Origin of the sequence: Vibrio sp. 10N.222.49.C12, from assembly GCF_041475025.1 — a bacterium.
In the GTDB taxonomy this organism is placed as follows: domain Bacteria; phylum Pseudomonadota; class Gammaproteobacteria; order Enterobacterales; family Vibrionaceae; genus Vibrio; species Vibrio crassostreae_C.
This window is the reverse complement of sequence record NZ_JBFRVF010000030.1, coordinates 56,683-112,236: the sequence shown is the minus strand read 5'-3', so window position 1 is coordinate 112,236 and position 55,554 is coordinate 56,683. Positions and strand designations below refer to the sequence as shown.

At 43.7% G+C, this 55,554-nt stretch carries 51 protein-coding genes, 2 tRNA genes and 1 pseudogene (1 of these 54 only partly in view); 36 read left to right on the top strand and 18 right to left on the bottom strand.

The window, feature by feature from the left end:
* Positions 1-21: 21 nt before the first annotated feature.
* Positions 22-942: pseudogene (locus tag AB4583_RS11145) on the top strand (AraC family transcriptional regulator ligand-binding domain-containing protein); the annotation flags it as partial.
* A gap of 4 nt (positions 943-946) precedes the next feature.
* Here AB4583_RS11145 and AB4583_RS11140 read toward each other — a convergent pair.
* Both AB4583_RS11140 and AB4583_RS11135 read right to left on the bottom strand, forming a co-directional pair.
* Positions 947-1,897, bottom strand: coding sequence for a chromosome partitioning protein ParA (locus tag AB4583_RS11140; RefSeq protein ID WP_372117334.1), 951 nt, complete (start codon positions 1,895-1,897; stop codon positions 947-949).
* Positions 1,898-1,936: 39 nt separating this feature from the next.
* Positions 1,937-3,271 carry a sphingomyelin phosphodiesterase gene (locus AB4583_RS11135; RefSeq protein WP_372117329.1) on the bottom strand — a complete coding sequence of 445 codons (1,335 nt, stop codon included), beginning with the start codon at positions 3,269-3,271 and terminating at the stop codon, positions 1,937-1,939.
* A gap of 414 nt (positions 3,272-3,685) precedes the next feature.
* Between AB4583_RS11135 and AB4583_RS11130 the strand changes: the two genes are divergently transcribed.
* Positions 3,686-4,207, top strand: coding sequence for a DUF2058 domain-containing protein (locus tag AB4583_RS11130; RefSeq protein ID WP_010441213.1), 522 nt, complete (start codon positions 3,686-3,688; stop codon positions 4,205-4,207).
* Between the two features lie 128 nt (positions 4,208-4,335).
* On the opposite strand, the gene AB4583_RS11125 is transcribed toward AB4583_RS11130, so the two are convergent.
* Positions 4,336-4,557 (bottom strand): hypothetical protein, encoded by a 222-nt coding sequence (locus AB4583_RS11125; RefSeq protein WP_017059142.1) that lies wholly within the window; start codon positions 4,555-4,557, stop codon positions 4,336-4,338.
* Positions 4,558-4,864: 307 nt separating this feature from the next.
* On the bottom strand, positions 4,865-5,749 hold the full coding sequence (locus AB4583_RS11120) for a LysR family transcriptional regulator (protein WP_372117327.1): 885 nt from the start codon (positions 5,747-5,749) through the stop codon (positions 4,865-4,867).
* Positions 5,750-5,881: 132 nt separating this feature from the next.
* Between AB4583_RS11120 and AB4583_RS11115 the strand changes: the two genes are divergently transcribed.
* Together AB4583_RS11115 and AB4583_RS11110 are read left to right on the top strand one after the other, a co-directional pair.
* On the top strand, positions 5,882-6,892 hold the full coding sequence (locus AB4583_RS11115; RefSeq protein ID WP_017059146.1) for an aldo/keto reductase family oxidoreductase: 1,011 nt from the start codon (positions 5,882-5,884) through the stop codon (positions 6,890-6,892).
* 9 nt (positions 6,893-6,901) lie between these two features.
* A complete protein-coding gene (locus tag AB4583_RS11110; RefSeq protein ID WP_017066157.1) occupies positions 6,902-7,294 on the top strand; it encodes a heme-binding protein in 393 nt (130 codons plus the stop codon).
* Positions 7,295-7,406: 112 nt separating this feature from the next.
* On the opposite strand, the gene AB4583_RS11105 is transcribed toward AB4583_RS11110, so the two are convergent.
* Both AB4583_RS11105 and AB4583_RS11100 read right to left on the bottom strand, forming a co-directional pair.
* Positions 7,407-8,780 (bottom strand): L-cystine transporter, encoded by a 1,374-nt coding sequence (locus AB4583_RS11105; RefSeq protein ID WP_017059148.1) that lies wholly within the window; start codon positions 8,778-8,780, stop codon positions 7,407-7,409.
* 185 nt (positions 8,781-8,965) lie between these two features.
* Positions 8,966-9,661 carry an NAD-dependent epimerase/dehydratase family protein gene (locus tag AB4583_RS11100; RefSeq protein ID WP_017059149.1) on the bottom strand — a complete coding sequence of 232 codons (696 nt, stop codon included), beginning with the start codon at positions 9,659-9,661 and terminating at the stop codon, positions 8,966-8,968.
* Positions 9,662-10,379: 718 nt separating this feature from the next.
* Between AB4583_RS11100 and AB4583_RS11095 the strand changes: the two genes are divergently transcribed.
* The 11 genes from AB4583_RS11095 (at position 10,380) to AB4583_RS11045 (ending at position 21,506) form a co-directional block, all read left to right on the top strand.
* Entirely contained in the window at positions 10,380-10,991 is a 612-nt protein-coding gene (locus AB4583_RS11095) for a flavin reductase family protein (protein ID WP_017068272.1), read from the top strand.
* 58 nt (positions 10,992-11,049) lie between these two features.
* Entirely contained in the window at positions 11,050-12,096 is a 1,047-nt protein-coding gene (cobT, locus tag AB4583_RS11090) for a nicotinate-nucleotide--dimethylbenzimidazole phosphoribosyltransferase (protein WP_017065520.1), read from the top strand.
* Complete coding sequence (locus AB4583_RS11085; protein WP_372117324.1) at positions 12,096-12,902, top strand: adenosylcobinamide-GDP ribazoletransferase; 807 nt, start codon at positions 12,096-12,098, stop codon at positions 12,900-12,902. Before cobT ends, AB4583_RS11085 begins: the two co-directional genes overlap by 1 nt.
* A gap of 9 nt (positions 12,903-12,911) precedes the next feature.
* Positions 12,912-13,532, top strand: coding sequence for a bifunctional adenosylcobinamide kinase/adenosylcobinamide-phosphate guanylyltransferase (gene cobU, locus AB4583_RS11080; protein WP_372117322.1), 621 nt, complete (start codon positions 12,912-12,914; stop codon positions 13,530-13,532).
* Positions 13,533-13,541: 9 nt separating this feature from the next.
* Complete coding sequence (gene cobC / locus AB4583_RS11075; protein ID WP_017059155.1) at positions 13,542-14,159, top strand: alpha-ribazole phosphatase family protein; 618 nt, start codon at positions 13,542-13,544, stop codon at positions 14,157-14,159.
* Between the two features lie 139 nt (positions 14,160-14,298).
* Positions 14,299-16,095 (top strand): M3 family oligoendopeptidase, encoded by a 1,797-nt coding sequence (locus AB4583_RS11070; protein WP_372117321.1) that lies wholly within the window; start codon positions 14,299-14,301, stop codon positions 16,093-16,095.
* A gap of 278 nt (positions 16,096-16,373) precedes the next feature.
* Positions 16,374-17,402, top strand: coding sequence for a succinylglutamate desuccinylase (locus AB4583_RS11065; protein ID WP_017059157.1), 1,029 nt, complete (start codon positions 16,374-16,376; stop codon positions 17,400-17,402).
* Positions 17,403-17,535: 133 nt separating this feature from the next.
* Positions 17,536-18,531: a vitamin B12 ABC transporter permease BtuC gene (gene btuC, locus AB4583_RS11060; protein WP_372117319.1), complete on the top strand. Its 996-nt coding sequence runs from the start codon at positions 17,536-17,538 to the stop codon at positions 18,529-18,531.
* The gene (gene btuD / locus AB4583_RS11055; RefSeq protein ID WP_017068276.1) at positions 18,518-19,276 is read left to right on the top strand and encodes a vitamin B12 ABC transporter ATP-binding protein BtuD; all 759 of its coding nucleotides are present in this window, start codon (positions 18,518-18,520) and stop codon (positions 19,274-19,276) included. The genes btuC and btuD overlap by 14 nt, the downstream gene beginning before the upstream one ends.
* 58 nt (positions 19,277-19,334) lie before the next feature.
* Positions 19,335-19,694: a DUF6559 family protein gene (locus AB4583_RS11050; protein ID WP_017066163.1), complete on the top strand. Its 360-nt coding sequence runs from the start codon at positions 19,335-19,337 to the stop codon at positions 19,692-19,694.
* A 375-nt stretch (positions 19,695-20,069) separates the two neighbouring features.
* A complete protein-coding gene (locus tag AB4583_RS11045) occupies positions 20,070-21,506 on the top strand; it encodes a lytic polysaccharide monooxygenase (RefSeq protein WP_029235557.1) in 1,437 nt (478 codons plus the stop codon).
* Positions 21,507-21,730: 224 nt separating this feature from the next.
* On the opposite strand, the gene AB4583_RS11040 is transcribed toward AB4583_RS11045, so the two are convergent.
* From AB4583_RS11040 to AB4583_RS11030, 3 genes are all read right to left on the bottom strand, one after another.
* On the bottom strand, positions 21,731-21,964 hold the full coding sequence (locus AB4583_RS11040) for a hypothetical protein (RefSeq protein ID WP_017068278.1): 234 nt from the start codon (positions 21,962-21,964) through the stop codon (positions 21,731-21,733).
* Positions 21,965-22,023: 59 nt separating this feature from the next.
* The gene (locus tag AB4583_RS11035; protein ID WP_017068279.1) at positions 22,024-22,743 is read right to left on the bottom strand and encodes a hypothetical protein; all 720 of its coding nucleotides are present in this window, start codon (positions 22,741-22,743) and stop codon (positions 22,024-22,026) included.
* 98 nt (positions 22,744-22,841) lie between these two features.
* The gene (locus AB4583_RS11030; RefSeq protein ID WP_017068280.1) at positions 22,842-23,681 is read right to left on the bottom strand and encodes a LysR family transcriptional regulator; all 840 of its coding nucleotides are present in this window, start codon (positions 23,679-23,681) and stop codon (positions 22,842-22,844) included.
* A 193-nt stretch (positions 23,682-23,874) separates the two neighbouring features.
* Between AB4583_RS11030 and gntH the strand changes: the two genes are divergently transcribed.
* From gntH to AB4583_RS11010, 4 genes are all read left to right on the top strand, one after another.
* On the top strand, positions 23,875-25,500 hold the full coding sequence (gntH, locus tag AB4583_RS11025; protein WP_017068281.1) for a guanitoxin biosynthesis MBL fold metallo-hydrolase GntH: 1,626 nt from the start codon (positions 23,875-23,877) through the stop codon (positions 25,498-25,500).
* Between the two features lie 126 nt (positions 25,501-25,626).
* Positions 25,627-26,142 (top strand): hypothetical protein, encoded by a 516-nt coding sequence (locus AB4583_RS11020; protein ID WP_017068282.1) that lies wholly within the window; start codon positions 25,627-25,629, stop codon positions 26,140-26,142.
* 185 nt (positions 26,143-26,327) lie between these two features.
* A complete protein-coding gene (locus AB4583_RS11015) occupies positions 26,328-26,837 on the top strand; it encodes a hypothetical protein (protein ID WP_017070904.1) in 510 nt (169 codons plus the stop codon).
* Between the two features lie 114 nt (positions 26,838-26,951).
* Complete coding sequence (locus tag AB4583_RS11010; RefSeq protein ID WP_017068284.1) at positions 26,952-27,440, top strand: GNAT family N-acetyltransferase; 489 nt, start codon at positions 26,952-26,954, stop codon at positions 27,438-27,440.
* 156 nt (positions 27,441-27,596) lie between these two features.
* Here AB4583_RS11010 and AB4583_RS11005 read toward each other — a convergent pair whose 3' ends face one another.
* Positions 27,597-28,172: a nucleoside triphosphate pyrophosphohydrolase family protein gene (locus AB4583_RS11005; RefSeq protein WP_304564037.1), complete on the bottom strand. Its 576-nt coding sequence runs from the start codon at positions 28,170-28,172 to the stop codon at positions 27,597-27,599.
* 213 nt (positions 28,173-28,385) lie between these two features.
* Between AB4583_RS11005 and AB4583_RS11000 the strand changes: the two genes are divergently transcribed.
* Positions 28,386-29,456: a diguanylate cyclase domain-containing protein gene (locus AB4583_RS11000; RefSeq protein ID WP_017068285.1), complete on the top strand. Its 1,071-nt coding sequence runs from the start codon at positions 28,386-28,388 to the stop codon at positions 29,454-29,456.
* Between the two features lie 28 nt (positions 29,457-29,484).
* Here AB4583_RS11000 and AB4583_RS10995 read toward each other — a convergent pair whose 3' ends face one another.
* Positions 29,485-30,051 (bottom strand): DUF1415 domain-containing protein, encoded by a 567-nt coding sequence (locus AB4583_RS10995; RefSeq protein ID WP_017059169.1) that lies wholly within the window; start codon positions 30,049-30,051, stop codon positions 29,485-29,487.
* A gap of 85 nt (positions 30,052-30,136) precedes the next feature.
* On the bottom strand, positions 30,137-31,336 hold the full coding sequence (locus AB4583_RS10990) for an MFS transporter (RefSeq protein WP_017070902.1): 1,200 nt from the start codon (positions 31,334-31,336) through the stop codon (positions 30,137-30,139).
* A gap of 110 nt (positions 31,337-31,446) precedes the next feature.
* Between AB4583_RS10990 and AB4583_RS10985 the strand changes: the two genes are divergently transcribed.
* On the top strand, positions 31,447-32,319 hold the full coding sequence (locus AB4583_RS10985) for a LysR family transcriptional regulator (protein ID WP_017065533.1): 873 nt from the start codon (positions 31,447-31,449) through the stop codon (positions 32,317-32,319).
* A gap of 89 nt (positions 32,320-32,408) precedes the next feature.
* Here AB4583_RS10985 and AB4583_RS10980 read toward each other — a convergent pair whose 3' ends face one another.
* On the bottom strand, positions 32,409-32,645 hold the full coding sequence (locus AB4583_RS10980) for a glutaredoxin family protein (RefSeq protein ID WP_016786183.1): 237 nt from the start codon (positions 32,643-32,645) through the stop codon (positions 32,409-32,411).
* Between the two features lie 153 nt (positions 32,646-32,798).
* On the opposite strand from AB4583_RS10980, the gene AB4583_RS10975 reads away from it, so the two are divergent.
* The gene (locus tag AB4583_RS10975; protein ID WP_004734935.1) at positions 32,799-33,296 is read left to right on the top strand and encodes a YgjP-like metallopeptidase domain-containing protein; all 498 of its coding nucleotides are present in this window, start codon (positions 32,799-32,801) and stop codon (positions 33,294-33,296) included.
* 4 nt (positions 33,297-33,300) lie between these two features.
* On the top strand, positions 33,301-34,623 hold the full coding sequence (gene rlmF, locus AB4583_RS10970) for a 23S rRNA (adenine(1618)-N(6))-methyltransferase RlmF (RefSeq protein WP_017068287.1): 1,323 nt from the start codon (positions 33,301-33,303) through the stop codon (positions 34,621-34,623).
* Between the two features lie 91 nt (positions 34,624-34,714).
* On the opposite strand, the gene pilW is transcribed toward rlmF, so the two are convergent.
* Entirely contained in the window at positions 34,715-35,482 is a 768-nt protein-coding gene (gene pilW, locus AB4583_RS10965) for a type IV pilus biogenesis/stability protein PilW (RefSeq protein WP_372117314.1), read from the bottom strand.
* 168 nt (positions 35,483-35,650) lie between these two features.
* Positions 35,651-36,592 (bottom strand): homoserine O-succinyltransferase, encoded by a 942-nt coding sequence (metA, locus tag AB4583_RS10960; RefSeq protein ID WP_017059174.1) that lies wholly within the window; start codon positions 36,590-36,592, stop codon positions 35,651-35,653.
* A 275-nt stretch (positions 36,593-36,867) separates the two neighbouring features.
* Between metA and AB4583_RS10955 the strand changes: the two genes are divergently transcribed.
* Both AB4583_RS10955 and AB4583_RS10950 read left to right on the top strand, forming a co-directional pair.
* A complete protein-coding gene (locus AB4583_RS10955) occupies positions 36,868-37,236 on the top strand; it encodes an ATP-binding protein (RefSeq protein ID WP_017068289.1) in 369 nt (122 codons plus the stop codon).
* A gap of 78 nt (positions 37,237-37,314) precedes the next feature.
* Positions 37,315-37,737 carry a DUF3859 domain-containing protein gene (locus AB4583_RS10950; RefSeq protein ID WP_371721610.1) on the top strand — a complete coding sequence of 141 codons (423 nt, stop codon included), beginning with the start codon at positions 37,315-37,317 and terminating at the stop codon, positions 37,735-37,737.
* A 108-nt stretch (positions 37,738-37,845) separates the two neighbouring features.
* Here the strand turns inward: AB4583_RS10950 and AB4583_RS10945 are convergent, their stop codons facing one another.
* Positions 37,846-38,952, bottom strand: coding sequence for a M20/M25/M40 family metallo-hydrolase (locus AB4583_RS10945; RefSeq protein WP_017059177.1), 1,107 nt, complete (start codon positions 38,950-38,952; stop codon positions 37,846-37,848).
* A gap of 261 nt (positions 38,953-39,213) precedes the next feature.
* On the opposite strand from AB4583_RS10945, the gene AB4583_RS10940 reads away from it, so the two are divergent.
* A complete protein-coding gene (locus AB4583_RS10940) occupies positions 39,214-41,172 on the top strand; it encodes a diguanylate cyclase domain-containing protein (protein WP_372117312.1) in 1,959 nt (652 codons plus the stop codon).
* A 135-nt stretch (positions 41,173-41,307) separates the two neighbouring features.
* Here the strand turns inward: AB4583_RS10940 and AB4583_RS10935 are convergent, their stop codons facing one another.
* Entirely contained in the window at positions 41,308-41,493 is a 186-nt protein-coding gene (locus AB4583_RS10935) for a hypothetical protein (protein ID WP_017059179.1), read from the bottom strand.
* Between the two features lie 273 nt (positions 41,494-41,766).
* Between AB4583_RS10935 and AB4583_RS10930 the strand changes: the two genes are divergently transcribed.
* Positions 41,767-42,426 (top strand): DUF2726 domain-containing protein, encoded by a 660-nt coding sequence (locus AB4583_RS10930; RefSeq protein WP_017065541.1) that lies wholly within the window; start codon positions 41,767-41,769, stop codon positions 42,424-42,426.
* 127 nt (positions 42,427-42,553) lie between these two features.
* On the opposite strand, the gene AB4583_RS10925 is transcribed toward AB4583_RS10930, so the two are convergent.
* Positions 42,554-43,567, bottom strand: a complete 1,014-nt coding sequence (locus AB4583_RS10925; protein WP_372117310.1) for a porin — start codon at positions 43,565-43,567, stop codon at positions 42,554-42,556.
* Between the two features lie 758 nt (positions 43,568-44,325).
* Between AB4583_RS10925 and AB4583_RS10920 the strand changes: the two genes are divergently transcribed.
* From AB4583_RS10920 to AB4583_RS10880, 9 genes are all read left to right on the top strand, one after another.
* A tRNA-Val gene (locus tag AB4583_RS10920) sits at positions 44,326-44,402 on the top strand.
* Between the two features lie 69 nt (positions 44,403-44,471).
* Positions 44,472-44,548, top strand: a tRNA-Val gene (locus tag AB4583_RS10915).
* Between the two features lie 211 nt (positions 44,549-44,759).
* Positions 44,760-44,990, top strand: a complete 231-nt coding sequence (locus tag AB4583_RS10910) for a helix-turn-helix domain-containing protein (protein WP_372051523.1) — start codon at positions 44,760-44,762, stop codon at positions 44,988-44,990.
* Positions 44,991-45,327: 337 nt separating this feature from the next.
* Positions 45,328-47,058, top strand: coding sequence for an AAA domain-containing protein (locus AB4583_RS10905; protein ID WP_017068298.1), 1,731 nt, complete (start codon positions 45,328-45,330; stop codon positions 47,056-47,058).
* On the top strand, positions 47,058-49,046 hold the full coding sequence (locus AB4583_RS10900) for a UvrD-helicase domain-containing protein (protein ID WP_372117307.1): 1,989 nt from the start codon (positions 47,058-47,060) through the stop codon (positions 49,044-49,046). Before AB4583_RS10905 ends, AB4583_RS10900 begins: the two co-directional genes overlap by 1 nt.
* Before the next feature lie 128 nt (positions 49,047-49,174).
* Complete coding sequence (locus AB4583_RS10895; RefSeq protein WP_372117305.1) at positions 49,175-50,821, top strand: N-6 DNA methylase; 1,647 nt, start codon at positions 49,175-49,177, stop codon at positions 50,819-50,821.
* Positions 50,811-52,001, top strand: coding sequence for a restriction endonuclease subunit S (locus AB4583_RS10890; protein WP_372117303.1), 1,191 nt, complete (start codon positions 50,811-50,813; stop codon positions 51,999-52,001). The genes AB4583_RS10895 and AB4583_RS10890 overlap by 11 nt, the downstream gene beginning before the upstream one ends.
* A 169-nt stretch (positions 52,002-52,170) precedes the next feature.
* Positions 52,171-53,853 carry an SWIM zinc finger domain-containing protein gene (locus tag AB4583_RS10885; protein ID WP_372117301.1) on the top strand — a complete coding sequence of 561 codons (1,683 nt, stop codon included), beginning with the start codon at positions 52,171-52,173 and terminating at the stop codon, positions 53,851-53,853.
* Positions 53,854-53,985: 132 nt separating this feature from the next.
* Positions 53,986-55,554, top strand: partial view of a type I restriction endonuclease subunit R gene (locus AB4583_RS10880; protein ID WP_372117300.1) — the start only. 1,728 nt of this gene lie beyond the right edge of the window; only the first 1,569 of its 3,297 coding nucleotides appear in the window; the start codon lies at positions 53,986-53,988; its stop codon lies beyond the right edge, outside the window.

The window sequence follows — 55,554 nt, the reverse complement described above, 5'->3', positions numbered from 1 at the left end:
GACTTGTGATCAAGAGACAGACTCAATGATGTGGGTTTGCCGAACATGGATTGGCGAGACCCGAATGGAAAGCTGACTTACGCTGACAAGCTTTCGTTGTTTAGCGCGGCTAATCAGAGTTTTCCTCACGATGGTTTGGGGCTTTGGTTGGGAGAGCACGCTAGCTTGAGCCACTTTGGTGTGTTGGGTTATGCGCTATCAACCAGTCAAAATGTCGGGGAGGCCATCAAGTCGGGCTTCAAGTATTTGCGCCTGAACGGTCCTATCTTCTCGGTTAAATTGTTTCTAGATTCCGAGCAAGCAGTGATTCAGATTGAGAACACATTGGAAGTGGGCGATCTGCTTCCTTTCTGCAGTGAATATTTCTTGAGTTCAATCGTCTCTTTATTCAAAGAGCTGACTGGTCATGAGTTGGATATTCATATTTTGGCTTTGCCTTATACACGCACTAATTACGCCAAGCTCTATGACGATCGTTTCCAGTGCCCTGTAGTTTTTGAGCAGAGCCATTGTGAACTGCGTTTTGATGTATCGGTTTTGTCGCAAACCTTATTGACTCATGATGCAGCGACACTGAAGCGCTATCTTGCGTCTTGCCAGTCGATAATGGAAACGTTGGACTCTGAGCATCTGCTGACTAACCAGATCAAAACGATCTTTTATCAAACCGCAGGCAGTTTCCCGAATATTGAACAACTCGCGGATGAGTTTGGTTGTAGCTCTCGTACACTCAGGCGAGAGCTAGTGACCCATGCATCCAGTTACCAAATATTGCTTACCGAAGTTCGAGTGGAGCTGGCCAAAGAGCTATTACTCGGCACAACCATGAGCATTGATGACATCGGTGAAAGGCTCGGTTATAGCGACCCAGCAAATTTCAGAAGGGCGTTTAAAGGTTGGCTCAATAAAACGCCCGCTCAGTTTCGTGATGGTTTAAGTTAAGGCGTTACTTGCTAAAGAACTGCTCCCTGAAATCGGTGACTTGCTGTTGATAATAACTGTCCCAATCTTGTTGAGTCCAAGTGGCATAACTTGATGAGTGCTGAGAGTCTAAGGTTGCTTTGAGCTGATCCAGTTGCTCGTGATAACTCATCACGGTTTGTTGCTGTTGTGCGACTTGTTGTTCTCGCGCGGCAATGTTGCTGGCCTGCGCTTCATCTAAGTAGGCATCTTGAAGGTCGGCTTTGACTGATGCTACTTCAGCAGGGCTATACCTGCTGGGTATCAAAGATACTGCCAGTTCATATTTTTGAAGCTGTGTTTCGGCGTTTAACGTGCCCGTATTGTTTTGCCATTCACTAAGCAAATCTTGATAGTTGGCCAAAAACTGGCTCGCTTCGTTCTTTTCAAGGGTGTTAGCGTCAAGCGTAAAATCCAGATGAGCAAACTGGTCAGCGAATAGCTGGTGGGCCAACTCTCCCCATACTTGTTGTGCAGATTGCTTGAATAAGGCAACACGATCTTCAAGAGTCTCTATGGATTCAAGTGGGATAGTGCTTTGTGTTAATTGCCAGTCAGCCGATAGCTGCGGATAGTCGCTCAGTAACTCAAACCATATGCCCGGCAATTCTGATTTCAATCGTGCGAGTTGCTCTGCGCAGTCATCGCGTTGTTGGCAAAGCTTCCAGAACCCATCGAGTTCATCGAACAAAGCCTTGCCTTCAAGCTCACTCAAGTTTTCAGCAAGAATTTTACCGTCCAGTGCTCCGGCTTGGGCTTGATTGCTGTGCGATGCGGAGTTTTCCGAACTAGCGGTTGCAGTAGGCGTGGAATTATCGTCATTAGTTGTCGTAGAAACACGCGGCTTAGGTTCTGTGTGTTGAGCAGAAGATAGCGCTGTTTCGTTCGTTTTTGATGACCACGAATAGCAAATAATGCTCGCCGTTAAGACGAGCATTAGGATTAATATAACTCGATGCATTATTGGTTCACCGAGTTACTTGATCACGGCGCTAACAGGGAAGTGGTCTGAAAGGTTGTAGTGCTTCCATAACTCACTGCTTGTTGATCTTGGGACATCCACGCGATTGTCGTTATGCGTTTTGGCTGCATATTCCGAGCTTACTAACACATAATCGAGATACTCAACATTCTCACCACCCGACATAGGCTCTCCCGCAAAGTTGTTGATGCGTGGGTCAAAGGTAGAAGCGGTGTAACCTGAATATTGTGGCTCTTCAGCCTGCAGGTTAGCAAACATCTGTTGATAGTCGCCTGGGAACTTGAGCTTGTTCACGTTGAAGTCACCGCTGTAAACCACAGTTTCTGATGCCGGGATATTCAGAGACTGCGCCAGTGCACGCATCTGCTTGAATTGACGTTGTCGGTAATCACGAGCGGTGTCCGTATCGAATGATGCCGTGTGGGTACCGAAAACATGGTAAGCCTGACCATTCTTGATCACTTCCGCGTAGTTAACACCTTTATCAGCAAAGCAATCTGTGCCCGTGCAATCAGGGAAAACATACTGCGCTTCATTAACGATAGGATAGCGGCTGACAATGATCACACCACCGTCGTATATGTTAATCCCATCTTTATCGAGCATTTTAGTTTGATAAGGATACTCTTTCGCAAGCTCACGCAAGAACTCATCTCTGCCGTTAGCAAACACCTCTTGAAGCGCCAACACGTCATAGCCCTTTACATATTGAGGGAGTAGGTCATAGCGGTCACCAATATGTGAAGCGATGGCAGGCAGCGCCCAGATGTTGTAAGTCATGACCTTGAGTGTATTGGCATCCGGCTCTGGTTGCTCATCCACTTTTGGTGGGGTGATGGTGTAATAAATATCATCATAGCGCGCTGTAGAATCGGCTTTGAGGGCTAGCTCTGCATTGACCCCGAACGCATCGGTTGTGCTGCGATGAATATTACGATCGTCATGCAATGTTAGGTTGACGTCTGCGGCACTCAAACCATGTTGCAGTGTCGAGTTATACCAATGTCCCTTCATGGTTTGGTTGAGCGTGACACTTTCGCCCACAGCGTTTGATACCACAGTGTCAAACTCATAGGTCTTCCCAGATTTCACACCAGTCCAGCGGTTGAAACTTATCAGCTTCTTCGTCTCCCAAGGACCAATCTGTTCAACATGCTGTTGCCACTCATCACCGAGTTGAAGCAGGTCGGTACCAGTGTGGTTGGCTTGAATGGTCATCACTTGATTGGTGTTATTGGTGAGATACACGTCGGTGTCTGCGATCGCAGAGGTCGAAATGAATGAAGCTGATGCAAGTATTGCACTCAGGCAAGTCCATTGAGTTTTCATTTTCACGTTATCCTTACTGATTGGTTTAAAGAATAACGTAGTAAAGAGTTATGACATTGGAGTTATAACTCTATGGCATTTATTCAAATATGAGATATATGCCAAGGTTTTATAAAATTGATTAACCATTGAAAATTAACATATTGTCTTATCGGAATGATAAGTGGTACGCGCGCGAATAATAGGGTCAGTTAATGCTTTCGAGTCGGTGGAACAGCCAATATTGGCGTGCTTAAGTGAAAACTGTGTGTCGCGGTAAAGTGGAGGTTGTGAGCAACAAGAAGGGAATATGGACACAGCTTAGAGCTATCAGCATAAATTTTGCGATTGTTCTGTAATTTACTCTTGTTCAGTAAACAGAAACCTCAAAAACAGGTATGATAGTGCCGTTTTTAATCCTGAACTGGGAAAGTCATGGCAAAGTTAACACTCCAAGAGCAGATGCTTAAAGCTGGCTTGGTAAATGAGAAAAAATTAAAGAAGGCGAAGAAAGGCTCTAAAAAGTCTCGCGTTCAGTCTCGTGAAGCAAAAGCGGCAGCTGAAGAAACTAAACTGGCGCAGCAAGCGAAAGACAAAGAGCTAAACCAACAGTTGAAAGAACAACAGTTGAGCAAAGAAATTAAAGCTCAAGTGAAGCAACTGATTGAGATGAACAAGATCGAACAGAAGAACGGTGAGATCAAATACAACTTCACCGACGGTACGCTAGTTAAATATCTTTACGTAGAAGAGCTGACTCAAAAGCAACTAAGTAAAGGCATTCTAAGTATTGCTCGTCAAGGCGAGAGCTATGTTGTTATTCCAACAGCAGTAGCGAACAAGATTGCTATGCGCGACGAAGAATCTATCGTTGATACGCAGGCAGGTAGCACAGACGAAGTAGACGAAGATGACCCGTACAAAGACTTCGTGATCCCAGATGATCTAATGTGGTAATCCGTTTTACCTAGCTCCATTTTATTGGTTAGCTAAGTTTACAGGATCTAAGAATGCAGCGAACAATCACTCGATTGGCGCTGCATTTTTTTTGGCGCGAAATGACTTCAACAAATCTTGAATAAAGCTTAGTGTTCTGACATGCCGTAAACAAGGCTATCATTGGCACTTGCATGATCGATAAAATCGGTATTAGCGCGCTGTTCGTGTTGGTCATAGCCATCGAAGTAACAGTCGCCAATTTCATTGCGCGGGCAAACGTGAATGTGGTCTTTGATGACCAGTTCGGTAGAGCAGCATGGGCAGTGTTTTACATGTCCAGTGAGTACCGTAGATCGATTTGGTTTCATACATCCTCCTGATAGGCACTGTAATCTGATTGCCTATTTGCACCCTAAGTTACGCAAATTAGTGTGTCGTTATGATTTCATTTTTAAGTCAATGAAAAACGATTCGTAGAGTGAATGTTTAGGTATTAATGTAAATGTAAGAGCAAGAAAAAATAAAAGAACTAGGACGAGTAGGCTTGAAAGTAGATCGGCCATATAGTCGACTTTCACTGGTATCACATTCAGCCGAAGAGGTTGAAGTAGAGCTCGCTACGACGAATATGTTGGCCAGATGAAACCAACAAGCCCTAGTGAGCTGTGCATCATTTTATCGACTTAAGCTTTCAAAGTAATGCTGAACAAATTTAACGAACACTTGGTGTTTCTTTGCCGGATAAATAACTTGCGGATAGAACAGATAAATACTGTTGCCTTGTTGCAGACATTCATCAGTCAGCACTCGCTCTAACTCTCCAAGCTCGACCTCTTTCGCGACGTAATAACTTGCGATACGGATGATGCCACCGCCTGCCATAGCTTGTTGCTTAAGTAAGTGGTTGTCATTGCTTGAAAGCCAGCCGGACACATCAATATTTGCCGATTTTAAAGGCCACTCGGTTTGGTGCAGCGTTGCTAAGCATTGATGGTCATTTAAGTCGTTGGCATTGTTGGGGCGGCCAAACTGATCAAGATAGCCAGGAGTCGCGACTAAATCATGCTGATAGCTAATCAAGTGTTTCGCCACCATGTTGTCAGGTGGAGTATTGGTGGCACGAAACGCGATATCGATATCATCTTGATTGAGATTAAAGTTGGTGTAGCTACTGTTTATCTCGAAACGAATCTCAGGGTATTGCTGCCTAAACTGTTGGCAGATATCGAATAGATATACCTCAGTAAACATCTTTGGCGCAGTGAGGCGTAATAGGCCTTTGACGATGTCGTGTTGCTCAGAAACACTGCGTTCAAGCTGTAAGACTTGCGAGCGAATCGTTAAGCCTTGTTGTAACGCGCGTTCGCCTTCTTGGGTTAAACGAACACTGCGAGTGGTTCTGACCAAAAGCGGGCACTGTAAATCGTTCTCTAAACGTTTGATCTGTTCAGAAAGGTAGCTCTTAGAGATACCGAGCTTTTCGGCTGCCTTGGTAAAGTTGAGTTGCTGAGCAAGTTCTACAAACAGGATCAGTCGTTCAATTCTTTTGTGTTCGTTCATTCGCGCATTCCTACTAATCTATTGTTCGTCATATCAAACAATCATTTCGTAACTAGCATATTCTGTTTTTTAAAAAGAACAATATGATAGAGGCATATTTCTGGTCAGCAAATCTTCTAAGCGAGAATCGATATGACGAACAGCACTGAATCTACAAACAAAACGAATGACAAAAAACGTATCCCATTATCAAATTATCTACCGAATGTTGGGCAAATTGCCTATGGCTGCATGGGGTTAGGTGGTGGCTGGAACGACAACCCGGTGACGAGTGCGGATGTTGCTCAAACACGAAGCGTAATCGGCACCGCACTAGAATCGGGCATTAACTTATTCGACCATGCGGATATCTATACCTTCAGCAAAGCTGAGCAAGCCTTTGGTCAAGCATTACAACAAGCGCCTGATCTGCGTGAACAGATGTTCATTCAATCTAAGTGTGGGATTCGTTTTGAAGGCGAGGGCAATGTTGGTCGTTATGATTTCTCGGCTGATTGGGTAGGCCAATCGGTAGACGGTATTCTCAATCGATTGAATACTGAAAAGCTTGATGTGCTGTTATTGCACCGCCCTGATCCTTTGATGGAACTCGATGAGCTAGCAAGAACGTTAGAGAACTTAAAAGCGCAAGGTAAGGTCGATTATTTTGGTGTGTCGAACATGAACAGCCATCAAATTCAGTACCTGCAATCTGCGCTTGGGCAACCCATCGTCGCGAATCAAGTTGAGATGAGCTTAGCCAAATTGGATTGGTTGAATGATGGGGTGATGATTAACTCGCAAGGGCACCATCAATCAGACTTCGCCGCAGGCACTCTTGAACATTGCCAATTGAATAACATCCAACTGCAAGCTTGGGGCTGTTTGGCACAAGGCCGATTTGCTGAGCAAGGTTTGTATTCAGAACATGAAAACGTGAAAAAGACAGCGCACTACGTGGCTCAGTTAGCGAACCAATATGGCGTAGAAAGTGAAGCGATTGTGTTGGCATTTTTGCTTCGTCACCCTGCTCGTATCCAACCTGTAATTGGCACCACAAATCTAGAGCGAATCAAAGCTTCGGCAGTCGCGACTCAGATAAACCTGTCTCGTGAAGAGTGGTACAACCTATACGTGTACTCACGTGGTCAAGCACTGCCATAAGGAATGAATATGTTGAATCAAAAGATCGCGCAACAACTGGTGTCTAACGCTCTAGACATTGCTGAGCGTAATCAACAAGCAATCGCGGTGAGCGTGTGTGATACGCACGGTGAGTTACTGGCGTTTATTCGCATGGATAATGTGAGTGTTCAAGCCGGATTGTTAGCACAGAACAAAGCTTATACATCTGCAAGAGATAGACAGCCAAGCGGTAACTTAGGTGCTTGGGCGAGAGAAACTGGTAAAGACTTAAGTTACTGGACTGACCCAAAGATCACTGGCTTTAAAGGCGGTGTTCCCATTGAATTAAATGGGCAGGTGATTGGCGCTATTGGTGTCAGCGGATTAAGTGAAGACGACGATGAAGCACTTGCCGAAAAAGTCATTCAACTTGTGTTCTAAGCTGTTGCTCGTGAAGTAATGGAAGTTAGAAGTAACAGATAATAAAAAACCGATGCATGTGCATCGGTTTTTTTGTTTAACGAGACTCAAGTGCTTGAATCAATCGAACCCATTAAGCGTTCGCTTGTTCCAGATCTTGTTGCTTGTCTTTCTTGCCTAATAGGCGGCTTGTGATCGTACCGGCTGTCATAGCACCAGATACGTTAAGCGCCGTACGTGCCATATCGATAAGTGGCTCGATAGAGATAAGCAGTGCTGCAATCGTTACAGGAAGGCCCATAGCAGGAAGTACGATAAGCGCCGCGAACGTTGCACCGCCACCTACGCCAGCAATACCGAATGAGCTCACTGTGATAATAGCAATCAGAGACAGAATGAAGTTGATGTCCATTGGGTCGATGCCAACTGTAGGCGCAACCATGACTGCTAGCATTGCAGGGTAGATACCCGCACAACCGTTTTGACCAATCGTCGCACCGAAAGAGGCAGACAGGTTAGCAATCGCTGGTGGCACGTTTAGCTTAGTGATTTGAGCTTCAACGTTCAGTGGAATTGTTGCTGCAGAACTACGAGACGTGAAAGCGAACGTCAGTACAGGCCAGATCTTTTGGAAGTACTCTTTCGGGTTTACACCAACAAAAGAAACCAACACACCGTGTACGACGAACATCAGTAGAATCGCAACGTAAGATGCAACGATGAAACCCAGTAGGCTGAGGATGTCAGAAGCACTTGATGTTGCAACTACCTTCGCCATTAACGCTGCGATGCCGTATGGCGTTAGTGCCATGATCATCTTAACTAAGCGCATAACGATAGATTGTGACGCTTCAACGAAAGTACGGATTGGAGATTCTAGTTCTTCTTTCTCTGCCATCACTTTACGAGCAGCGATGCCCGTTAGCACACCAAAGATAACAACCGCGATGATAGACGTAGAGCGAGCCCCCGTTAGGTCTGCAAATGGGTTAGTCGGAATAAAGCTGATCAGCATTTGTGGAATTGTTAGGTCTGAAACGCTACCGATGCGGCTTTCAAGTGTTGCGATACGTGCTGTTTCGCGAGCGCCTTCTGTTAAACCTTCAGCAGACAGGCCGAATGCTTGCGTTACAACAATACCAACAATCGCAGAAATCGCGGTTGTTGCTAACAGTACAGAAATGGTGATACCAGAAATCTTGCCCAGTGAGCCGCCTTTTTCAAGCTTCACTACTGCTGCAATCATTGAAACCAATACTAATGGCATGATCACCATTTTCAGTAGGCCAACATAACCACGGCCAACAATATTTACCCAGTCTAGTGTTTCGTTGATGACCGGATTGCCTTCACCAAATAACAGCTGTAGACCAAGACCAAATGCGCTACCAAATACTAAACCGAGTAAAACGAGGCGAGAAAGTGTGTTTTCTTTTTTCTGCTGTCCGTAGAGAAAAAAGAGGATACCAGTGAATACCGCTAAGGCAGCGATAGCTGAAAATGACATTTGTTTTCCTTATAAATCTCTTTAAATCGATAGGGCGCTTAGATATATGGGCGCAAATACTGTTAGCTACAGTAGCGACCTGTAACAAAACTTAAAATAAGGAAAAGTAATTTATTAGAACGATTAGTAATATCCACTCAATAGGATGGGTGGATATTCAACATTGTGATGAATAGGTGAGCTTTTTAGCGATATTTTGCCAATAAATTGAGCATGTCACTTGACGAGTAAATTTCGATATTTTGGAAATTATTTTCGAATAACCGGAACAACATTGCTTTGGCTACGTCTTCCGACTGAATAGGGCGTAGGTTTTTGAACTTACCAAGCATAAATGGAGACAGCAGAGGAAAGACACTTTGCAGGAGTTTTTCATCAGCTCTAGGTTCATCACGCTCACCCACCAGAGGCCCAGGGCGTGCGATGAAAAGCTGCTTGAAGCCAATACGTTTTAAATTTTGTTCCATTTGTCCTTTACAGCGAAGGTAGTGCGAATAGGAATCTGGTGAAGCGCCATAGCTAGAAACGACCGCTACGCGTTGAACCCCAAGAAACTTCATCGACTGTGCGACTTGGCTAACCAGTTCCACATCGATTTTGCGAAGCGCTTCTTTTGATCCTGCCTTTTTCTTAGTCGTACCTAAGCAGATAACGCCAAGATTAGGCGTCGCATTCGTGTCATCCCAACTGGTAACTTGCAGGTCGCTGTGAATGAGTGTGTGGAGCTTGTTGGAATCAAACTGTGAATCTAACGCTCGGCGAGATAGGGCATAGATATGATCAACGGCGGGTTCATCGATGAGCAACTTCATCACATGATGACCAATTAACCCGGTTGCACCAGCCACCACGACCGATGTTTTGTCTCCAGAAATGCTCATTTTAATCCCTTCTTCACTCCACAAGTGCTTGTTTAATATAAACAGTGTTTGAATTTTAAGCGAATAAAAGTTTGTTAAACGAGTGGTCAGTATTATGTGGGGAGTCGCCCGTTTATGGAAAAAGAGATGATTTAGTTTGGCTCGACGCATAAGTACGGTCTGAAGCATAAGTACGATATGAAACATAATGGCGGTGGGAAAGATAAATGCGGTTTGAAACTTAAGTTAGGCGTTAAACATAACAAAGCCCGCTGGGCGACGGGCTTTGTTACTTTTCTTGCTTCTTACTAGGTAAAGGACAGTGGGATTTTCCTTACCTTTTTGCTAGCTTTCTTACTTGATTTATTTGGTTTTCTTTTACTTGAATTTGGAATCATTACACCTCCTAAATCGTTGTTCTGTTTTGTCTTTCAATCGATTGTCTTTCTTCGTGTAGCGTCAGTGTTGTGGGCATTCACTGTATGGGTACTTATCAATGGAGAGATTAATAAGTAATTTAGATAAAGCATAAACGATGCCAAAATGTAAGTTATTGATAAATCTATTATCAGTATTATTTGTGTTTTAGGGTTCGTCAATTTGACTGTCAATCTGAGAAAAAACCAGTGTGATCTGTTTAAATTAAGAACACTCTCTGCGGTTTCTGCCACATAGCCATAGATACAGACTTGCTTAACACGTAAACTGAGTCGTAATTCACATAGACCAAGGACGTGCTATGAACCTCAAGCTTGATACTCTTGCTCCCACTCAGATTTATCACCTGATGACACAAACCGTTGTTCCTCGCCCGATTGCGTGGGCATTGACGGAATCTTCTGACCAAGAGTACAACCTCGCGCCTTTCTCTTATTTCACGCCTGTTTCTAGTAATCCGCCGTTACTGATGTTATCGGTTGGGAAGAAGCCGTCCTGCGAAATCAAAGATACCACTCGTAATGCCCTAGAAACGGGTAAGCTAGTGATTCACATTGCTTCTTCAAGTTCTGCCGAAACCATGACGGCGACAGCAGCTACCCTTGAACATGGTGATTCGGAAGTCACCGCGAATAACATTGAGCTGGTTGAATTTGAAGGCTTCTCTTTACCGAGAGTGAAAGAGTGCGCGGTCGCTTTTGGCTGCACCTTATACGAAGTAAAAGAGGTTGGAGAGGTGCCACAAAGCCTCATCTTTGCTCAAGTCGAAACCGTGTACATTTCCGAAGACGTGATCGATAAAGAGAGTGAACGTCTTAAGATTGATGCGTTGGCATTGGACCCTTTGTCTCGCCTTGGTGGCGGTGAATACGCGACGCTTTCCAATGTGTTTTCTGTCGCACGCCCTAAGTAACAATCCTTAAGTAGCAGTCCCTAAATCAACGTACCCAGAATAAGCGTTTTTAAAAACTATGTTAGATACCCAATACTCGCAGTACATCCAACACCGAATTGACCAAAAAACCAAGCCACTCGGTGCCCTTGGTTTACTCGAAAAAGTCGCACATCAACTGGCATTGATTCAGAGCCAAGGCAAAGAAGCGGCGGTTGAACACATCGAATTGAATAAGCCAAGTATCATCATTTTTGCTGGCGACCATGGCATTGCTGACGAAGGCGTGAGTATTGCTCCAAGCGCGGTAACACAACAGATGGTGTTGAACTTCTTAAGCGATGGCGCGGCGATCAATTGCTTCTGTGCGGTGAATAATATCGATATCACGGTAGTCGACACGGGGATATTGTTGCCTGTGGAATCAGACAGTGACATGTTGATCTCTCAGCGTTTGGGTACGCGAACCAATAACTTTGCCAATGAAGCGGCAATGAGTTTAGAAACGGTTGAACGTGGGATTGAACTGGGTACAGATCTTGTATCTAAAACCATTTCGAATGGCACCAATATCATCATGTTTGGTGAAATGGGTATCGGAAATACCAGCAGCGCATCAGCGATCTTAAGTGCATTAGCGAATCGTGCTGCAGCGGAGTGTGTTGGCCTAGGCACTGGCATCAACAATGAACAGCTTGCACGTAAAGTGGCTGTGGTTGAGCAAGGTGTCGCGCGTTGCAAAGGTTTAGATGCGAATGAAGTTAAAGATATTAAAGAGGTACTCGCACAAGTCGGTGGCTATGAAATCGTTCAAATGGTCGGTGCTTTCCTTGGCGCTTACCAAAACAAAACCCCAGTATTAGTCGATGGCTTTATCGTGTCGGTTGCGGCGTATGTCGCGACTTTAATTGAACCGAGTTGCCGAGACTATATGATCTTCGCCCATCGCTCTGAAGAGTCAGGACACAAAATTCTGTTAGAGCTGCTCGACGCTGAGCCACTGCTCGATCTTGGATTGAGACTAGGCGAGGGCACAGGTGCTGCGCTAGCTATGCCAATCATTCGTGCGGCAGCCGAGTTCTATAACAACATGGCGAGCTTCGAAAGTGCTGGAGTCACGGTTTAATGAGTTATGCACCAGAAAGATCGTTGAAAGATCGAGTTACTTATCAGTGGGAGCTTTTTGCGCTGGCGATGGGTTTCTTTTCTCGCTTGCCAATGCCGAAAAACACGCCCTATTCTACAGAGCGAATGAACCGTTCTGGTCGCTACTTTTCAACGGTTGGTTTGTTGCTTGGTGTTCTGTGTGGCGGTGTGTTCTTGCTACTTGATGTGGTACTGCCGAGTGCAGTAGCGATCTTTTTGATGATGAGTTTTAGCCTGATGCTCACTGGCGCATTCCATGAAGATGGTTTGACTGATATGGCCGATGGCATTGGTGGCGGCATGACCCTAGAACGCCGTTTGACCATCATGAAAGACAGTCGAATCGGTACTTATGGTGCGTCTGCTCTGATTATGGCTCTGCTTGGCAAGTGGGTGCTGTTGAATGAACTCATAAGCATGACGGGACTGTTTATGGTAATCGTGACCAGTTATACCTTTAGCCGCGCGATTGCTGCATCGCTAATTTACGACATGCCTTATGTCAGTGATTTAGATACCAGTAAAAGTAAACCATTGGCCAACAAGCAAACCAAAGGCGAACTTGTCTTCTTGTTGCTGGTAGGCGTGCTGCCTAGCCTGTGGTTTGGTCTTGAATTCGCTTTGGTTTTATCTGTCGTCGCCTATCTGTTCAGAATAGGTTTTAAAACGTGGTTAATGGCTCGAATTGGCGGTTTTACTGGCGATTGCTTGGGGGCAGCTCAACAGTTGATGGAGTTGCTTACTTACCTTGTATTCATTACTGCATTTTACAATGGCTTTCTATAACGGCTTCCTATGACAAACACGAATCAAACTTTTCAAGCTAATCAAATTAATCAAGCAAGTCAGCGAAACAGCCATTTGGTATTGGGTGGAGCTCGTTCTGGCAAGTCGAGTTTTGCAGAGCAACAAGCATTATGTGCGCTTGAAGCATGTTCAAATGGACGCCTCAATTATATTGCGACAGCGACATATCTTGATGATGAAATGCGAGAACGAATCGCGCACCATCAACAACGTCGTGGCGAGCAGTGGATTGAGCATGAAGTACCCGTCGAATTAGCCGAAAAACTGCAGTCTTTTGAGAAAGAAGATGTGGTATTGATTGATTGCCTAACCTTGTGGTTGAACAACATCATCTTTGAACTGGGTGATGACGCAACTAATGAACAGGTTGAAGCCGTGGTTGAAGTATTGGTCAAAAGCGTCGAGCAAAGTCCGGCGCAAATTATCATGGTCTCTAACGAAGTCGGTTTAGGTGTGGTGCCGCTGGGTAAAGTGTCTCGCTTGTTTGTGGACAATGCAGGACGAATGAACCAAGCGCTAGCTCGCGTCGTTGAGCGCGTCACGCTGGTTGCTGCCGGATTGCCGCTGCACTTAAAACCATCTAATCACTTGCTTGATATTCAAGGCTAGGTCGCACACATGGTCAATGGAACAACCAAAAACATCTATTTGTTAAGACATGGCAAAGTCGAAGGAAAAGCTGCGCTCAATGGTTTATCTGATGTGCTGGTCAACTCTGATCTTCAAGAACAGATATGTGAGGCACTAACTACACAAGACATTACCTTTGATAGCGTGGTTAGCTCTCCACTAAGACGATGTGGTGATCTCGCGAGCTTGTTTGCAGAGCGTATGTCTGTGCCTTTATCAGTTGCATCGGGTTTTCAGGAAATGAACTTCGGTGAAGTAGATGGTGTCCCATTTGATGAACTTGAAGACAAGTGGGGAATGTTAGAAACCTTTTGGAAAGACCCTGCTAATCATCAATTAACTGGCGCAGAAAGTTTACAGAGCTTCCACGACAGAGTAACTCAAGCTTGGTCGCAACTTTTGAATGATTCAAGTGACAACATATTGTTGGTTACTCATGGTGGTGTGATTCGCATACTGCTAGCGCACTGCCTTAATATTGATTGGAAAAACCCGAGTTTGTACTCGAAGTTATCGATAGAAAACGCATCGATAACGCATATTCAAATCACTCAGTTTGCGCAGAGCTTTATCAGCGTTAAATCGATAGGGATACCTGTTCTCTGAGTGTTCAAAAAACACAGTTTAAGAATTAACAATCTTTTAGATCTGTAAATAGAAACAGAAATATAAATAGAAGTATAAAGCGGCGTTCACAGCCGCTATACCTGATTGGTATTACTACCTACGTGAAAGGAATTTAGTCATGACAACACCAAGTTGGGATCTAAGCATTGCTTATAGCGATCTTAATGATGCAAAAATCGAACAGGACATTGAACTCATTCAGCAGTGCATTGAGCTGTTGAACCTACACGTTGAAAAGCGTCATATCATTCTAGCGATGCAAAACGCGATTCAGACTTCAGAAGCGGCAGGTACGCTACTGAGCACAATTAGCACCTTTGCTAACTGTCACGCTTCGGTAGACGCGACCCACACAGAAGCCAAAGCGTTGCTTGGCCGTGTTGCAAAGCTTAACTCTGAAATGTCTCAAGCGTTTAGCCCTTATGAAGACACGCTGATTCACGCTGAACCAGAGTTTATTGATGCGGTTTTAGAACACGAGAGTGCAGATGTTGCAGGCCAACGCTTCGCGATTGAGAGTTCACGTAAGCTTTCAAGCAGCCGACTCAGTGTGGCTGAAGAACAGCTGTTAGCAGCAATGAAAGTGGATGGCCGTGATGCATGGGGTCGTTTATACGACAACCTAACGGGCTCTTTGAAACTGTCGCTAAAACTTGATGGTAAAGAAGAAGCGCTTGGTTTCTCACAAGCGGCGAGCTTGTTGTACGGCAGCGAATTCGACAAACAAGAACCAGCATGGCGCGCGGTTCAAGGTGCGATGAAAACGCACCAAGAGTCTTTTGCTTCGATTCTAAATGCATTGGCGGGTTGGCGACTGACTGAAAACAAAAAGCGTTCGAAGATTAGCGATGTGCATTTCCTAGATCCAAGCCTACACGGCAGCCGCATTGTGCCAGAAACGCTAGACACCATGATGTCGGTAGCGAAAGCTAATCGAGCTGTTGGTCAGAAAGCAGGTTTGTTAATGGCAAGAGTTCACGGGCTAGATGAAATGAAGCCATGGAACCACTTAGCTGCGATGCCGCCGCTGGGTGACGCTGAATCTAAGGTTTACCCATTTGATGAGGCGATCGACGTGATCAAAACTGCGTTCGCTGAAGTAAATCCAGAGATGGCTGATTTTGTCGCTTTGATGGTTGATAATGGTTGGATTGATGCCGCACCAGCAGCCAACAAACGTTTAGGCGCTTACTGCACTAAGTTTGCCGCGACACGCACTCCGCTTGTGTTCATGACATGGAGCGGTAGCCGCTCAGATTTAATGACATTGGCACACGAGTTAGGCCACGCGTTCCACAACTGGGTGATGAAAGACATGCCGTTGTGTCAAACACGCTACCCAATGACGCTAGCAGAAACCGCTTCGATCTTTGCTGAAAATATCGTTAGAGACCATTTGTTAAAACAAGCTCAAACACGTAACGAGAAACTTGAGATGTTATGGGAAGAGTTGTCTTCTTCACTCGCTTTAATGGTGAACATTCCAGTGCGTTTCGAATTCGAAAAAGCCTTCTACGAGCAGCGTGAAAAAGGTGAGCTAACGGCTCAGCAGCTGTGTGACTTGATGGAAACGACTTGGAAAGAGTGGTATGGCGATGCAATGACAGAAGCTGACCCTTACTTCTGGGCGAGCAAACTGCATTTCAGCATCTCTCAAGTAAGCTTCTACAACTACCCATACTTGTTCGGTTACCTGTTCAGTAAAGGTGTTTACGCTCAGCGCGATGCGAAAGGTGAGCAATTCTACGGCGATTACGTTTCGTTGCTTCGTGATACGGGCAGCATGATGGCGGAAGAAGTCGTTCAAAAGCACTTAGGAATGGACCTGACTCAAGCTGATTTTTGGCAACAAAGCATCGACATGGTCAAAGTTCAAATCGATGAATTTGAAAGATTGCTCGATCAGGAAGATTAATTGATCTCAATCTGTTCATAGCAGGTAAGAGCTGTGTTAGCTTACGTGGCTCTTATCTTGCTGGCATAACCTGAGAAAAGCCGAAACAACCAAAAGTCTCTTTAAATAGAGAAAGTTATTTGGAACAGATGTCGGTTAGTAAAGTCAGCAGGTAATATAAAAATATATGGGTAGTATTTGTGAGTGATAACGGAGTTTCTGTTGATAAGTGCGATCCTAGCAACACAATTTCTATGTACAATTTATTAACATACGGCCGTGCAATTAAGGAGTAGCGCATGACGAAGACCCTCTTTCGCCAATCATTTCTTTTTGACAGCCTAGATCTTGAGCAAGAAGTGTTTGCAGGACAGACCGTACTGAGTAACGGTGTTCAAATTAAGCTTCATCAACGCGGTGTCTTGGAAGTGATTCCCGCGGATTTTAATTCTGAAACCAAGAACATCATTTTTTCAACCGGTGTTCATGGCGACGAAACTTCACCAATGGAGCTGATCGATAAGCTCATTGAGGATATTGAAACAGGTTTCCAAGTAGTAAACGCGAGATGCTTGTTTATCATAGCTCACCCAGAAGCCACTAACGCGCATACTCGTTTTCTTGATGTGAACATGAATCGTCTGTTTGATGAAAAGCAGTACGAGAGCAATCGAGAAGTGGATATCGCGAAGAACTTGAAGTTCTTGGTGACTGAGTTTTACAAAGAAACGGAACCTGCCACTCGTTGGCATCTAGATTTGCACTGTGCAATCCGTTTATCTAAGCATTACTCGTTTGCAGTGAGCCCTAAAGTTCGCCACGAAGTACGCAGTAAAGAGCTGTTTGATTTCATTAACAGTGCGCACGTGGAAGCAGTGTTGTTGTCAAATGCGCCAACCAGTACATTCAGTTGGTACAGTGCTGAAAACTTCGAAGCGCAAGCACTGACAATGGAACTAGGGCAGGTCGCGAGAATTGGTGAGAACCAACTTGATAAGCTAACGGCTTTTGACTTGGCGATGCGTAACTTGATTGCTGAAGTTGAGCCAGAGCATTTACCTAAGCGAACCATCACTTATCGCGTGAGCAGAACCATTGTTCGTTTACATGATGACTTCGATTTCATGTTCTCAGATTCTGTAGAGAACTTTACCGCGTTCAAGCACGGTGAAGTATTCGGTCATGATGGTGATAAACCGTTAATGGCTAAGAATGAAAACGAAGCGGTGGTGTTCCCTAATCGTAATGTTGCTATCGGTCAACGAGCAGCCTTAATGGTGTGTGAAGTTGAAACGCGATTCGACCATGGTCAGCTTGTGTACGATTAATATCGACTCGGGTTTAAACGACGAAAACAACCGCTCAACTGGTTGAAATATCAAGGTTCACATTACGGTGTGAGCCTTGAGTTTATTTGGGGATACAGGTAAGGTTACGCGAACATTTTCAAAGTAGCTTGATATGGATTTCCAACAACTTCTTCACCAAAAACAGCGCAAATGGACTAGAGCCATTTATCTGATGGCAGCACTGCTTGTCGCGCTGAGTGCGATTTACCTAATGGTTGGCGATCTTTTCATTTCCCCTCTGGGCACATTGTCCACGTTAGAACAAAAACTACTGATTGATTTACGCTTACCTCGACTATTGGCGGCTATTGCTATCGGGGCAGGGTTAGCCGTATCTGGCGCAAGTTTACAAGTCTTATTGGGTAACGTATTAGCAGAGCCCGGTGTGCTCGGCATTTCTGGTGGTGCAAGTTTGGCGATGGTTATCGTGCTGTTCTTCTTGCCGTTTGCTCCGACTCCAGAACTGTTCATGATTGCCGCCGTTTTAGGCTCGCTCTGTTTCACCGTGATACTGGTGAGCATGGTAAAAACGATGCGACTCACCACGGCTAAATTACTGCTAGTGGGTGTCGCGTTAGGCATTCTTTCTGGCGCGATGGTGACATGGGCGTTCTATTTTAGTGATGACTTAAGTCTACGCTTATTGATGTATTGGCTGATGGGCAGCTTAGGTGGCGTCACTTGGTATCAACACTCGCTCACGTTGGTGATGATCCCCGTGATTATTTGGCTGTGCCTGCAAGGTAGTAAGCTAGATAAGTTAATGATTGGCGAAACGCATGCCGCACAGTTAGGCGTAAACGTATCGAGATTGCGCTGGCGTCTAATTTTCGCCGTGTCTATTTTAGTCGGCTGCGCGGTAGCTTTAGGTGGCGTGATCAGCTTTGTTGGCTTGGTTGTGCCACACTTGTTGCGTTTAGCGATTGGTACTGATAACAAATACCTTCTTCCTTTGTCTGCCGTTGCTGGCGCTGCGTTGTTGGTGTTTGCTGATATCTGTGCAAGAACCTTATTAGATTCCGCAGAGCTGCCTTTGGGTGTGATGACCACCAGTATCGGTGCGCCTATCTTCATTTGGATGTTAATTAAAAATCATGATTCAAATTAAGAGCCTGAGCGTCGGCGCTCGTTTATTACCACTATCATTTGAGCTCAAGCAAGGGCAGGTGACTCACGTTATCGGCCCTAATGGCAGCGGTAAAAGTACCTTGCTCGAAGCGATATCTGGAATTGGTGATGGTTACAAAGGCGATATAAAGATCGACGGGCAGGATTTGTCGGAGCTGTCTTTACAAGATTTATCATTGCATCGCGCTTACTTGTGCCAAAGCGCAAGGCCAGCCTTCAACTTAGAAGTGTTCCAATATCTTGCATTGTCACTGCCAAGCTCCTCACACGGCCTTGATGCTGAAATCAACGCAGCTTTGGAAGAAATCAGCCAGATGCTAGACATTGCAGACAAACTTCATCGCTCAATTCAGACACTGTCTGGTGGTGAATGGCAACGCGTACGTTTGGCGGGAATGTGCCTGCAAATTTGGCCGACACTTAACCCATACGCGAAGCTGCTGATCCTCGACGAACCCGCAGCTCCGTTGGATATTGCTCAAGAAGCCTTGTTGTACAAGCTCATTGAACGAGTGGCAGAGAAGGGCATCGCTGTGATCATGGCTAACCATGATTTGAACAGAACACTAAGACACGCAGACCAAGTGTTGTTGCTCGATAAAGGTGTACTTCAAGCATCAGGCTCAGCTGATCAAGTGCTTACCCCTGATCAGCTAGAGTCCGTGTTCAACACCGAAGTCAAAAGTATCTCAGTCGACAATCAGACCTATCTTTTGTTTGGTTAAAAGACTAATTAGTTAAGCTGCTCATTGGGTTTAAGGCGAGTTAGTAAAGGAAGCAAATATGTTTAGATACATCCAAAGAAGAAGAATCAAAAAGGTGATTAAGTCATTGTCTGCAAAGATGGTGAAGAGCTACGGAAGCCGTGATTTCTTCTCTATTGGGCAGGTTGAAACAAGTTCTCGTGAGTTGAGTAAACGCCAACAACAGATTGCTTTAGCCTTGTTTGCGGATCCACAAGATCTTGCTGTTGAATTAGCTCCAACTATTCAGTTGCTGCGTAATGATGTGTCTAATGACTTCTTTGGCGGAGAAGACTACACAGCGCGAGATGTACTTAATCTATTGGGTGGCGGCGGTTGGAAGGGCGGTCGTATGGACGATGACATGTCACATCGCATGGGCATGCATAGCCGTTATTAAATATCTTCTTACTACCTAACGCCTTTATATCCCCAAAGCGGCTTAATCATAAAGCCGCTTTTTTATTCATTCCGAATAATGTTCACTCAATCAACATAGAATACTGAAATGTCATAATTCGAAGCAACATCATCTATCTACAACGCATTTGTTTGAGTTGTGTGATGCTGATTCCTATTAATATAAAACCCGCTGTTATTGATAAAATTGACGTATATATTTTTCGTTGTTCTTTAAGTCGGAAACTATAAACCTTCGAATTACAGTGCTGGTTGGTTAGTAACCAATTGGTTTTGTGTTTAGGGTAAAATAATAGAGAGTGGGAAAGTGACAACAATAAATAATAATATTCTAAAAATAGCAGTGGGTATGGCTATGCTATCGAGTGTGCCGTCAGTGGCAAATGCTCATGGTTGGTCTGAGTTTCCAAGCGCGCGTCAGAACACGTGTTACGAGCAAGGCGGGATTTGGTCGGGTACACCACCTAATGCTGCGTGTGCTCAAGCAAAAGACATTTCGGGTTCATACCCGTTTGTTCAACGTAACGAGTACGCGAAAAATGTCCAAGATTTCAATAATATCAATGCTGTAAAAGCGGCGATTCCTGACGGCACGTTATGTTATGCCAACGATTCGCAAAAACGCGGCATGGGTGCGCCTCATACTGGTTGGACTCGTACCGAGCTAAATACTGGTACGTTTGAATATGTATTCAATGCGACAGCGCCACACAACCCTTCTTTCTGGGAGTTCTACCTAACGAAACCAAACGCGGACCTAAGCAAAGGCCTAGCGTGGGGAGACTTAGATCTTATCCAAGAAGAGGGTAACGTTCCGGTTAATGGCGGCAAGTACCGCATTAATGTCACTATTCCTTCAGACCGTTCTGGCGATGCGATTCTATTCGTTCGTTGGCAACGTGATGATGCTGCGGGCGAAGGCTTCTACAACTGTTCAGACATCACTATCGCGGGTGGCACAACCCCTCCACCAGAGCCTACACCTCAACCTGATCTAGTCCGTGGCGACCTGTTTGTTTCTGACCAGTTTGGTACGCCAGAAATTGGTGATACGGTTAAGTACGACATCATCAACAAGTACGGTGAAGTCGCGCGTAGCTTCGACATCGTTATCGACGCTTCAAACGTTAACGATTGGGCTCGCTTGTTGGCTTCAGAGATTAACGGCTGGCACGAAGAGTTTAAAGATGGCGCGATCTTCATTGGTGATTGGCACGCTGAAATGCAGCACTACATGTACTTCCAAAACGATCCTTCACGTAACTTCTTTAACTCAAAAGATAGCCGTGCTTCTGGTCAGTTAACACTGATTGATGGTGGCGACGGTGGTGTTGAACCATTAAAAGGCGACATCTACGAGCTAGTGAAGAGTGACAACGTAGTGAATGCTGGCGACAAAGTTGTAATTTCAACAAGCGAAGCGGCGACATTGACTCAAACTCAAGGTACTTCTGTAAGCATTCAAAATAACGGCACGGCTTCTATCGTAGTTGATACCACTGGCATCACTGCAAACGAAACTTTATCGTTTATGGCTAGCTCGATTGAAAGCGACAGTTTTGAAACCTTCACTTTTGAAGTAATTGCTGATGACGGTGGCGTAACACCAGACCCAGACCCAGACCCTACGCCAGATCCAGGTACGTGGGACTCATCAGCGACTTACCTTGGTGGCGAAGTCGTGACTTACTCGAACCAGTCATGGAAAGCACAATGGTGGGTTCAAGGTGGTACTAACCCTAAAGCGACTTACGAAAATGACAAATGGGGCGTTTGGCGTCCAGCCAACTAATCTTAACTATTGTTAGTTAATTAGCCTTGCAATAATAACCAAGACACCACACTTTTTGACGAGTGTGGTGTCTTTTTTAGCGTCTGCATTTGCGGTTTTGAATGTCATCAGCCTAGAAAAAGTGATTCAGGAACGGAGTCTTAATCACTCAGCACGGCTCTATAACAAGATGAGAGTTATATAGAAAACAAGAGCTATATAACGTTTTGTAATGTGTTGAAGAATTATTCCAGAGTAAGGTTTTGCTTAATCTCATCGTTAAGATACCCCTGATCAAAATCTGGTGTCATGAATTCGACGAAGGAGGAGTCTAGATAGCTGGTTTCTAGATAACTCGGCTCTAGATAATGGGAGTCTAAGTGATCAGCACTTACGTAGGTGGGAATCGCAGAAAACAAAACGATACTGATCGCTGCAGCGATATTAATGGCTTTGTTACGTTGAGAAGTAATTTTCATAGTAGTGCCCTCGAAAGGTGGGCAAATCCATCTGCCTATGAGAATTGAATCTGAGATATTTAGAAGTCGTAAGACAAACCAAGTGTGATGATGCTGTCGTTGTCGATCGGGCCCATCGATTGGCCGTTCAAGTAAAGGTCACCTTCGTTGGTGTTGAAATAGGTGTATTTCACGTAGGGTGTCCAGTCGTCGATGCTTTTAGAGAGAACGACTTCGTGCTCATTGGTACGGTAGTCGCCTTGATGAAAGATTACGTTGTCATCGTTGTGGGTAAACCCGCCATTGGATCCATCACTGTTTTCGTGAGTGTATTGATAAGCTAAATCCCAGCCTGCGAGTGAGTACCCCGCACCGGCGATGAACTTATTGGTGTTGATCGTGGTGTCGCTTACATTCTCGAGTACTTGCCCTGACTGGTTATATCCCAATCCACCGAATACATTGAAGTTGTCGTTCACTTGATAATCGATAATACCTTCGATTAATAACTCTTCACCGTTGTCCCATTTACCGAGTTCACCGTATAGGTTGAACGTGAAGGATTCGCTGATGTGAAAGTCGTGTCCGTAACCCGCGGCTAGCCAACCCTGGTCATCAAAACCTATATAGACTTGTCCATTTTCTGAGGTATCGATTAATGCGCCAGCTTCTGTGGTGTAGACACCGTTATCAGCAGCATTAGAGGCAACGTTTTGTTCGATGTAAACTTGAGTCGAAGTCGCAAACGCTGCGCTGCTGAGTAACGTAAGTGGTAGAGCAATAAGGTTAAGTTTTTTCATGGATTCTCCAGTGTCGTTCTATTGAATTAACTTGCTAGAGAGTATGTGATTAAACTGAATTTATATTAATAGGGTTAACTTTAGTTAAAACCTCAGTTTCATTTATGTTTCCTTAATGCTGATTTGATTGCTTCACGGGTTTTGATGTGCTGTTCGTCTTTAGCGTAGCGGCGGTGATAGAGCATTCGAAACGTGATCGGTCTTAATTTGATGGGGATAGGGTGAACGCGTAAGCCAAGCGCTGGTGCAAGCATTTCTGCAAAAGAGCGAGTAGAAGCGGCGATATAATCTGTCGTGCTTGCCAAAATCAGCATGCTTGAAATTGAGCTGGTTTCAATTCTGACTTTTCTCGGCTCGATATCGCTCTCTGATAAAAACTCGACCGTGTTCATGTTGGCGCGTTTGATCTTGAGCGCAATATGTTCCTCTTGGAAATACTCTTCTTTACTTAGTGTCTCACCAATTCGAGGGTGGTTGATTCGAGTCAGACACACGGGCTCCTCATCGACGATGGTTTCTTCAATCAATGAGTGTTTCTTACTCGAAAGTACATCAATGACGATATCTACTTTTTGTGCAGTAAGCGCATCAAACAGTTCTTCCTCTTCGAGTGGCGCTTCCGTAAAGCTTACGCCTTCAACCTGGCTAACGAAATGAAGCAAGCTCTCTGTGCAATAGACTTTAAGGTCATTCTTTTGCTGCTCAACCGTTCCAATGATGTTCAATGGGTCTTCTATCTTATTAGCGAGTGATACCGCTGCTCCAGTGGGCGCGATACCTCGTCCTTCTCTCACAAATAAAGCCTTGCCCACGACACCTTCGAGTCTCTTAATCGCCGCGCTTACCGCGGGTTGAGAAATATCGAGCTGCTCTGATGCCACGGTGATAGAGCTGTGTTTGTAAACGGCCAAAAATGTCGTCAGTAGATTAAGGTCCAAATTCAGTTCCCTCTATTCTTATTGCCACTCATCCAAATCATGGTGGAGTTATCATTAACTCATAAATGAAATGGAGGTTTTAAGTAAAGTTTACACTATATATCAAGGTTCTGTTTATTAATAAACTTGTTTGCATCGGAGTGAGGAAGGAACTTCATTCATTTACTAAATACTCAGACCGATAGGTGAAACTATGAGAACTTTCGCAAAATTATCAATCATCTCTACAGCAATGATCATCACGACAACCGCTTTTGCTGCTGACCCAATGATGCAATACAACACCAAGCAAACTAACTCTGATATTCAAAAACTCGAGAAATTTGAATATCACGAGGGTGAAACCCTTGAAGAGTATCTGAGCACTCAACCTAAGGGGAACTTGTACTCTTCAGAAGAAGAGGTGCTTTCTGTGTTAATGGGCGGTGTAAACAATGGTGACTATCGCAAAGAAACCAATTCAGGTTGGAAAGAAGGCCTGATGTTTGAGGGCATTGCACCTTATGGCGATCACATGGTGTCGGGCGCCAACTGGTTCCCACGCACGGAAGAAGTTCAACCGGATGAAATGCGTGTCACGTTCATGGGGACATCACCAATGATTCGCCCGGGGCAGGCAAACACCTCGATATACGTCGAATTGGGTAACGGCTCTAACTTTGTCTTTGATTTAGGTGAAGGATCAATTGCGAACTACGTAGCGGCGGGTGTCGCGATGAATGAACTCGACCATATCTTCATTACTCACTTACACGTAGACCATTACGGCTCGTTACCTTATCTGTATCAATTTGGTGGTTGGAATGGTCGCTGGGAAAAGCCGCTTAACATTTATGGTCCGAGTGGTGCGACTCCAGAATATGGCACTCGTCATATGATTGAAGGCATGCAGCAAATGTTGAACTGGCACACCGACGCATTTGATGTGTTCCCATCAGGCAACGACATAGTGGTACACGAGTTTGATTTCCGCGACGACGGAGGTGTTATCTATGACCAAGACAATGTGGAAGTGATTCACTGGCGACGCAGTCACGCAAAAGATGGCGCGTCTGGTTACCGCTTGAATTGGACTCAAGATGACGGTCGAGTGCTTTCGTTTGTTTGGACAGGAGACGGTCGCCCAACCGAGTTGGATTTGAAATACGCAAAAGGTGCAGACTTGTTCATTACTGAGCTGCAAACCGAAACGTTCGGTGTGTCTTCGATTATTCAAGGTGTGCCGCCATTCTTAGCACGTTACACCGTTGATACTCACCATACACCAGCGTACGCGGCGGGTTATGTGGCGAATGAAGTACAACCGCGCTTGTTCATGACAACGCACATGACATTCGACCCATATCTCAATGAGGAAACCGTTGCAGAGGTTCGACACCATTGGCAAGGGCCTTACCACTTCGGTGCGCCAGATGGCATTGTCGTTAACATGACTAAAGATAATGCGTGGGTTCGTGAAGGTATTTTACCTGATTTCCCGAATGCGCGAGCGCCACAATTTGATATGGCCGATGGGTCTGACTTTAGAATCCCGCTGCCGAAAAACAGCCGTGAAGACATACAAGAACAAGAGATTCGTGATTTAGAGTTGGATCCAAAACTGTACTACCCAGAAGGCTACCACCCAGAGCTGTTGACTGAGTGGCCAGTCGACCGTGACATCGTGATCCCAGCTGAACAAGTACCAGAAGCAATGAAGCAAGGTATGAACACCAAGCAAGAATACATGGATAGAGTGCGTGCTCACCACAACCTTGAGCGCAAGTCGGTAAGTCGTCCAACTGAGCCTGGTGAAGGAGCAGGAACCGACAACAAATAGGGTATTTGCAGTGAGGGCTGATATTGCCCTCACATCCTAAAAAGTTAGGTAAATAAACCCATTCTCTTACTCAATCATAAAAACTATTGCTTACAACATCTTTGCTTAGAATATCTGGAGTTCATTATGAAAAAATCAATTTTAGCGGTCGTCATTCTATCTTTAGTGTCAGCGTCTGTTTTCGCTAACGGACAATCCAATGCTCACAACTATCAACCTGGTGCGACGAATAACTCAGAACGTTTAGCGGATATTGATCCTAACTACGAACTGACCTTACCTTCAGAAAAAGAAGGCTACACCATGTATGACAACCAATCCATGTCAGATGGTGGGACCTACACAACGTATGTCAAACCGAATCCTTCCGATGCAATGCATGTCGCCGATGAAGGCTCGCTAAAAATAACGCATGGAGAAGGTGGTGTCATTATGACGGAATACACCACAAAGAATGGGCAACACACGTTTTCAGTGATGTGCGGCTACACTTCGGGTCCATCATACTGGGCTGACGGAAAACCAGCGAAGGTATGTGAAGAGGCGCAAGCACTAGCGGTTGCATTGGAAGCAAAAGGTGAATGGGAGGTGAAGCCAATGACTTACACCATCGCACCAGCAAGAATCGTAGTTGATAAGTGATTTTTGTCTATAGAACGCTCGTTATATCGAGCCTCGTTATCCAATCATATTGATTATTTGTAGTGAGACAGAGGGGTACTCAGGCTGAAATGGTCTTGAAGTTCCCCTTAACTTAGCTCATCTCACAAGAAGCTAAGTCAGCCAACTAATCAAATTTGTATTCGAAAATACAGAAGGTCTATCCCATGAAAAATACCATTAAGCTACTGGCTATCGCATGTGTTTTACTTACTCCAATGCTTGTCGCCGCTGCCGAACATAATCATAGTCACAATCATTTTAACCCTGAATTAGAGAAACTTGGCGACGATATTATTGGTCTAACCGTGTGTTACAAAAATGGTCATCTATCAGATGAGAATCAAGAGCCTGCGTTTATGAACCTTATCAACCACGCCAATGTAGAAGGTGAGGAGCTGGGGATGTTCTACATGGACAAATTGGGCCCTAAAGCCGAACAAATCATGAGTGATGATGAGGCTCGACGTTTATGGACCGAAGAATATTGTGCTGATTTAACTGATACCTATTTGGACTCACACAAGTTAGCTCAAAGAGCAAATGAACACAAAGGTTATTCCCACGGACACGATCATGGTCATCACCATAATCATGACCACCATGGACATGGCGATTTAACGCCGGAGGTACTTGAGCAAGATATTGAGAGAGGGCGTTTACTCAGTATCAATTAAGCCCAATAAGATAAGTTCATCTAACCTATTGTTAAATATTCACTATTTGTTAGTGTGTTTAGGTGCACATTGAGGATGTGTTTCATATTTAGCGAAGAAATATTAGGAGTTGCGATGAGTATTATAGTGAGACGGTCTGAGCCGTCAGATGCGAAGGGAATAAAAGAAGTTTACGAATGCACTAATGCTTATACCGGTACGCTGCAACTCCCAAATCCATCTCTGGAAAGCTGGCAAAAACGAATCTCTAATATGCCTGATAACGTGTATTCGTATGTCGCGATGATCGACGATGAGATTGTTGGCAACTTGGGAATGGAAGTGTGTGTGAATCCAAGAAGACGACATGTGGCTTCATTTGGTATGGGTGTTAAGGACGATGTGCTAGGCAAAGGTGTCGGTAGCCAACTGCTCGCAACAGCAATCGACTTGTGTGATAACTGGATTAACATCAAGCGAATGGAGTTAACGGTGTATACCGATAACGAAAGAGCGATCAGCCTGTATAAGAAGTTCGGTTTCGTGATTGAAGGAGAGTCCGCAGGGTTCGCTTTCAGAAATGGCGAATATGTGGCGGCTTATCATATGGCTCGACTGGTATAGCATTTAGCTACGATTAACACACAGCTACGATTAACACAGTTAGAATTAACTGACAGATAATAAAACGCCACGTTATTTAAACGTGGCGTTTGCTATTTTGGTGCGCTGGTGCTTTAAATAGCTACAGCCATAACCTTAGTTCAGTCGTAAACTTAGTTAAGCCGTTAGTGGCTCAAGGTTCGCAGGACGGTAGTGTACAGATTTTAGTACTTTACCTTGGCGAACTGTCTTGCCTTCCGATACGAAATCTTCCGCACACTTAGCGATGATGTATTCGCCTTTTTGAACCGCCATCAGCTTGATGTTCTGCTCAGCATAGAAAGCTTCTGTTTCAGCATATTCAGTTTCGTTGCGACATACTTTGCTCATGTTGCTTGAGTGTACTTCGTCCCAGCAAGGTAAGAAGTCAATTGAGCGGTTTTTAGAAACATTCAACAGTAGGTCGATCAGGTAGCTGATTGCTAGGTTGTCTTCAACCTTAGCTTGGCCAAGGTGAACCAAACGTCCCATCAAAACATAAACGCTGTCTACAATAGCGTCCGCTTGTTCGATTTTAGAGTCAGCTTCTGCAAGTTCTGTTAGCTCTTCGATCGCTAGAGAGGTATGTAGCGTATCGCCTTTTTCGTCCATTGTTTCAGGAGCAGCAACCGGCAGATCAAAAGTACTGCGGAACTCTTCAATGTCGCGGTAAAGGTGATCGTAGATTTCTTGGTTTAGTTGAGAAAGGTTCATATTCCTATCCATTTTGTTTCGTTAATGGACCATTTTAACAAAGGTAGGAATGGGGTGCTAACGCAAAGTGGAAGAACGCGACTTTTATTCATTGGACCAATGAGGTATTTTGCATACAAACTAATTGATTATTATGTTTTTTTACACTTTACTCTTCTTAATATACGAAATATTAATGTTGTCATTAATGTCAGCAGTAGTGGAATCCCATTTATGAACCAAGCCAGTGAAAGCGAAATTGTTATACGCCGCTTGTATCAAATCACCAATGATTATCGAAAGGGCTTCGATATTCAGATCGCTCAGCTGCTTATTATGGGGCTTGAACGCTTCAACCTTGATATTGGTATCTTATCGAAAGTCGATGGCAATACTTATGTTGTTGAACATTGTGTTACGCCTGAAGGGGTAGAACTCAATAGCGGTGACACTTTTGATTATCGTTCAACCTATTGCGAAATTACCTGTAAATCGATTGGTCCTATCTGTATTGAGCATTGTGGCAAACACGATAAGTATGCGAAGCATCCTGCTTACCAGTCTTTTGGCTTGGAGTCTTATATTGGGGTTCCCATTTTCGTTAATGATGAGCTTTATGGCACCTTAAACTTTTCAAGCCCAGCACCCTATCATCGTGAGTTCAAAGAGTTCGATGTCGACGTGATGAGACTAATGGCATCATGGATCGAAGTGGAGCTGGTTAGAAGGCAGCAAGAACGAAAACTCAAAGAGCTGAATGAGAAGTTAGAGTACCAAGCTCTTTATGACCCTCTTACACACTTACCGAATAGACGTTGCTTGTTCAAAACGTTGAACGCAGAAGTGGAGCAGTTAAAAGGATCTTTAGGAAAGGGAACCTTAGCGGTTGTCGACATCGATTTCTTTAAGGTCGTTAATGATACTTACGGTCATCAAATGGGTGATGTTGTCTTAAAGAAAGTGGCGAACGTGCTGAGCAATAACACTCAAGAAGGTGAGTTTGTGGCGCGCTTTGGTGGCGAGGAGTTCATTCTTTGGTACCCAAATAAAACACCAAATTATGTTGAAGATAAGTTCATGACTCTTTTGCAAGAGATGAAGAAAATCACACTGGATAGAAAGCCTGTCACTATATCAATCGGTGCGTGTCATTTTGAGTTGAGTACAGGGGATACCAAAGGGGAAAGGATGTCGGCGTTAGATAAGCTCATCAAAGTTGCCGATGAATGCCTGTATATTGCGAAACAAAATGGACGAGATCAGTTCATTTCTCGTCCATATCATCAAGAACGCTCAGGAATATGAGCCATTTTGTTAGCGATTAACTGAACGATTAGCTGAACAGATAAGGGAACAGTTGACGACGTTCTTCCGGAGTTAAGGATTCAACTCTCGCGATGTTGGTATCAGGAATCGCTTCAGGGTTAGGGTAGTGCTTCAACACTTTTTCCATACTCGCTTCACGAATCAAATGGTAAACCGGGTACGGAGAACGGTTCGTTAGGTTTTCATCGTCTTCTGGATCCGCACCACCAAAACAATAGTCTGGGTGGAAGGTTGCTACTTGGTAAACGCCTTCCCAATCTTCTTGCTTGATCAACGCTTCAATCCAATCAATGAACATGTTGTAGTCGAAGAAATCTTGCAGCATGTTAGGTACAACAACCAAAGTCGTCTCTAATTCCGCGACTGGCGTGTTATCTAACTCTACGAAATGCGTCATGATGTCTTGCAACAACACTTCTTCCGTATTTGCTTCACTCACAAAGATCTTAATCTGTTTATTACGTTGTGGCTTGGCTGCGAATGGACACAGGTTTAGGCCAATAACGACATCGTCTAACCACTGTTTTACTTGGTCGTGGATGGTTTGAAGATCTGTGCTTTGAGTGTTCGACATAACAGGTTCCGAAATGAAATTTTGCGTAGGATATCAGAACGGACGTTAATCAAAAGCAATAATTGAGTTACAACCCTAGTCGTACTTATGCTTGTGCGAGTTTAGAGGCCGATACTTGAAGTTGTTTTAATTGGTAGACCCAAGCAAATATCGCAACATAGAAGATTGAACCGCCCGCAATCACGCCATTCCAACCGAATAGTTGCCAGCAATACAAGAGTAAGAAACCACCTAAGCTCCCGCCTATGTAATAGTGTACTAAGTAAAGAGCGGTTGCCGTTGCCTTAGCGCTCGGTGCTTTTTGACTTACCCAAGAGTAGGCAAGGGTATGGGCGAAGAACGCGCCGCCACTAATCAATAACAAGCCTGCTAGCATGAACGGAACTTTGTCGACTGCAGAAATTAGCATTCCGATTAAGCTAATACACACGCCCATCAATATTCCGCTTAACGGGTCAAAGCGAAGTGTCCATTTGTTGGAGAGCTTAGAGCTTACCGTACCGGCCAAGTAACATAGGAATATCAGTGAAGCTAAACCAACGGGTACCGAGTGAGGTTCGGATACTAGCCTAAAGCCCATTACAGAGTACAGGTTAACAAACAGCGCGAAGTTAGCACCACCAATCAACATGGCAAGCCACAAGGTACGGTTTCTTAAGTGCATTACAACGGAGCGGTTGTGATGAAAGAACAGCCCTTTTTGAGGTTTGAAGTTCTGTTGGTCAGGTAGGCGATAGGCAATAAAGAGTGCACCAAGCAATGAACCGACAACGAAAAACAGTACAGTTGCATGCCAATCGAAATAGTCTGTAATTAAGCCGCCTAATACACGTCCGAAGATTCCACCCAATGAGTTGGCCGCAATATAACCTCCAATCGCGACAGCAAAGGCTTTGGGTGTTAACTCCTCAACCATATAGGCAACCGCCACACCAGCAAACGCCGCCACAGCGATGCCCATAAATGCGCGGGCAATAACGAGTTGCAACAAGGTAGTCGTGAACACCATGCTTAACCCTATTAATGGGATAGCGAACAGACTGAACAGAATAATGGGTTTACGACCAAAGGTTTCAGAGGCAATTGCCCAAGGTACCAAGCTAATCGAAAGGCCGAGTGTTGTAGCAGCAAACAACCAGTTGATCTGAGTTTCAGATACTTGGAAGTGCTCCGCCATGTGCGGCAAGATTGGCTGAAAGAGGTAAAGGTTACAGAAAATGATAAACGAGCCAATCGCCAATGATTGGGTGATGCGTTTGTATTGAAGACTGCCTTTATCAAACATTTACGTTGTGCCTGCACGAGTTAGTAAGCTATTTGTGAACAAGTTATCAGCACAAGTGTGATTAAAGAAATATATTAAAAATATCACCTCTATATATTAAATATATCGCCATGCTTGAATCAAAACCTCTTCGACATTTTCTGGCTGTTGCGCAGTTTGGTAACTTCACTCAGGCCGCCAAAGCGCTGCATATCGCGCAGCCCGCATTGAGCATTTCTATTAAAAAACTAGAACAGACGCTTGAGTTGATTCTATTCCGTCGAGGAGATAAATCCGTCACCTTAACGGAAGAGGGAAAGGTACTGTTTGAGCATGCGAAGCGAATCGCCCAGCAGTTTGATGACGCTCAACTCGCGATGAATGAGCTAAAGGGGTTAGAGAAAGGCGAGGTTCGATTAGGCGCTCCAAGTATGATGGGCAGTTATTTTTTTCCCCAAGTCGTGATGGCCTTTAAAAGCCAATACCCAAACCTAAAGTTGACCTTGATTGATGCAGGCACCGCATCTATTCGTGAAATGCTGTTAAACGGCGAACTCGATATTGGCGTAATCAACCATGAAAACGTGCCTGATGATCTTGAAACTGACCACCTGTTAAGCTCAGAAATGTTAGCTGTAGTTGGCAAAGATCACCCACTGGCAACGCAACCATCCATCACCTTTGAAGAATTTTTTGCTCAAGAGCTGATCATGTTCAAATCGGGCTACTTCCACCGCGATTTTATCGATGCGACTTGTAAGAAGTACAATCTCGATATGACCATTGCGTTCGAAACCAATTTATTGCCAATGATTCTTTCTATCGTGAAGCGAGAGTTTGCCATCACCGCGTTGCTTAGCTTGGTGACAGAATACGAGGAAGATGTCGTAGGCGTGCCATTTAAAGACCCTGTGAAACTGAACCTATCTTTGGCGTGGAGAAAGGAAGGGTATCTGTCAAAAGCAGACCGAACCTTTATTGATTTCGTTAAGCGGTATGTGTGATTTAGTAAGATTTAAATAAACAAAGCCCGAACATCCTAGATTGGATATTCGGGCTTTGTTGTATAGAAGTATGACTGGCTCAGAGCACGTTAGGTGTTCTTTGAGTTATACATCTTATCGAAGTTCTTCTGATTCCAGCCGACCATCACTTGATCGCCGATTTTAAGCACGGGGATAGAACGAGCACCCATTGCTTGCAATTCTTTACGGCCACGCTGCATCTTTGCATTCGTCAGGCGGTAAACAATTTTCTTAGAGTCTAAATACCTTTGGGCATCTTTACAGTGCGGGCATTTGTCTGCGACGTACAATACAACACGTTTCATTTTTACAATCTCTTTTTGAGTGTAGCTCTTGGTGAATCTCGCTAAAGTGTAACGAATCCTAGGTGATTAGAAAAGTGTGATCAGTTACACTATGCGGCTCAATTTTCAAGACCACAAAGTATTGTCGTGGTGTAACTTGTACGGTCTTTCAGCATGCATCCTTCTTTACGCTATATTCAAGGCTATCCTAAGCACATTCTTGATCCTGTTACTCAACTTGTAGAGTCGGGTAAATTGGTGCCTTGGTTTGAAGCTCGCTACCCAAAGAATCATGAAATAAAAAGCGAGAAAGCCCTGTTTGACTATGCGATTGAGATAAAAAATCGCTACATGAAAAAAACACCACCGATCAGCAAAGTGATTTACGACGGCAAGATACACCTAATCAATAATGCGTTAGGTCTGCATTCTTACGTTGCTAAGAATCACGGTGGAAAGATCAAATCAAAGAATGAAATTCGTATCGCCAGTGTTTTTAAAAATGCACCAGAACCTTTGCTAAGAATGCTGGTGGTACACGAACTGGCGCATATCAAAGAGAAAGAGCACGACAAAGCCTTTTACCAACTATGCTGTCACATGGAACCGGAATATCATCAACTTGAGTTGGATGCCCGTTTATTCATGATGTATTTAGATTTAAAGAAGTAGCCCAATGAGCCAATCACAAAATAGAACGACGCTAAGCCTGTCGAAAAACAGCACTTCATCAGCAAAAACAAAAGACAACCAAGCTGATGTTAAGCCAAGTACAGCTAAGCCAAGCAGCGACAAGCGTATTTCTACAAAGAACACATCTGATAAAAGCCGCAAGAATAGCGCACCTAAAGGCGCGGGCAATAACAAAGCAAAGCGACCTTTTGCAAAAGACAGTAAAGGGAAGCAGGGTGCAAATAAAGGATCATCGAATAAGGGTTCTTTCAATAAAACGGCTTTTAACAAGAACGCAGCTCAGAAAAGACGCTCGGCTGAAAAACCTCAAGGTGGATTACACCCAAGAAACCAGCACACTGGCCGCTATAACTTCGAGTTACTAGTTGCAGCCTTGCCTGAGCTAAAAGAGCATCTGATCAAGAATCCGGTTGGCGAAGACACCATTAATTTCTCTGATCCATTGGCCGTTAAGCTACTCAACAAAGCTTTGTTGGCGCATCACTATGGCGTTAAACATTGGGATATTCCTGCTGGTTACTTGTGCCCGCCAATTCCTGGTCGTGCAGACTACATTCACAGAGTGGCCGACATCCTTAATAGCGATGGCCAAGGTGAACCCTATAACCACGCGTCTGTGAAAGCATTAGATATTGGTGTCGGTGCAAACTGTATCTACCCAATCATTGGTGCGACAGAGTATAAGTGGCGTTGTACAGGGACAGATGTTGATTCAGTCTCCATCAAAACAGCGAACTTCATAGCGGAAAGCAACCCTAATCTAAAAGGTAAGATCCGCGCTCGCCTACAAGCTGACTCTGAATCTATCTTTAAGGGCGTGATTAAGGATAATGAACGTTACGATGTCACTATTTGTAACCCGCCATTCCACAGCTCTCTTGAAGAGGCTGAAAAGGGGTCACAACGTAAACTGGATAATCTAGCGGCGAACCGTGCTAAGAAAGCCGGTCAGTCATTCAAGCCTGAAACGAACAAGAAGCCAGTTAAGTTAGATAAATCAACTAAGCAAGCTAAACCAACCTTAAACTTTGGTGGTCAAAAAGCCGAGCTTTGGTGCCCAGGTGGTGAAGCCGCTTTCATTATGAAGATGGCAAGAGAGAGTCAACTTTTTGCTACTCAAGTTTTGTGGTTTACGACATTGATTTCTAAGAAAGATAACGTCGATATGGTTCGTTCAGAGCTTGGCAAGCTTAGAGCTAAACAAGTGAAAGTCGTCGAGATGTCACAAGGCCAGAAGGTAAGTCGCTTTATCGCATGGACCTTTATGGACGATGAGCAAAGACAAGAGTGGATCGCGCTAAAATAGCGGCTGCACTTAGTTAAGATATTAAGTTGAAATTACGTAGGGGCTTGTTGTTAACGCAACAAGCCCGTTTTTTTTGTGTTTTGCATATAATCTAAGCAGAAAGCAACTCATCTAACTTACTCTGATATTTCTGCTCTAGAGCTTTGTTACCTGCTTTGTTTTCGAGATCGACCAAGATTTTAAGCGATGGAATTTGATAGCCATAACGCTGGTGGAATTTGAATAAACGGATTCGAGCGTCATTGTAATTGGCGTCACTCACTTCAATTTTTGATAACTGTAGTATCGATTTTACGCGGTTTGGATCGTGGTCAATCGCTCTGCTGAAGTAGTACTTCGCTTGGTCGGTATTGCCAGCCTTAAATGCGCAAAACGCGGCGTTTTCATAACTTGCAGACACCAAGTAGTAGTAGGGTTGGTCGATGGCGCGATTGAAGTAATTATCGGCTTGTTCGTATTCGCCCTGTTTACACAAGAAGGTACCGTAGTTGTTCAATACATTGCCATTTCTTGAATCAAGACTGAGTGCTTTGCGGTAAGTGCTTCTCGCTTCATCTACTTCACCCACTTGTTCGTAGTAATGCGCCATTGAAAGCCGAGCACGGTAGTAGCTAGGTGCGTGTTTAATCGCGAGCTCAAGGTTTTCACGCGCTCTCACCATATTGCCTTGTCCCATATAGCCCAAACCTAATTCGATTCGAGATTCAGACATCGCGATAGGATCACTTTCAATCTTTGGCGGTCCTTCAGTGACAGAGACACAACCGGCCAAGGAAAGCGAGGCAAGTAGTACCACACTTGATAACGAAAGAGGGCGGGACAACGAAATCGGATTTGAAAATGATGGCTTGGCAGGCATGTGAAGCTCCTTATGAACACCAACCCATCATATGAAATCAAACCCATTGAAGTCGTAAATCTATCATGGAATGCGACCCACACACCATAAAAAAACCGCGTCCAATTCGTCGTTTTATCAACAACATACTGAACACGGTTTATGTGTTTGTGAATCGGAAGAAAGAACTTAATCGTCTTTGGTAAAGTTGTCTTCGCTGAAATGATCCAGATCGTAAGGCGTTTGTTGGTAAACGCAGTAGTTTAGCCAGTTTGAGAACAACAAGTGTCCGTGGCTGCGCCAGCTTGCAACCGGTTTGTTGTCTGGATTGTTATTCGGGTAGTAGTTGATTGGTATCACAGGCTCCATGCCTTCACCCAAATCTCGAATGTACTCATTGTGAAGTGTGTGAGAGTCGTACTCAGGGTGACCGGTGACAAACACGTTCCGTTTATCTTTAGTCGCCGCTAGGTATACGCCCGCAACATCCGAAGTCGCAAGAACATCAAGGTCAGTATGCTCCGCTAAGTACTCTTGAGAGAAGTCCGCATAGCGAGAGTGCGGAGCCAAGAATGTATCGTCGAAGCCACGTAAAATAGGGTGGTATGGGTTATGTATCTCGTGGTTGTAAACACCAGACAGCTTCTCTTTTCGAGTGCGTTTTGGCAAATCATAGAGTAATTTCAAACCAGCCTGAGCCGCCCAACACACGTATAGAGTTGAAGTAACGTGCTTGTTTGCCCATTCCATGATGGTTTTCAGATGGTCCCAGTAGATCACATCTTCAAATTGAACCAAGCCAAGCGGCGCACCAGTGATGATCAATCCATCAAAGTTTCTGCCTTTGACCATTTCAAATTGGCGATAAAAGTTATCAAGGTGTTCAGTCGGTGTGTTTTTACTTGGTCGGTCATCAATGCGCAGCAGCTCTACATCCACTTGCAATGGGCTGTTCGATAGTAGGCGTAAAAATTGAGTTTCAGTTTCAATCTTCTTCGGCATTAGGTTGAGGATCAAGACTCGAAGTGGACGAATTTCCTGTGTCGATGCTCTTGATAACGGCATAACGAAGATGTTTTCTTCACGAAGAACATCGGATGCTGGCAATTGGTCTGGAATGCGAATAGGCACAGCTTTCTCCCTAAGCTAGATATGTAGACGTCTATACATCTAAATCTATAGTAGTTTGATACGCTTGTCGATATGCAAAATGGATAGATGTAAATTATTTGTGTTTTCTATCAGAAGCCATCCCTGCGCTTCGAGGGGAGTCTCATTGTATTCAGTGGTTATCGGAGTCTTGTGTAAGTAGTTGGTTTTCGGATGCTGAGCAGAGGCAGTTATCAGAGCAACTCGTTACTATTTACGATAAACTCATGTTTTCAAATTAGCCTGTACAGTGACAGATGAAGTTAATACTCATTCGAGGGTTGCCCGGTTCTGGCAAATCAACAAAAGCAAAAACCTACGATGCATTGCATGTCGAAGCCGATATGTATTATGTGAATGAGCAAGGTGAGTACCATTTTGATCCTAGGCAGCTGCAACAAGCTCATGAGTGGTGTCAAAACACAGCTGAAAACGGCTTAAAGCAAGGGCTTGATGTGGTTGTTTCAAATACCTTTATTAAGCATTGGGAAATGAGAGCCTACCGCCAACTTGCACGCAAATATAAAGCAGAATTAATTATCGAAGTGTGCCGAGAGCAATATGGCACTATTCACGACATTGAACCTTCAGTAATTAAGCGTATGGCGAAAGACTGGCAAGAATAGCCTCGTTCTTCTTCTGCTTGCGTGGCTGAATGGCAAATAGAATTAAATTAATAGAACAACTTCAAGGTAACGATTGAAATGGCAAAGCGCTCTGTTGTGGTCGACATGACTTCTTATGGTATCTATTCCACATGGGATTCAAAATCTAAAGATCTTCCAAAAATCCAAGAGTTCACCACCACCGTTGATGCTGAAATCGACGTAGAGTTTGGCTATATCCTGAATATCAAAAAAGCCAAAGGTGAGAAGATCCGTTACTGCATTTATCACCCAAACATCACCACAGACAAAGGTGAAGTGCTCGAACCGTTTGGTGGTGAGGAGTATGTCGGTAACAATGACTGGGATTTCTACTTAGGTGACACTATCTGGGCTCCTGTCTCGAACAAGCTAGGAAAGTGGCGCATGACGGTTGAGCTAAAAGGCAACATCATCGCCGACAAGACATTCGACCTAGTAGCAAAAGACGAAGGCCAATTCTGGAAGCGTAGAGGGTTTTAGGTTCGACCTTCTATGTTCACCTAAACAACAAAAAGCCGAGCATCGTGATGATGTCTCGGCTTTTTTCATTGTGCTAGATAGAAGTGACTACCTAACTAATGGATTCGATTATTGCGTTACGTAAGCCACAACAAACTCAGTGATTGCGACCATGTCTTTCACTGCAATGTACTCTTCAGTGGTGTGAACTTTCGCCATACCAGTAGAAAGGTTAACTGTAGTCAGGCCTTTTGCGTTGAAGTTGTTTGCATCGCTACCGCCGCCAGTGCGTTTAGTGTTCGCTGTGACGCCAAGCTTCTCAAACGCCGATTTGATAGAAAGAATGTGCGGATGATCGTCTGCAATAACGAATGCATCGTAAGCACGAGTTGATTCGATTTCTACTTCAGCGCCGAACTGCTTAGCACTTTCTTGGAATGTAGAGATCATATGTTCAACTTGAGCCGTTAGCTTTTCGCCGTTTAGAGAACGTGCTTCAGCCACGACTTTAAGCTCTGGCATTACGATGTTAGTTGCTTGACCACCTTCAACAATACCAACGTTTGCTGTCGTTTCTTCATCGATACGAAGTAGGTTCATCTTAGTGATAGCGTCTGCAGCAACTTGAATTGCGCTGATGCCTTCTTCTGGTGCTAAACCAGCGTGAGCAGGGCGACCTTTGATTTTAGCAACAATCTTCTGCTGGCCAGGCGCTGCGTTTACGATAGTGCCAATTGGACCGCCTGTATCAAGTACGATTGCGTGCTCAGATTGAATGTAAGACATATCGAAGTTCAAAGAGCCGAACAGACCGCCTTCTTCGAATACAGTAAATGCAATCTCGATAGTTTTGTGCTCTTGTCCTTCAGCTTTAATGCAACGAACCGCTTCCATGATAGCTGCGATACCAGACTTGTCGTCACCACCTAGAATTGTGTTGCCTTTTGAACGGATGATACCGTCTTCGATGATTGGCTCAATGCCGATGCCTGGCGTTACTGTGTCCATGTGGCAGCTGAACACTGTGCTACCTGGAAGAGTGCCATCTAGACGAGCGTAGATGTTGAAACCATTAGACACTTCTTCAGGAACCGCCAGTTTGTGAACTTCAAAACCTAGTTCACCGAGTTGCTCAGCCAAGGCTTCAGCAATCGCTTTTTCGTTACGAGATTCACTATCAATTTTCACTAGATCGCAGAAATGTTCTACAAGACGTTGTTCATTAATTTGGGTCATTGTTAATTCTCATTATGCTTCCGCTTGTTCAAAAAGAAGCCGCGGAGGTAGGAACAGGAAAATCACTATAACGCCAATGAGGTAGATGATTGTCTGAGTTAAATCAAGAAAGTTGCCTGATTATTCTAATTAATGAGAAAAAACCAATTCAGATCCACCAGTGCGCAGGATTTTAATCTGTATATCTGTCGGGTATAATGTTTGACCGCTCTTAAAAAAACGTCAATAAAATTGGAATTCAATCAATAATGGCCCTGATAAATGAATAGAAACAATGTGTTAGGTTCATTCCTTTTCGTGGTGCTGATGAGTATTGTGCTGGGGCTGTATTTGCTCTATCCAACTTATGACGACGATTTAAAGCATATTCGCCCTGAAAACCCGAGTGTTTATAGTCCAGAGAAAGAGTTATCACTCTCTCAATATGGATCTGCGTTGATCGATATTCTCGATGTATCTCGTGGTGACCCTAATTTAGCTTCCCTACAACTTGAGGCTCTCCAAGCCAAGTTCCCAGACCAAGATAAAGCCATCTATCGTGCTTACGAATTGATGATTTTGTCCAACCTCGCGCAACATAAGTTGGATACCGAAGCGGTTTCCGAATACGTCAGGCAGATTAAAGCACTCGCACAACACGAACATATGGGTTGGTTAAAGGCCCAATCTCTCGTTGAATTAGCGATCGAATACATCAGTACGGGTGAGCTAGCGGAATCTGAAATCCAAATCAGAGCTGCGATAGATATCGCAGAATCGCTTCACTATGAAGAGTTGTTGATTAAGGCCTATAACACGGCTGGTGTCATCAATAACATCCGCAATGACTTTCCTGAAGCTCAATACTTTTTCCATAAAGGTTTAGACCTTGGTAAGAAGTACCCTCATCACATCTACAACAGCAAATTAGTGTCAAATATGGCACTGCTTTATATCTATTTGGAAGACTGGCCTAAAGCGCTCAAGCTGATTAAAAGAGCCAAAAAGCTCTATTACAAGAGTGGACTACTCGAAGCGTCTACCATCGGCGTGCTGCATGTGAATGAGTCTTTTGCTTATCTGCGCAGTGGTGATTTAGTCAAAGGCCGAGAAGCATATCAAAGTGCGGCTAAGCTAAATGGCGATAACGTGAGTGAACGATACAAAATCATCCTATTAAAAGCAGAGAGTGATGTGTTGTTGGCGGAAAAGAACTTTGAGTCAGCACGACAAGTCGCAAACTTGTGTCTTAGATACCCAGGCGTGGACAAATACACACTTCAATTGGGGCAGTGTTACCTAAATAGAGCCTTAGCGAACATTGGTTTGAACCGAGATAATTTTGTTTTTGCTGATCTAAAGCGATCGTCTGCAATGTTCGATGTTGTGGGGACTCGCAGCTGGAAGGTCCTCGGCTTAAGAACACTTGCTGAATACTATGATTCGAGAGGCGACAGCGAGAACGCACTTCGCTACTTCAAGCTCTATTACAAGGGTAATAAAGCGCTGCTATTTGATAAGCGCCAGAGTGATATCTTTTTACTCGAGCAAGATTTCGCTACGGCATCATTAGCTCAAGAAAACGAACTGCTTAACGCAGAAAAAGAGTTGGGTGAGCTGACATTAGATAAGCAGCAATTACGGAATCGAATCGTCGTCGCTTTGGGTATCATGGTGATGATAAGCGCCACGTTACTATTGATAAGGTTACGCTCGATCCAGAAGACCAACAAAGAACTACTTAAGCAATCAACAAGATGCGAACTGACAGGCTTATACAATAGGCGTTACTTAGAGCAACGGTTAACTCAGCCGATGCCACATCATTTGTCGTCGTTTGGGTATACGCTCGCTATTCTAGATTTAGACCGCTTCAAACAAGTTAATGACACTTATGGGCATGATATTGGTGACCAAGTGCTGGTGGAAGTCGCTAAGCGTTTAGAGAAAATCTTATCAACAAACGATGTAGTGGCAAGATGGGGTGGGGAAGAGTTTGTTTTGTTGCTGGCTGGGAATCAAGATCCTAATAAAGAGCTTAAGCTTATAAGGCAAGCGATCGCTGACCGAGCGATTGAAACGCATTCTGGCCCATTAGAATTAACCACATCGATTGGTGCGACAACTCATCTAACGGGGCAACAGTTGAATAGCCGTACCTATAAGAAACACTTGAAATCGGCAGACGATGCTTTGTATCAAGCTAAGCAGTCAGGGCGCAATAAAGTCGTTATCATTTGAGTTCCTAAACTTAGTTAATCCCCTGCAATCAAGAAACCTGAACTTCAATAACTAAGCGAATAAGAGTGCTTATCTGAACTAATACGGCTATTTACTCTTATTCGCTTAATTCATACTGTGATTTGGCTTGGTGGGTTACTTAGCGACACCTTGAAGCATTTCAACCAATTCGCCTTCTGTCGCTGGTTCGCTAGCGAGTTCAATCACAGCCGAAGCTCCTCCCTTTAACATGTAGGCTTGGGTTCCGCAGTGGTCATAGTGGAACCATTTACCATCTACGCATACGTCGGTATAACATCTTGGGTCTTGTTTAAGTTCCATATCAATTTCCTTATTAACATTTACCTAACGTTTTTCAGACTAGTTGATCACAAATCTAGGTAAATTGATCTAAATCAATCTAGAGTGTAATTGATGATTTAATTATCAAAATAAGAGAGGTGTGTCTAGCGAAGGAGCGACCTCTCGTTGGGCACTGCGCTCAAAGGTCGTGATTCTGGTTGGCAACTCTCGCTCTTTTGCTTGCCAGGTGATGCTTTTCTACATACGCTAGCTACTCTCTTAATCCCTATACAGACTTGATTGTGTTGGAAAATGACTAATATCTTTATCGTTGTAATTGTTCTGGTTGTGTTCTTTTACTTTATTCAAAAGTATGTGGTGAAACACGATGACACCAAAGACCACGCTTATCAGAAGAAAGGCGCGTTGATGTCGGCGCAACAGGCGACATTCTATAATGCGCTAAAATCAGCTGTGGGCAACCATGGGGAAGTGTTTGCTAAAGTCAGCATGTCGAACGTACTTGTTCCTGCTAAGACGAACAATAAGAAGAATTGGTTTATCGCCAACAACAAGATCTCACGTAGTTACTTCGACTTTGTTGTTTGCGACCCGCGAACGCTAGAGCCCCGCGTTATTATCGAACTTGATAACGGCAAAGAGCTCAATAAAGGGAAAGTCGATCGCGAAAAGCTACTAATTCACGTGTGTAAATCGGCAGGTTTACCTCTGATTGGTGCATCTATTAAACACAGCTACCAAGTGAGCCGTTTGAAGAGGTTACTGGCAGCACACATCGATTTAATCGAGCCATCAAAAGAAGTGCGATTTTGTAAGAAGTGTGGTAGCCCAATGATCATCAAACTGGCAAGCCAAGGCGATTACAAAGGCCGACGCTTCTTCACTTGTAGCCGCCAGCCAAACTGCACCTATACCGAAAACTACAACGTTGTATTCGATGTTGAAGAATAGTTGGTATCGATAGTAATGCATCCGGTTGGACTCCATTCAATCGCTTAGATACGAATAAGTTATACAAACTAAAAAGCCGAGCATTGATTATGCTCGGCTTTACTAATATTAAGTGGATTGGTTTAGACTAAAACGCGTAACGCATACCGAGCTGTAGCTCATCTTCGTCGTTATCGCCTTGCCCACCTTCGCCCTCGTCTAACATGTTAAACTTATAACTACCAAAGAAGGCCACATCGCCAATATAACGTGCGTATTCTAGACCGATAAAGTTAATGTCGTAATCTGCAATATCGTCAGCTTCAAAGTAGCTGTAGGTCAGGTTGACGTTGTTGGCACCAAACGAGTATCCCAAGTAAGCATCGGCAGAATCGTAGTCTGAATCTTTTACGCCTAGACCTGAAATACTACCAAATTGATAGAGTGCGGCGAACCAAACCCCCTGATCGTTGGTGTACTTAACCGCACCAATATAGGCATCAGAAGTTTCTGTATCTGTCCCAACGCCATAGGTTTCATCACTTGACGCATAACCGACGCCAATATCTAACCCAATCGAAGTGCTGCCGGCGACAACTGCACCGAAGCCGTCACTTTGTGCTGATTCACTATCTGAATTGAAATTGCCATCAATTTGAAAGGTGATGTTGTCGCTTGTCACTTCATAACGTAAAACATTTTTTGCTCGATCAGCAGTCGACACCGTGTATTCATTGATATAGCCGCTGAAGGTTTCAGCCATATCCGTCCAATCGGTTAAGTAGGTAACGGCATTATTTTGGTGGCCATAATAGACGTTACCGTGATTGGTTTGAACACCCGTATATAAGAATCGAGTGTTAATGCCGATATCATCTGATGCGCCATCTTCAGACTCTGTTAGTTCGAATTCATATTTCCCAAAAAAGGAAACATCGTCCGACGCTTTTTGTGTGCCATCGACACTTAAGCGGACACGTGATCTATCACTATAGGTGCTACTATTACCAGCACTTTTATTCGCATCAGAGAAATTCCCTCGAACTTCTGCGCGGCCGCCGATATTGAATACTGTTTCATCTGTCTCATAAATGGTCGCCGCCGATACGGCAGATGTCGATAGTATGCTCGCCACTGCAATGGCGATATGTGATTTTTTCATAATTTATTCCCTATTTTTCACACTTGTATTTATCGCAAACCATAAATTCACGTATAGCATTGAATTTAGATTATTGATTCCTACAGGTTATGAATATAGGCGCGCTTTGCCATTATGCAAATTTCATTATGTATTACTGTGCTGTATGTATTCAAAATAGCTATGATGTGTGGGGTTGGGTTTTGAATTGCTTATAGATTGCTGCTCTTGAGGGAGATTAATTGTAGCTGATGTTTTTCGACTATAGAGTGCTATCGTATTTATGTATGTTGGTAATAACCCGGCCACTTTATATGAAAAATCCGAATTTAGTCATTGCGGCCTAGTAATTCGATGACGACGATTACAAAATCGTGGTGATTTTTATGAATGATGTATTTCAGTGAGTTACAAAGCCTCTGCGTGCCTTTCACTTATAATGATCAAAATACTACGGTAACCCAATGGGCAAGCAAAATTTTTGACACTAAATATAGGCATTGATCTATACCTGTATGGTTACTGTAAAGGCCAAGAAAAACGGTATAGACAACAAAAATCCCAAATTGAACACATTAGGTTAGTTAATTGGTTGTCATCAAGGATTAGAATTTTTTCTAACTAAACTTTGTTTTTCAGCGGTTTGACGATAATCTGGGTGTAAAATCGACATGTTGTTATGTCTTTGATTGCAAAGTGAGCAAACGAATCGCAAGATGCCAGTTAATACTTGCACCATCTGTTTATCATGGATATCATCGTTGGCGTTCTAAGGGAATGCGTCCGTAGCTCAGTTGGTTAGAGTACCGCCTTGACATGGCGGGGGTCGGTGATTCGAGTTCACTCGGACGCACCATTCCTTATTTGTTTTTATTGCATAACTATTGAGTTTGTCACAATGGTAGTAATAAGAAACTAGAACATCGCCCGCTTAGCTCAGTTGGTTAGAGTACTTGCATGACATGCAAGGTGTCACTGGTTCGAGTCCAGTAGCGGGCACCAAATTCGTTCTTTCTGAACAAGCAAAAAGCCCACCTAGCGTGGGCTTTTTTGTGTCTGCGTTTCTGGAAAGTACCTTAAATAGCATCATTCTTGTCTGCCTCCCCGTTGAATAATTATTGGATGGGCTAAGTGACTCATATCTCTCAAACTCGATTTGTGACCGCGTGGTGACCAATCAAGACACATTATTATATCTTTTAGGAATTGATGTGTGATTAGATATAACTTAAAGGAATTTATAGATAAAAAATCAGCGGAAGAGGGACGGAAGATCTCTGGAGCTCAAATTGCTGCCGAAATAGGTATTCAGCGTTCGGCCATGGCGAAAATGATCCGAGATGAAGGGTACACTACAACCACAAAAACTCTTGATGCCTTGTGTCAGTACTTTGATTGTGATGTGTCAGATTTAATTATGTTCGAACGTGAGAGTGACGTATAACCATAGGGGTGGCTATGCTCATGTTATGTTTTGCTCATAGTGCTTTATGTAATGCAAACTTAGGGAACTTATTAACAAAAGTCAGAAGATAAGCCCCAAAAATTATTCAATTTTAGGCTTCATCAGTAACCATACTTCCTCATCCTCCTCTTAGAAACCACTGTTACTCATTGAAATTGATTGAGAATATCGGATGATCTTTGTCTACTAATGGATGTAATTAACAATTTAGCTAATGTGTAGTTGACGTGATGGCCGTTCAAAAAATAAGGTATAGTTTATTCGTATTGATGAATATTCTCATTTTTGAGTACAAATTCACGTTGGTAAGCTAGGTATGGAACTCACTCCGGTATTAAAAGAATTACAAGCTTTTGTGTATGCAGAACATGAAGCTAGCATGGAAAACCTTCTAGAAATTTGGAAGAAACCTTTAGAAGAAAAACTATTAAAAGGCGAAACTCAACGAATAGAGTCAGTAAGGTGTTCCGGGTCTAATCATCTGGAAGTCGTATTAGGTGATAACGAATCACGCTTTAGAGAAGGCGACATGATTTGTTTGCATCTTGGCGACCCAAGTAACCATAAGGTATTTGACCAAGTAGCTATTGAAGCTGAAAACGATGGAGAGTGGTTGCTCAAAGTCAAAGTAGATCAAAGCTTACTTCCACAACTAAGTGAAGGCTGTTATGCCGACCCTACAGGCATGGACTTAAAACCGTTTTATGACAAAGCTTTGGTTGATGTAGCAACATCTAAAGTCGGCAGAGACGTATTGCTACCTATGCTTTCCGGACATTTGAATACGGAAACGATTTATGACGAAGACTTTGATGACGCTGCGGATTATGCCGAATCTCGAGGATTAAATGAAAAGCAGAGTGAAGCTGTTGGGCTTGGTGTCGGTTCTAAATACTTAGCGTGTATTCAAGGTCCTCCCGGAACGGGTAAAACAAAAGTTATTAGTATTATCGCCAAGCTTCTTGTAGAGGCAGGGCAGAGAGTTTTCATGACTTCTCATACCCACATGGCGATCAATAATGCACTCAATAAAATTGTAGAGGAAGGGGTTCCTGTTGCAAAAATTTGTGCGAGTGGCGGTAAGAAATCACTGAGTGATAAGGTTCAGCATTTTGAATACGCATCAAAATGGGAAGATATACCGGACACTGGGTATGTGATTGGTGCGACACCTTTTGCTACCTGTAGTGAGCGACTTGAAAGCTTTACATTCGACACCATTATTTTTGACGAAGCCAGCCAAATTACCGTTCCATTGGCGTTAATGGCAATGAGAAAAGGGTGTCGATTTGTATTCGTTGGGGATCATAAGCAGCTTCCTCCTGTGATACTTTCTCAATCCGTTCTTGAGGACAGTTCGGCTTTCTCTAAGATGATTCTTGGCAATGAAAAGGTTTCGGTATTGTTAAGCCAAACTTATCGGATGTCTCCAGCCTTAACTGAATGGCCTAGTAACTGTTATTACAAGGGCGAATTAGAATCGAAAAGACCACCAACGCTGTCATCATTTTCTCTACCTAAAAAACCTCACAAGTATTCTGAGGTCCTCTCTAGCAATCGGCCTTCTGTATTCATAAAAACTCCAGGGGTCAATGCCCGAAGTGTAAATAGAAAAGAAGCGGCGTTAGTGGCCGATTTGATAACCGCGGCTGTTGAAGCGGGTCTATCTGCTGAAGAGATAGGTGTCGTTACACCGTTTCGGGGTCATGCCAAAGCTCTAAAGTCTTGCCTTCAGGATAAGTTAGGGATATTTGGATCAAAATTAGTGGTAACGGATACTGTGGAAAGGATGCAAGGCCAAGAGCGGGAAATGATTATAGTTTCATTCTGCTCCTCAGATCCGCAATACATTAGCGCTATCGCTGAATTCTTTTTCCAAGCGGAACGTCTCAATGTCGCCATTACTAGACCCCAGACTAAGTTGGTGATTGTAGGTCCCGAAATCCCAGAAGGCATGCTGCAACAGGTGGATGATCCTAAGGTGCGACAAAACATTGAAGATTATAAATCTCTGGTTCGTCACTGTTATAAGGTGGAAGTAGATTAATGGCACATATAGATACGATTACAGGCTTAGACCGCAAGCATCGACGTCATTTCAAAAAGGTATTCAATAAACTCAATGACGAATTTTTTATTCGTGAGTCATTATTAGAGTCTCTACAAGTTGCTCCTTGTATTATTGAGGGGCCTTGCAATAGTTGGGTGTTTGTTGGAGTCCATTCAGAGAAACCAGATAGTATTAGTCTTTCTAAATTGTTGAAGTTTAATGACTCGATGTTGACGTTAGGTTTAAAGCCTATTCAGTATCTAGCTGTCGTCGATAATATGATTGTGGAAGAAGAAAGTACTTTCCCAATTGACGGTTCTCTCCAAGTTGATAGTTCTTTCTCTGATTATGTACAAATAATTGAGAACAAAACGTTTATTGAGCGTGGTGAAAAACTAATCCACGCCGCACTAACCGAGTTTACAATCGATTCACATTCACGAATCAAGCGCACGTTTTTTCCAGAGTCGGTTATTCCCGCACAGTGTAGTACTCGTCGAGGAAAAGCCTCCGTAGACAATACCGCAAAGCTGCTCCCATTTTTTTTAGATTACGATCAAGAATTGGCTACTAGGCTAGATATGGTTGAGTCTGTCGATTCTGAAGAAGAAGGTCAGGAAGACATTTCAGTAAGGTTGATAAATGGGGTCGCTGGGAGTGGGAAAACTCTGATTTTAATTAATCGTGCAGTTTTGTATTGTAAAAAATACCCGGAAAAAAAGGTCCTTCTTGCGATACACAATAAGCCAGTGACGGAAGATATTAAGTACAGGTTCGAAACCTGGCTTAAAGGTAAACCTGATAACCTTGAAATTACCACCTTTCACTCGTTTGCGCTAAAGCAGTACAGTAAAAGCCATCAGCGTGTTAAGCCAGTATTTGGCGATGCGAATATGAAAGAAGAAAAGAAGACCGTTTTAAGTGATAAAAATGAAGCTTACACGCAACTATCGTTAACAGATGAGCAGATTTGGTCCGAACTAGAGTACATCAATGACTATTTAATTAAAGACAAAGAAGAGTACTTGGAATTCGATCGACAGGGTCGTGGGTTTGCACTACAAAAAAGTCAGCGAGAACATATTTGGCAGCTATATGTTGATTTTTCTGCTCGGTTGTCGTCGGTTAAGAAATACCTACCGAGTTTGTATATTAAGGAAGTTGCGTTATCAGACAAGCCTCTTGAACAGTTTGATCACATACTGCTTGATGAGGCTCAATTCTTCGCGCCATCTTGGTTACAGTTAATTAAACGCTCATTGACGCCGGGGGGACAATTATTTATTTGTGCTGATCCCAACCAAGGTTTCTTAAAAAGCCGTTTAAGCTGGAAGAGCGTAGGTTTGAATGTTCGAGGGCGCACTAAGCGTTTGAATCATTCTTACAGAACGACTTATGAAATAATGGTCGCTGCGAACGCTCTGCTCGATGATCTCGAAGGAAGCCCTGAAGATTACGTGAAGCCTGACTATGAAAAAATGGCAAGAGGACACAAACCCCAAATTATATATTCTCGAAATGCTCAAGATGAGAAAAAGAGGTTCCTGAACGAACTCGCAGCCCTGGTGCTGTCGGGAACAGTCGCTCTTCATCAGATCATGGTTTTATGTAGCCCAGAGTATAATCCATGGTCGCTAAAGCAAGACATTGAAAAACGTATTGGTTCAAACAAGGTCATTAACTACAACAACTCCAAAGAGTTAGCGGATAACGTAGGCAGCAAAATTAGGCTACTTAATATCAATAGTTGTACGGGTATGGAGTCTGGTACGGTGTTCGTTCTTGGTTGTGGTCAAATAATTAACCAGCCTAAGAATCTAGAGTTGAGTGATTCGGAAAGAGAAGAAGTATTGCAAGAATCAATGCGTAAACTTTATGTAGCAATGACTAGAGCTGGGCAAAAGTTAGTGGTTTTCAGTACTGAAGAGTTTCCAATTAGCGTTGAAAAACATATTGAAATTACGGGAGAAGTTACCCAAATTTAGTTGCTATTTATTTATCATAAGTAACTCTTAATCAATGCAAAAAGTCGCATTTACGATACAATACCACGCAATAAATCTTGGCTCTGCTGTTAAGAGCCAAGTCCTACATTATTCGAGTAATTAAGAACATGGCAAAAGCACCCGCTAACAAGAAACCTGCTTCAACAGCTAAGCCCGCGTCAAAAGCTAAAAAAGCGACCAAAGGCTTTGAAGAGACCCTTTGGGATACCGCTAATCAGTTGCGTGGCAGTGTTGAGTCATCTGAATACAAACACGTGGTATTAAGTCTTGTGTTCTTAAAGTTCATCAGCGACAAGTTTGAAGCACGCCGTCAGAAGATGATAGACGATGGGCAAGAAGCTTTTGTTGAGATGAAAGAGTTCTACCAACAAGACAACATCTTCTTTTTGCCAGAAGATGCGCGTTGGTCATTTGTTAAAGCGCGCGCTAAGCAAGATGATATCGCTATCATCATCGATACCGCTTTATCGACTATCGAAAAAAACAACCCTAGCTTAAAAGACGCCCTGCCAGACAACTACTTCTCGCGCCAAGGTTTGGAAGTGAAAAAGCTGGCGTCACTTATCGACAGCATTGAAAACATCGACACGCTGGCGAACGAATGCGACATGAGCGAAGAAGATTTAGTCGGTCGTGTTTATGAATACTTCCTAGGTAAATTTGCAGCAACCGAAGGCAAAGGTGGTGGCGAGTTCTATACGCCTAAGTCAGTGGTAACACTGTTAGCTGAAATGCTAGAGCCTTTCCAAGGCAAAATATACGATCCGGCTTGTGGCTCGGGCGGTATGTTTGTTCAGTCTTTAAAATTCATTAAAGAGCACGAAGGGCGCACCAAAGATATTGCTATTTATGGTCAAGAGTTGACCTCGACCACTTATAAACTGGCGAAGATGAACTTAGCCATTCGCGGCTTATCAGGCAATTTGGGTGAGCGTGCAGCCGATACCTTTTTTGCTGACCAGCATAAAGACTTGAAAGCCGATTACATCATGGCGAACCCGCCGTTTAACCTTAAAGGTTGGCGTAATGAAGCCGAGCTAACCGACGATGCGCGCTTTGCTGGCTATCGCACCCCGCCAACAGGCAATGCCAACTACGGTTGGATTTTGCATATGCTCTCTAAGCTAAGTGAAACAGGCACGGCTGGTTTTGTATTGGCGAATGGCTCTATGAGTTCAAATACGTCTGGTGAAGGCGAGATCCGCCAGCAGCTAATCGAGAACGATCGCGTTGAATGTATGATCGCTTTGCCGGGGCAGCTGTTCTTTACTACGCAGATCCCTGTATGTATTTGGTTTATCACTAAAGACAAAACCGAAAACACCACCAAAGGTTTCCGTAACCGCCAAAAAGAGACTCTGTTCATTGATGCTCGTGAAATGGGCACCATGATTAGCCGCACCAATAAAGAGCTGACTAAAGGCGACATCGCTCTAATTGCCGACACTTACCACGCTTGGCGCTGTGATGACGCAGAACTCAAAGCGCGTATTGAGCGAGGTGATGGCAAAGTAGATAAGTACCAAGACCAAGCAGGCTTTAGCAAATCAGCGACGATTGCTGATATCAAGGCTAATGATTTTGTACTGACGCCGGGGCGCTATGTTGGCGCAGCTGACGTGGAAGATGATGGCATTCCGTTTGAAGCCAAGATGAGTGAACTTTCACAAACTCTATATAGCCAAATGAATCAATCCAAAGAGTTAGACAAAACCATTCGCCGTAATTTGGAGGCGTTGGGTTATGGGGAATGAATGGATAAATACTGAGCTAGGTGATGTCATTGAGCTGAAACGTGGATATGACCTTCCTAAAACAAAGCGGATAAATGGAAGTGTACCTGTTGTTTCATCTTCTGGGCATTCCGGTTTACATAATGAAGTGAAAATAAAATCACCGGGTGTTGTAACTGGTCGATATGGCACGATTGGGCAGGTGTTTTATATAGAAGAAGATTTTTGGCCTCTAAATACAACGCTTTATGTAAAAGATTTTAAGGGGAATGATCCATTATTTATCTATTACTATTTGAAAACCGTATCTTATAAAGACTATACGGACAAAGGTGCTGTGCCCGGGGTAAATAGGAATGACCTTCACAGAGCTAAGGTATCTGTTCCAAAGTGCCCTAAATATCAGAATAAGTTAGCTACTCATTTACGAGATCTAGATAAAAAAATCACCCTCAACAACCAAATCAACCAAACCCTAGAGCAAATGGCGCAAACGTTGTTCAAATCTTGGTTTGTCGATTTTGACCCAGTAAAAGCCAAAATGAATGGCGAACAGCCAAAAGGGATGGATGCGCCTTTTCTTTCAAAAGAAGTTGCCTCGCTTTTCCCAGAAAAGCTCGTTGAGTCTGAGTTGGGTTTGATTCCTGAGGGGTGGGGTGTTGGTGAATTATCAAAGCTGTTTGAACTCCACAGGGGATTCGACTTACCAAAATCTAAACGCCAAGACGGGGAATATCCTGTCTATGCTGCGGGCGGTTATCATGGTGCCCACAATGAGTTCAAAATGGAGCCTCCGGGTATCATAACTGGGCGAAGTGGCGTGATTGGGAATGTATATCTATCTCTTGATAAGTATTGGCCACTAAATACAACGCTTTATGTTCGAGAGTTTAGAACATGCGGGCCATATTATGCCTACCACTTACTCCGTTCACTAGATCTAAAGTCCTTAAACTCTGGTTCGGCAGTACCGAGTCTAAATCGTAACTTTGTACACTCAACAAATGTGTGTCATCCGGACTCTGATGTATTGGCGAAGTTTGAAGAGATTGTTACTCCTCTGTTTGAAAAGATGGTCGCTAATAATGAACAAAATAAGTCTCTCTCAGAGCTACGCGATACTCTTCTTCCTAAATTGCTTTCCGGCGAAATCGACTTAGAAAGCGTGCAAGTAGAACAAGTTAAAGAACTGGCAGAGTAACCTTTCGTCATTCCAGAAAGTGAGGGACGAACTTATCAGGAATCTCGTTTTTGACGGTGGTGAAAAGCGAGATCTCAGATACCTCGCGCCTCGGTTCTGAGATAACGAAGGTGGGAATTAGATGAATCCGAAATAGAACAAAGCAAAGCGTAGGTGGAACCATAATATAATGAACGCAACTAATACTCGTGAAATCGACATTTCTGAATTGACGACACTGTGTGAAACAAGCACTTTGCAAAAAGGCATCTTGCTTTCACGCAGTGGTGCAGTACGCAAGCTTAACCTTGTTGGCAACACCGCGATCGCACAGGTCAAAGGCAGCCTCAATTATCAAGTGAGCCTCGATTTCACTGGCGATCTGGTTGGCACTTGTACTTGCCCTGCGGCGCAATATCAAATGTTGTGCAAGCACGGCGTGGCGGTTGCCCTTTGCCTACAAGACCAAGAACAAGCTTTAAACCAAAGTAGTGAACGAGATACCATAAAAAATCACCTGCAAAGCCTTGGTGAAGAGGCCATGGTAGAGATGCTACTCGAATACCTAGAAGAAGATGAGTACACATGGAATGCACTGCTGACAAAAATTGACATACGCGAAAAGCCAGCCGTATATGGCGAGCTGAAAAAGTTGGTTACCCAAGCCTTACCGCGAGAACAGCTCTGGGATTGGCGAGAAAGCCATGATTATTTCAACTCAGCAGAAATTCAATTGAACATGATCATTGAATCAATGCAAAGCCTTAACGCCGATCATCAATGGAAATTAATCAACTACCTTGTTGAACGGTTGAATAAGGTGCTAGAGCAAATTGATGACTCCAATGGCGATCGTTATGGCATTGAAAGCATGATTAACGAACACATGCCAAAGACGCTGGCAAAGCTTAATTGGAGTGAGCAAGAGAAAGCGCAGTGGATGTTTGAGCGTTTGACCCATTACGAATTTGACGTATTTCCTTCGATTGAAGAGAGTTTTGGAGCGATTTGGCAATCTAACACCCACTTTCTAACCTTATGCCGCCAAGCGATAGATCAAGCATCGCAAGATGAGAGTAGCTGGAACTTACGCTCATGGGCAGTTCCGTTAATGAAACACAGCTCCGATTGGCGTGAAGTGGCGGAAATTAAACAAAAAATAGCACGAACGTGTCGAGATTATCTTGAAGTTGTTGATATGTTCATTGATGAGCAAGAGCCGTTAGAAGCTGAGTTTTGGTTAGCTAAGGCGAAAAAAATGGCGAGTGATTATGAACTTCGTGCGTGCGAACAAGCTCAATTCCGTCTTTATGTTGAACTAGGTGAAATCCATTCTGCATGGGTATTAGCTAACCGTTTGTTAGAACAATCACCAAGCTTTCAATATTATCAACAGTTAGCGAAGTTTAAAGCCAATTACCAAATTGATGATGTTGAATTTTTCTCCCGCACTGAACTGCTACTTGCCAATGCCTATCAACAACCAGACCGCTATAATCAAGCTTCTGATCGTACGGATGCCTTGGTTCTGTTCTATATCGATAACCAGCAATTAGACAAAGCGTGCGAATGGGTTGCCGAACATAAAATATCAATACAAGGACTTATTTCGCTTGCCGATCATATTGTGGATGATAAACCTGAAAATACGCTGGATTATTATCTGCGAGCAGTCTCATCTTATATCGAACAGACCAATAATACGGCTTACGATCAAGCTTTAGAGTTACTTCGACGTTTAGAGAATATGCTGAAATCGCATCCTACTCAATTGGCGACATTTTATAGTCAGGTGGCGCAACTCGCTACCACGTACAAGCGTAAGCGTAATATGTTCGCTTTAATTCAGAAATATTATTCAAAATATATCTGATTCTGCGGAGGTGACAAGATCTGCGGTGTTGAGAAAATGGAACAAAGCCCGAAACCGAGTTACTACAAAACAAATTTAAATAACTCAATTTAGAAAACAACAAACAACGTCAAACAGCAGTAGGAAAAGGCGATGAGCTTAAAATTTACTGAAGCCAAACTCGAACAGGCCATTATTGAGCTATTGGGTGAGCAAGGCTACCCACACGTAGTGGGTGAACAAATAGCGCGTGAAGACAAAGAACAAGTACTCATCTTAGATGACTTACGCCGCTACCTTGCCAAGCAGTACCGAGGCGATGCTATAACCGAGAGCGAAATTGACACCATTGTTCGTATGATCTCAACGTTGCCTGCCAGTGATTTATACCATAGCAATAAAACCTTCTGCCAATGGCTAACCAATGGCTTTCTGTTTAAGCGTGAAGATCGCTCAAAGAAAGACCTCTATATTGAGTTAATCGACACAAGACATTTGGCACAAGCCTTACGCTTGATGTTTGTCCCGTTGCTAGAGAATAAATCTAAATCAGATAATACTGATAGAGAAGTTGCAGAGGGGAATGTTAGTTACTTAGAAACATATCGCCTAGACCCGACTGATACCAATATCTATAAAATCGTTAACCAGCTAGAGATTGAAGGTGTCGATGAACAAGTTCGAATCCCTGATGGCATCCTTTATGTGAACGGCTTGCCGCTGGTGGTGTTTGAATTCAAAAGTGCCGTGCGAGAGAAAGACGCGACCATCTTTGATGCATGGAAGCAAATCTGTGTGCGTTATCGCCGTGATATTCCCAAGCTGTTCGTCTACAACGCGATGTGCATCATCAGTGATGGTGTGAACAACAAAATGGGTAACCTGTTTGCGCCGTATGAGTTTTTTTACGCGTGGCGCAAAGTAACGGGCAACGAGTCTACCGAAAAAGAGGGTATTAATTCCCTCTACACCATGATTGCCGGGTTGTTTAACCAAACTCGATTACTTGATGTAGTGAAGAACTTTGTCTTCTTCCCTGATACCTCTAAGAAAGAGATAAAAGTCTGTTGTCGTTACCCGCAGTACTACGCAGCGCGTAAGCTTTACTACAACATCGACAAAGAACGTAAGCCATACGGTAGTGGTAAAGGCGGTACTTACTTTGGTGCAACAGGGTGTGGTAAGAGCTTTACCATGCAGTTTCTATCTCGCCTATTGATGAAAAGCATCGATTTTGAAAGCCCGACCATTGTACTTATTACCGACCGCAACGATCTCGATGACCAGCTTTCTAAACAGTTCTGTAATGCCTCTGATTACATTGGTGATGAGATGGTGGTGCCAGTTAAAAGCCGTCAAGATTTAAGAGATAAGCTACAAGGCATCAAGAGTGGTGGTGTGTTCCTGACTACCATTCATAAGTTCACCGAAGACATCGAACTGCTTTCTGAGCGTACTAATATCATCTGTATTTCGGATGAAGCGCACCGTTCACAGGTCAACCTCGATAAGAAAGTGGTGATCAAATATCAAGATGGCGTAGCCGTCGATGTGAAAGAGACATACGGCTTCGCTAAGTATCTGCACGACTCTCTACCAAGCGCGACTTACGTTGGCTTCACCGGAACGCCGATCGATGCCACCCTTGATGTATTCGGTGATGCAGTAGACAGCTACACCATGACAGAATCTGTTAATGATGAAATTACGGTTCGTATTGTT

Excerpts from the sequence above, each read along its gene's own strand:
- AB4583_RS11140 (WP_372117334.1), bottom strand. The coding sequence starts at position 1,897 with ATGCTCGTCTTAACGGCGAGCATTATTTGCTATTCGTGGTCATCAAAA.
- AB4583_RS11135 (WP_372117329.1), bottom strand. The coding sequence starts at position 3,271 with ATGAAAACTCAATGGACTTGCCTGAGTGCAATACTTGCATCAGCTTCA.
- AB4583_RS11130 (WP_010441213.1), top strand. The coding sequence starts at position 3,686 with ATGGCAAAGTTAACACTCCAAGAGCAGATGCTTAAAGCTGGCTTGGTA.
- AB4583_RS11125 (WP_017059142.1), bottom strand. The coding sequence starts at position 4,557 with ATGAAACCAAATCGATCTACGGTACTCACTGGACATGTAAAACACTGC.
- AB4583_RS11120 (WP_372117327.1), bottom strand. The coding sequence starts at position 5,749 with ATGAACGAACACAAAAGAATTGAACGACTGATCCTGTTTGTAGAACTT.
- AB4583_RS11115 (WP_017059146.1), top strand. The coding sequence starts at position 5,882 with ATGACGAACAGCACTGAATCTACAAACAAAACGAATGACAAAAAACGT.
- AB4583_RS11110 (WP_017066157.1), top strand. The coding sequence starts at position 6,902 with ATGTTGAATCAAAAGATCGCGCAACAACTGGTGTCTAACGCTCTAGAC.
- AB4583_RS11105 (WP_017059148.1), bottom strand. The coding sequence starts at position 8,780 with ATGTCATTTTCAGCTATCGCTGCCTTAGCGGTATTCACTGGTATCCTC.
- AB4583_RS11100 (WP_017059149.1), bottom strand. The coding sequence starts at position 9,661 with ATGAGCATTTCTGGAGACAAAACATCGGTCGTGGTGGCTGGTGCAACC.
- AB4583_RS11095 (WP_017068272.1), top strand. The coding sequence starts at position 10,380 with ATGAACCTCAAGCTTGATACTCTTGCTCCCACTCAGATTTATCACCTG.
- cobT (WP_017065520.1), top strand. The coding sequence starts at position 11,050 with ATGTTAGATACCCAATACTCGCAGTACATCCAACACCGAATTGACCAA.
- AB4583_RS11085 (WP_372117324.1), top strand. The coding sequence starts at position 12,096 with ATGAGTTATGCACCAGAAAGATCGTTGAAAGATCGAGTTACTTATCAG.
- cobU (WP_372117322.1), top strand. The coding sequence starts at position 12,912 with ATGACAAACACGAATCAAACTTTTCAAGCTAATCAAATTAATCAAGCA.
- cobC (WP_017059155.1), top strand. The coding sequence starts at position 13,542 with ATGGTCAATGGAACAACCAAAAACATCTATTTGTTAAGACATGGCAAA.
- AB4583_RS11070 (WP_372117321.1), top strand. The coding sequence starts at position 14,299 with ATGACAACACCAAGTTGGGATCTAAGCATTGCTTATAGCGATCTTAAT.
- AB4583_RS11065 (WP_017059157.1), top strand. The coding sequence starts at position 16,374 with ATGACGAAGACCCTCTTTCGCCAATCATTTCTTTTTGACAGCCTAGAT.
- btuC (WP_372117319.1), top strand. The coding sequence starts at position 17,536 with ATGGATTTCCAACAACTTCTTCACCAAAAACAGCGCAAATGGACTAGA.
- btuD (WP_017068276.1), top strand. The coding sequence starts at position 18,518 with ATGATTCAAATTAAGAGCCTGAGCGTCGGCGCTCGTTTATTACCACTA.
- AB4583_RS11050 (WP_017066163.1), top strand. The coding sequence starts at position 19,335 with ATGTTTAGATACATCCAAAGAAGAAGAATCAAAAAGGTGATTAAGTCA.
- AB4583_RS11045 (WP_029235557.1), top strand. The coding sequence starts at position 20,070 with ATGCTATCGAGTGTGCCGTCAGTGGCAAATGCTCATGGTTGGTCTGAG.
- AB4583_RS11040 (WP_017068278.1), bottom strand. The coding sequence starts at position 21,964 with ATGAAAATTACTTCTCAACGTAACAAAGCCATTAATATCGCTGCAGCG.
- AB4583_RS11035 (WP_017068279.1), bottom strand. The coding sequence starts at position 22,743 with ATGAAAAAACTTAACCTTATTGCTCTACCACTTACGTTACTCAGCAGC.
- gntH (WP_017068281.1), top strand. The coding sequence starts at position 23,875 with ATGAGAACTTTCGCAAAATTATCAATCATCTCTACAGCAATGATCATC.
- AB4583_RS11020 (WP_017068282.1), top strand. The coding sequence starts at position 25,627 with ATGAAAAAATCAATTTTAGCGGTCGTCATTCTATCTTTAGTGTCAGCG.
- AB4583_RS11015 (WP_017070904.1), top strand. The coding sequence starts at position 26,328 with ATGAAAAATACCATTAAGCTACTGGCTATCGCATGTGTTTTACTTACT.
- AB4583_RS11010 (WP_017068284.1), top strand. The coding sequence starts at position 26,952 with ATGAGTATTATAGTGAGACGGTCTGAGCCGTCAGATGCGAAGGGAATA.
- AB4583_RS11005 (WP_304564037.1), bottom strand. The coding sequence starts at position 28,172 with ATGAACCTTTCTCAACTAAACCAAGAAATCTACGATCACCTTTACCGC.
- AB4583_RS11000 (WP_017068285.1), top strand. The coding sequence starts at position 28,386 with ATGAACCAAGCCAGTGAAAGCGAAATTGTTATACGCCGCTTGTATCAA.
- AB4583_RS10995 (WP_017059169.1), bottom strand. The coding sequence starts at position 30,051 with ATGTCGAACACTCAAAGCACAGATCTTCAAACCATCCACGACCAAGTA.
- AB4583_RS10990 (WP_017070902.1), bottom strand. The coding sequence starts at position 31,336 with ATGTTTGATAAAGGCAGTCTTCAATACAAACGCATCACCCAATCATTG.
- AB4583_RS10985 (WP_017065533.1), top strand. The coding sequence starts at position 31,447 with ATGCTTGAATCAAAACCTCTTCGACATTTTCTGGCTGTTGCGCAGTTT.
- AB4583_RS10980 (WP_016786183.1), bottom strand. The coding sequence starts at position 32,645 with ATGAAACGTGTTGTATTGTACGTCGCAGACAAATGCCCGCACTGTAAA.
- AB4583_RS10975 (WP_004734935.1), top strand. The coding sequence starts at position 32,799 with ATGCATCCTTCTTTACGCTATATTCAAGGCTATCCTAAGCACATTCTT.
- rlmF (WP_017068287.1), top strand. The coding sequence starts at position 33,301 with ATGAGCCAATCACAAAATAGAACGACGCTAAGCCTGTCGAAAAACAGC.
- pilW (WP_372117314.1), bottom strand. The coding sequence starts at position 35,482 with ATGCCTGCCAAGCCATCATTTTCAAATCCGATTTCGTTGTCCCGCCCT.
- AB4583_RS10955 (WP_017068289.1), top strand. The coding sequence starts at position 36,868 with ATGAAGTTAATACTCATTCGAGGGTTGCCCGGTTCTGGCAAATCAACA.
- AB4583_RS10950 (WP_371721610.1), top strand. The coding sequence starts at position 37,315 with ATGGCAAAGCGCTCTGTTGTGGTCGACATGACTTCTTATGGTATCTAT.
- AB4583_RS10945 (WP_017059177.1), bottom strand. The coding sequence starts at position 38,952 with ATGACCCAAATTAATGAACAACGTCTTGTAGAACATTTCTGCGATCTA.
- AB4583_RS10940 (WP_372117312.1), top strand. The coding sequence starts at position 39,214 with ATGAATAGAAACAATGTGTTAGGTTCATTCCTTTTCGTGGTGCTGATG.
- AB4583_RS10935 (WP_017059179.1), bottom strand. The coding sequence starts at position 41,493 with ATGGAACTTAAACAAGACCCAAGATGTTATACCGACGTATGCGTAGAT.
- AB4583_RS10930 (WP_017065541.1), top strand. The coding sequence starts at position 41,767 with ATGACTAATATCTTTATCGTTGTAATTGTTCTGGTTGTGTTCTTTTAC.
- AB4583_RS10925 (WP_372117310.1), bottom strand. The coding sequence starts at position 43,567 with ATGAAAAAATCACATATCGCCATTGCAGTGGCGAGCATACTATCGACA.
- AB4583_RS10905 (WP_017068298.1), top strand. The coding sequence starts at position 45,328 with ATGGAACTCACTCCGGTATTAAAAGAATTACAAGCTTTTGTGTATGCA.
- AB4583_RS10900 (WP_372117307.1), top strand. The coding sequence starts at position 47,058 with ATGGCACATATAGATACGATTACAGGCTTAGACCGCAAGCATCGACGT.
- AB4583_RS10895 (WP_372117305.1), top strand. The coding sequence starts at position 49,175 with ATGGCAAAAGCACCCGCTAACAAGAAACCTGCTTCAACAGCTAAGCCC.
- AB4583_RS10890 (WP_372117303.1), top strand. The coding sequence starts at position 50,811 with ATGGGGAATGAATGGATAAATACTGAGCTAGGTGATGTCATTGAGCTG.
- AB4583_RS10885 (WP_372117301.1), top strand. The coding sequence starts at position 52,171 with ATGAACGCAACTAATACTCGTGAAATCGACATTTCTGAATTGACGACA.